This is a genomic window from Paracoccus pacificus (genome assembly GCF_042680785.1).
GTDB classification, from domain to species: Bacteria; Pseudomonadota; Alphaproteobacteria; order Rhodobacterales; family Rhodobacteraceae; genus Paracoccus; species Paracoccus pacificus.
On sequence record NZ_JBHUEN010000043.1, the window covers coordinates 111,008 to 166,272 of the forward strand.

Genomic DNA, 55,265 nt, shown 5'->3' on the forward strand with positions numbered 1-55,265 from the left:
CATGGATGAGCGCGCGTCAAACCCAGATCGTGTTGCCACCGATCAACGATCCGACCGTGCATGCCGAAATCGACCGACTCGCGCGGCGCTACAAGGCGGCGGGGGGGCTGTTGATGGAAATCATGGCCACCGTCGGCGGTAGCGCCGAATCGCTGATCGAGCGGCTGCCGCTGTTCGTGCGCGAGCGTCTGGACCGTATCGTCAACGCGGCGCTGAACCGGGCCTTTGACGCCGCCGAGGCCAGCCGCGGGTTGATGCGCGACCGGGGCGACTGGTTCAACCGCCTGATCTCGACCGCGACGGGTGCGGCGGGCGGTGTCGCGGGTCTGCCGGGCGCGATGATCGACCTGCCGGTCACGGTGACGCTGTTGCTGCGCGCCGTGCTGGGCATCGCCGAAGAACACGGGCTCGACCCCAAATCGGACGAGGTGCGCCGCGAATCGCTGCGTATCTTCGCCTCTGCCGGTCCGGGCGAGGAAGATGACGGCACCGACCTTGGTCTCTTGGCCGCGCGGCTGTCGGTGACCGGCCAGACGCTGCAATCGCTGATCGCCAAGGTGGCGCCGCGCCTGTCGGCGATGATGGGCCAGAAGCTGGCCGCGCAGGCTGCGCCGGTGCTGGGTGCGGTTGCGGGGGCCTCGATCAACTACACCTTCGCGCGCTATTATCAGGAACTGGCGCGGGTTCATTTCGGGATCATGCGGCTTGCCGAGGAAACCGGCATTCCGCGTGAAGCGCTGACCGAGGCGCTGCGGCTGCGGATCGAGGAACTGAACCGCACCCGCGCCGTCAAGCGCGCCTGAGGCACGGGTTTCGCGCCGGTTTCAGGGGGCTTCGTCGGGCGTCGGCTCGGGCTCCAGAGCCAGGGGCGCGGCGGCGGGCATCGGCAGCCAATCGGTTGAAAGCGGCGCGCTTGGCCGGGCAAGACGGTTTCGTACCACCCAGATCAGACGTTCCTGCGCCCGGGTGATCGCCACATAGGCAAGGCGCTTCCACAGCGGTATCCCCGCCTCACTGCGGCCCGACCATGCGGCGGCCGACAGGTCGGGCGCGAAAACCTGCACATCCGGCCATTGCGACCCCTGCGCCTTGTGAATGGTCACCGCCGCGCCATGCAGAAAAGCCGCGCCCATGCGGGCGGCATAGGGGATGAAGGGTTCTTCCTCGTCAGGGGTCTCGATCTTGATGATCGAGGCGGCGGACAGGCGCGGATCCTCGGCCCCGATGACATGCAGCCGCGAAAACCCGGGCTTCTTGCCGGGGCCCAGATAGATCACCTGCGCGCCCTTGATCAGTCCCCGCGCTTCAAGGTCGATGCGGCGCTTGCGATGCGAGGCGGGTAGTTCGATCCCGTCGCAGATCAGCGGCTCGCCCGGCAAAAGCGCGTCGCCCGGCGCGCCATGGGCGGCCCGGAATGCGGTGATCAGCCGGATCCGCGTGACATTGCGCCAGACCAGCACCGGCGATTGCGCCATCAGGTCGCTTTCGACCCGTTCGGACCAGACCACCCGGGGATCCTTGTCGGCGGCCGCGCGCACCAACCGTTCGAAATCGGCAAATTCGAGCGCCGGATCGGACAGCGCATGGGCCAGATCGAGGATCGGACTGTCGCCGGCCTGACGGTGGATCCGGTCCAGCATCAGCCGCTGGGGCGCGGCCAGCTTGTCGAAAACCATCTCGCCCGACTGGCCGACCGGGGCAAGCTGGGCGGGATCGCCGAACAGGATCAGGGTCGGGAATATTTCGCGCAAATCCTCGAACTGGCGGTCGTCCAGCATCGAGCTCTCGTCGATCAGCCCGATGTCCAGCGCATCCTCGCGCCTTTTCCAGCCCTTGATGAAATCGGACCCGCGCAGGCCCGCCGCGGCCAGCGCGCCGGGGATCGAGGCATGCTGATCGTAAAACGCCTTGGCCCGGTCCAGCGCCGCATCGGTCAGCCCTTCGACCGTGGGCCGGTCGCCGGCGCCGGTCAGCCAATCGGCGATGCGTTCATATTCGGGGTCGTAGACCGGCGTATAAAGAATACGGTGGATCGTGGTCGCCGGCACCCCGCGCATGCGCAGGACGAAAGCCGCCTTGTTGGTGGGGGCCAGCACGGCGACGGTCCGGCGGTCCTTGCGGCGCTTGCCTTCGTAATCGCCGCTGATGATCTCGACACCCGCTTCCCGCAGGGCCTGAGTGATCCCGGCCAGAAGCATGGTCTTGCCCGAACCGGCCTTGCCGATCACCGCCATCGCCCGACCCTTTCCGGGTTTGGGCGGCAGGATTTCTTCGGCATTCAGGTCGATGCCGGCGACGGCAAAGGTCTCGGCCAATGCGTCCCAGGCTTCGGCCTGATCGGGGGATAGGGCTGGCAAGCTCATTCCCGATGTCTAGCCTGCGCGGGTCGGGAAGAAAAGCGGATGCGGCGCGACCCGATGACGGGCGGTCTCTGGCAGCGTCAGCGGGCATCGGCTATTCTTGCGAAAAAGTGTTTCTTTTAATGGGGTTTCGCCATGTGTTCCGAAAGCCGCGATCCGCATCGTTTCACCCGATATCGCCACCGCTGGGAAATGCCGATGATCTGGCTTTCCGTCGTGATCACGTTGCTGGCGCTGATGGCGGCGACGATGATCTTCATGATCGACGTGGGCGACCAGCTGAACCTGCTGTTAGGTGAGGAACTCGCCGCCGACCTGCGCGACTGGTCAAGCACGGTATCGCTGTTACTGCTCGCGCCGATCGCGATGTATATCTATCGTTTCTACGTCATCGCGAATGAAAAGGCCGGCGCGATCCGGGTCGGGCCGAAGCAGTTCCCCGAGCTTTGGGCGCTGTATCAGGATCTGGGGCGGCGGCTGGACATGCCGGTCCTGCCGCGGCTGTACGTCACCAACGGTAACGGCGTGGTCAACGCCTTCGCGATGGAATGCAACCGGCGCAACCGCTACATCGTGCTGAACGCCGAAATCGCCATGATGCTGCCGACCGCGCCGGATGTGGTGGCCTTTGTGCTTGCCCATGAAATGGCCCATCACAAGCTGCGCCATGTCAGCCTGTGGCGCGCCGTCATCGGCATCATTCCGGGCGTTATGGTGCTGCCCGGTCTGGCGACGACACGGGCGCAGGAATATTCCGCCGACCGGCTGGCGCTGGCGGTCTGCCCGAACCACGCCACCGCGGTGCGGCTGTTGTCGGTCGGGCCGTGGCTCGCCGATGGCGTCGATCCGGCGGCGTGGCTGGAACAGGCGAAGGACGAGCATCGCGAATGGATGATCCGCGCCGCCAATTCCATGTCCAGCCATCCGGTCGGTATCAAACGCTACAAGGCGCTGCGCGACATCGAGGAAAAGGGCTTTTCCGTCCATGGCGAGATGTTCTGAGGCCTGCGCGTATCAAGGCGTCCGGTCCTAACCGGGCGGACCCGCGTCGATCACATCCTCGACCGTGCGCAGTCCGGTGCGCGGGCTTTGCACCAGCACCGCCATATTGCCCGGCTTATGCTCGTTCCGCAGCATCTTCATATGCGCCGCCGGAATGTCGGCCCAGGGAAAGACCTCGGACATGCAGGGGTCGAGCCGCCGGTCCAGCATCAGCCGATTCGCGGCCGAGGCCTGTTTCAGGTTGGCGAAATGACTGCCCTGAAGCCGCTTCTGGTGCATCCACATATAGCGCGCGTCGAAGGTGCAGTTGAAGCCGCTGGTGCCGGCACAGATCACCACCATGCCGCCTTTCTTGCAGACGAAGGTGCTGACCGGAAAGGTCGCCTCGCCGGGGTGTTCGAACACGATGTCGACGTTATTGCCCTTGCCGGTGATGTCCCAGATCGCCTGACCAAAGCGCCGCACCTCGGTGAACCATTGCCGGTATTCGGGGCTGTTGACCCGGGGCAGCGCGCCCCAGCAGTCGAAATCGGTGCGGTTGATGACCCCCTTGGCGCCCAGCCCAAGGACAAAGTCGCGCTTGTCCTCGTCGCTGATCACGCCGATGGCATGGCCGCCGGCGGTGTTGATCAACTGGATCGCGAAGGAACCAAGCCCGCCCGAGGCGCCCCAGACCAGCACGTTGTGGCCGGGCTTCAGCTCATGCGGTTCATGCCCGAACAGCATGCGATAGGCGGTGGCCAGCGTCAGCGTGTAGCAGGCCGATTCCTCCCAAGTCAGATGTTTGGGGCGGTGCATGAGTTGCTGGGCCTGCACACGGGTGAACTGCGCGAAGGATCCGTCCGGCGTCTCATAGCCCCAGATCCGCTGGCTGGGTGAGAACATCGGGTCGCCGCCGTTGCATTCCTCGTCATCGCCGTCATCCTGATTGCAGTGGATGACGACCTCATCCCCGACCTTCCAGCGCCGCACCTTGTCGCCGACCGCCCAGACCACGCCGGCGGCGTCCGAGCCGGCGATGTGATGATCGGCCCCGTGCACGTCGAACGGGCTGATCGGCTGGCCCAGCCCGGCCCAGATGCCGTTGTAATTGACCCCCGCCGCCATCACCAGAACCAGCACCTCTTGGCTGTCGATGGCGGGCACGTCGACGATTTCCAGTTGCATGGCCTTGTCGGGCGTGCCGTGCCGGTCGCGGCGGATCGTCCATGCGTGCATCTGCTTCGGGACATGGCCCAAGGGGGGCATCTCGCCGATCCGGTACAGCTCCCTGATCGGCGCATCATAGTCGGCGAAATCGGTGGCCAGTTGCATGAACCGCTCCGGTTACTTTTGCCGCAGTGCAGAAGCAGGGCGACGATGCAGGCGTGATATAGCCCGCTGCGCAATATTGCAACCGTGCAAGCGACCAATTCGCAACATTGTGTCCGCTGCGCTGCGGCAATTGCCGCGTTCCGTCCGCCCTTGACGCTGTGGCGTGGCGGCTGTTCACTCGTCCGGTCTTTTCCCTTGTGCCACAGGATCGCCATGCCCGCCGCAGAAAACCGTTTCAAATCCGCCCTGTCGCGGGGCCAGCTTCAGATCGGATCCTGGGTGGGGATGGCCGATCCCTATCTGGCCGAGATCACCGCGACGGCGGGTTTCGACTGGCTTCTGGTGGACGGAGAGCATGCGCCGAACGATCTGCGCACGATCATGGAGCAGGTGCGTGTCATTCAGGCCTCGGACAGCCATCCGGTGGTGCGCCTGCCGGTGGGCGAGACATGGATGATCAAGCAGGTGCTGGACGCAGGCGCGCAGTCGATCCTGATCCCGCTGGTCGAAAGCGCGGAACAGGCCCGCGACCTTGCGCGCGCCGTGCAATACCCCCCGAACGGTGTGCGCGGGGTCGGCGCGGCGCTGGCGCGGTCGTCGCGGTTTTCCGGCATCCCCGATTATCTGGCCACGGCGGATGCGCAGATCTGGTTGGGTGTGCAGGTCGAGACCCGGGCGGGTCTGGCCGCGCTTGACGATATTCTGGGTGTCGGGCGCGTGGACGGGGTCTTTGTCGGCCCCGCCGATCTTGCCGCCGACATGGGGTATCTGGGCCGCTATGACGTGGCCGAGGTGAATGACCTGATCCTTGATGCGCTCGGGCGGATCGCGGCGGCGGGCAAGGCGCCCGGCATCCTGACCACCGACCCTGCATTCGCCGCAACCTGCCGCCGGGCGGGCGCGCGCTTTGTCGCGACCACCATCGACGTCACGCTTTATGCCCAAGCGATCCGGCAGGCGGCCCAGCAGTCGCGCGACAATCTGGCCGATCAGACCTAGCTGCGGCCCAGCATATAGAATTCGTCGTTCGGGCGGATATCGCCGGCGTTGACAAGCCGGTTCGACATGCCGAAAAACGCCGCGATCGCGCCGATGTCCCAGATTTCATCCTGCGAGAACCCGGCCGCCGTCAGCGCCTCGCGGTCGGCGGCGGTGATGCGGTCGGCCTGCAACGCGACCTTTTCGGCATAGCCGAGCATCGCATATTGGCGCGGGCTCAGATCGGCCTTGCGCCAGTTCACCGCCACCTGATCCGCGATCAGCGGGTTTTTCGCGCGGATGCGCAGGATCGCGCCATGGGCGACCACGCAATACTGACAGCGGTTCACCCCCGAGGTCGCGACCACGATCATCTCGCGCTCGGCCTTGCTAAGCCCCTCGTCCTTGTCCATCAGCGCGTCGTGATAGGCGAAGAACGCGCGGAACTCGGCCGGGCGATGCGCCAGCGCCAGAAACACGTTCGGCACGAAGCCGGATTTTTCGGCGACCTTCTCGATCGCCGCGCGGATGTCGTCCGGCAGGTTGGCCAGATCGGGCACGGGAAAGCTGCTGATCGGATGTTCTGTCATCTGAGTCTCCATCGGCTGGGGACCACCTTGCGGCAAGGCGGGACCGGGCAAAAGGGTCAATCGGCCTTTAATGCCGCAAGCGCGGCCTGAACCTTGGGCGTGCGGTGCAGATCGACATGGGTCACCAGCCACAGGGCCGAGGCGAGTTCGGGCAGGTCCAGCATCTCGACAAGCCCCTCGGTCCGCTGGGGCGACACGGGTCCGATGCCCAAGCCGGCCCGGATCGCCGCCAGACGAAGATTGGAATCGTTGCTGACCAGCACCCGGTTGCCGGCCGAGATCCGCGCGTTCAGCCAGCGCATCAGCGGTGCCCCCTGCGCCTCGTCGCCGGGCACGACCCAAAGATGGCGCGCCGGGTCGGTCAGCGGACCATGCGCCGCCAGATATTCGGCCGTACCGTGCACGGTGCTGCGCTGGACCGTCAGCGGCTGGACCACGTAATCGGGCTCTATCGGCTTGGCGCCGGCGCGAATCGCGATATGCGCCTCGCCCGCGCCAAGGCGAAACAGGCGTACATCGGTTTCATACCGAACCCGCAAGCCGGGATGGGCGCGCATCAGCCCGATCAGCTTCTGCGTCACCAAACCGCTTAACCCGGGCAATGAGGTGATGATCAGGCTGCCCTCGATCCGGTTGCCGGTGCCGGCGATCTGGGCGGTCATCTGGTCCAACCGCTCCTCGGCGCCGCCGGCCATGTCGCTTAGGATCTGGCCGGCCTCGGTCAGCACATAGCCGCGGGCGTGACGCAGGAACAACCGCGTGCCCAGCCGCTCCTCCAACGTGTCGATGTGGCGGATCACCGTGGCGTGGTGGATGCCAAGCGTCAGCGCCGCACCGCTGACGGTGCCGGCGCGCGCCACGGCAAGGGCGGTGCGGATATCGTCCCAATGTCCCATGGAAATGTTCAAAAACGCACAAACCCTCCGCGATTATCGCTATTTCGTTCGATTATGCAATCATCTATCTAACCATCAAACACCACTATGCACCGTAGAAAGTACCCCGATGAAAATTCTGCAAATCGACAGCGCCATCACCGCCGAAAACTCGGTGTCGCGCAAGCTGACCTCGGACATCGTGGCCAAGCTGAAACTCGCCAATTCCAACGCCGAGGTGACCTATCGCGACCTGAACCAGGGCGTGCCGGCCATCGACACCGAGTGGTTTCAGGCGGTCCGTCTTGCCCCCACCAATCCGACGCCCGACCAGCAAAAGCTGATCGACGTGTCGAACGCCTATCTGAAAGAGGTGCAGGATGCCGATGTTCTGGTAATCGGCTCGCCGATCTATAACTTCGCCATCCCGGCCCAACTGAAGAACTGGCTGGACCAGATCGCGCGCGCGGGCCTGTCCTTCCGCTATACCGAGGCCGGCCCCGAAGGCCTGCTGAAAGGCAAGCGCGCCATCATCGCCTATTCCGCCGCCGGCACGCCGCTTGGGTCCGACCTTGACTTCGCCTCGGGCTACCTGCGCCATATGCTTGGGTTCTTCGGCATCACCAATGTCGAATTCGTCGCCGCCGACCGGCTGGCCTTCGACCGTGACGCGGGGCTTGCCCGCGCGCAGGACGCGCTGGAACTGCTCGCCGCCTGAACGGGCAAGCTGACGGGCAACCTGAGCGGGCAAATTTCCTTACCGGACGGCCTTCGTTGACTCGGGGGCCGTTTTTGCCTATCTGGTGCCCTGAATCCCCGGAAGGTGCGCCTTCCGGTCCCCGGCGCGGCTGGGGATCGCCCCCCGTCAGCGCGTCGCGCCCACGGGGGCGTTGTTGCTTTGGTCTGATGGAGGGCCGCCGATGTTTGAGAACCTATCCGACCGGCTTGGCGGCGTCTTTGACCGGCTGACCAAGCAGGGTGCGCTTTCCGAAGACGATGTCACCGCCGCGATGCGCGAGGTGCGGGTGGCGCTGCTCGAGGCGGATGTCTCGCTGCCGGTGGCCCGCGAATTCGTCAAGAAAGTCACCCAGAAGGCCACCGGGGCCGCGGTCACCAAGTCGATCACGCCCGGCCAGCAGGTGGTCAAGATCGTTCATGACGAGCTGATCAAGGTTCTTCAGGGCGAGGGCGAGCCCGACGTGCTTCGCATCGACAACCCGCCCGCGCCGATCCTGATGGTCGGGCTTCAGGGCTCGGGCAAGACCACGACCACCGCGAAACTGGCCAAGCGTCTGAAGGACCGCGAGAAAAAGCGGGTGCTGATGGCGTCGCTTGACACCAACCGCCCGGCCGCGATGGAACAGTTGGCTATTCTTGGCCAGCAGGTCGGCGTCGATACCCTGCCGATCGTCAAGGGCGAAACCGCCGTCCAGATCGCCAAACGCGCCAAGCAGCAGGCGACGCTGGGCGGCTATGACGTCTATATGCTCGACACCGCCGGGCGCCTCCATATCGACGAAGTGCTGATGGACGAGGTGCAGGCGGTCCGCGACGTCGCCAACCCGCGCGAAACCCTGCTGGTCGTCGACGGGCTGACCGGTCAGGATGCGGTCAACGTCGCCACCGAATTCGACGGCAAGGTCGGCATTTCGGGCGTGGTGCTGACCCGGATGGACGGCGACGGGCGCGGTGGTGCGGCACTGTCGATGCGCGCGGTCACCGGCAAGCCGATCCGCTTCGTCGGCCTTGGCGAAAAGATGGACGCGATCGAGACCTTCGACGCCCAGCGAATCGCCGGCCGCATCCTCGGCATGGGCGACATCGTGGCGCTGGTCGAGAAGGCGCAGGAGGTGCTGGAGGTCGAGCAGGCCGAGCGCATGATGAAGCGGTTCCAGAAGGGGCTGTTCAACATGAACGACCTCAAGAACCAGCTTGAGCAGATGCAGAAGATGGGCGGGATGCAGTCCATCATGGGCATGATGCCCGGCATGAACAAAATGGCCAAACAGGCCAAGGCGGCGGGGCTGGACGACAAGGCCATCGGCCATCAGGTCGCGCTGATCAACTCGATGACCAAGAAGGAACGCGCCAACCCCGACCTGCTGCAAGCCAGCCGCAAAAAGCGGATCGCGGCCGGGGCGGGGCTGGACGTGGCGGAACTGAACCGGCTTCTGAAGATGCAGAAGCAGATGGCCGACACGATGAAAAAGCTCGGCAAGATGGGCAAGGGCGCGATGCTGAAACAGGCGATGCGCGCCATGCAGGGCAAGGGCGGCGGGCTGCCGGACATGGCCGATGTCGATCCCGCCAAGATGGCCGAGGCGACGAAAATGCTGCAAGACCCGCGCGGCCTGGGCGGCCAGCTTGGCGGCATGGGCCTGCCCGGCGGCCTGTCGGGTCTGTTCGGAAAGAAGAAGTAACCCTTTCATGTCCGAACTTGGCGTCACAGTTCCGGTGATCGAGACAGCGCGGCTGATCCTGCGCGGGCCGCGCTTGTCGGATCTGGATGCCTTCGTGGCATTCGGCCAGTCCGATCGCGCGAAATTTGTCGGCGGCCCCATGCAGCCGTGGGAATCATGGAACGCGCTGCTGATCGTGATGGGCCATTGGATCGCGCGCGGCTTCGGCTGGTGGGTGCTTGAAGACAAGGCCAGCGGCAAAACCGCAGGCCGCGTCGGCATTGGCTATCATCTGGACTGGCCTGAACCCGAACTCGGCTGGCATCTCTACGACGGTTTCGAAGGCAAAGGCCTCGCCTATGAGGCCGCCATTGCCGCCCGCAACCACGCCTACGCCGAAATGGGCTTCGGCCCGTTGATCTCGCTGGTCGACCACGACAATACCGCCTCGGCCAATCTCGCCCGCCGCCTCGGCGCCACGCCCGAATCCGAAACCACCATCCGGGGCGAGTCCGCGATCATCTTCCGCCATCCGAAGGTGATCGCATGACGCCCTCGTTCTTTCTTGTCCAAATATCCTCGGGGGTGCGGGGGCAGAGAGCCCCCGCTGCCTCCCGTCACAGCGGAGCCAGCGCATGAATGATGTAACCGCCCGCGCCGCCGCCCTGCTCAGGGATCACCGCGCCAGCATCGACCGGCTGGACGCGATCCTTGTCTATACGCTGGCCGAAAGGTTCAAGCACACCCAATCCGTCGGCCGTCTCAAGGCCGAACACGACCTTCCGCCTTCGGACCCTGCGCGTGAATCGCAGCAGATCGAGCGGCTGGAACGCCTCGCGCGCGAGGCCGATCTCGACCCGGAATTCGCGCGCAAATTCCTGAACTTCGTGATCGCCGAAGTCATTCGGCACCACGAGAAACACCAATCGAACGGCGGCGCATGATGCCCGCCAACCAAGCCATTTCAAAGGAGAATACGCAATGGCAATGAAGATCCGTCTGGCCCGTGGTGGCTCGAAGAAGCGGCCCCATTACTCGATCGTCGCCACCGATTCGCGCATGCCGCGCGACGGCCGCTTCCTTGAAAAGCTCGGCACCTACAACCCGCTGCTGCCCAAGGACAGCGAAGACCGCGTCAAGATGGACCTCGATCGCGTGCAGTACTGGCTGGGTCAGGGCGCGCAGCCGACCGACCGCGTGGCCCGCTTCCTCGAAGCCGCCGGCGTCAAGGAAAAGGCCGAGCGCAAGAACCTGAAAAAGGCCGAGCCCGGCAAGAAAGCCACCGACCGCGCCAAGCAGAAAGCCGACAAGGCCGCCGCTGCCGCCGCCCCGGCCGACGCCGACGCGGAATAAGCCCCATGTCACAGCGGGTGTGCCTGGGCGCCATCGCCGGCGCCTTCGGTGTTCAGGGCGAGGTGCGGCTGAAAAGCTTCACCTCGGAGCCCGCGGACATCGGCAGATATTCTCCGCTGACCACCGAAGATGGCGGACGGTCCTTCACCGTCCGCATCACCCGCCCGGTCACCGGCGGCTTTGGCGCGCGGCTTTCGGGCGTCAACACGCGGGAAGAGGCTGAGGCGCTGAAGGGCGTCACGCTGTGGGCGGAACGTGACCGCCTGCCGGGTCTGCCGGATGACGAATTCTACCACGCCGATCTGATCGGGCTTCTGGTGCTGGACACCGGCGGGGCCGAACTGGGCCGCGTCCGCGCGATCTATAACCACGGCGCCGGCGATATTCTGGAAATCTACAACAGGGGCCAGCAATTGCTGATCCCCTTCACCCGCGCGGCGGTGCCGACCGTCGATATCGAGGCCGGCCGGATCATCGCCGACCCGCCGGGATCCGACGAATGACCGGGTGCCTTTGCAACCCCGCCGGCGGTTCGCGATGACACAGCCGCCGCGCTCTCACGGCCGGTTGTCGATCACGGCCAGCTTGAAGCCGCGCGACCTGATGGCCGAGCCACAGGTGGCGGGGGCATGGACCGCGCAGATCGTCACCCTGTTCCCCGAAGCCTTTCCCGGCACCCTTGGCCTTTCGCTGACCGGCAAGGCGCTGGCGGACGGGCTGTGGAACCTGCGCACCATTGACCTGCGCGGCGTTGGCATCGGGCGTCACCGCAATGTCGATGACACCCCGGCCGGTGGCGGCGCCGGCATGGTGATCCGGCCGGATGTGATGGATGCCGCCCTGCGCGAGGCGGGTCCGCGCCTGCCCGTCGTCTATCTGTCGCCACGGGGGCGCCCCTTTACCCAGACCCGCGCCCGCAGCCTTGCGGACGGGCCCGGCGTCACCCTGATCTGCGGCCGGTTCGAAGGGGTGGACCAGCGCGTGCTGGACGCTCATGCGGTCGAGGAGATCAGCATCGGCGACTATGTCCTGACCGGCGGAGAGATTGCCGCGCAGGTCTTGATCGACGCCACGGTTCGCCTTATACCGCGCGTGCTGGGGAATCAGGCATCCTTGGCCGAGGAATCCTTTTCCGACGGTCTGCTTGAACAGCCGCAGTACACGAAGCCCGCCCTTTGGGAAGGCCGCGCGATCCCGGACGTGCTTCTGTCCGGCAATCACGCGGCTATTGCCAATTGGCGGCAACAGATGGCCGAAGGCCTGACCAAGGAACGCCGCCCCGACCTGTGGCGGGCATGGACCGACCGCAAGGCCGCCATCGACCCGGCAAAGGACCGACAGCTCTCGGGCGCATCAGACCATCGCGGGACCACCGCGAGCATAGGAAAGGGTAATGGCGATGAACCTGATCGCACAGATTGAGGCCGAGCAGATCAATGCGCTCGGCAAGGACATCCCGGACTTCAAGGCCGGGGACACCGTCCGCGTCGGTTACAAAGTGACCGAAGGCACGCGGACCCGTGTGCAGAATTACGAAGGCGTGGTGATCTCGCGCAAGGGCGGCGGCATCGGCGCTTCGTTCACCGTGCGCAAGATTTCCTTCGGTGAGGGTGTCGAGCGGGTGTTCCCGCTGTATTCGACCAACATCGACAGCATCACCGTGGTCCGCCGTGGCCGCGTTCGCCGGGCCAAGCTGTACTATCTGCGTGACCGTCGCGGTAAGTCCGCGCGTATCGCCGAGGTCACGAACTACAAGCCCAAAGCCGAAGCCAAGGCCTGAGGAGAGTCGCGATGAAAAAAGACATCCACCCCGATTATCACATGATCGACGTCAAGATGACGGACGGCACGATCTATCAGGTCCGTTCGACCTGGGGCAAAGAAGGCGACACCATGTCGCTGGACATCGACCCGCTGGCGCATCCGGCATGGACCGGCGGTTCGGCCAAGCTGATGGACACCGGGGGCCGCGTCTCGAAGTTCAAGAACAAATACGCCGGTCTGGGCTTCTGATCCACGATCTTCCGAAACCGGGACTTCCGGCCAGGAACGCAGACGCCGCCCAATCGGGGCGGCGTCTTTCGTTTGTGGCCGGCGGTTGACGGTAGGCGGGCGACCCGCCGGCCAGAGCGACGTCTATCCAGCGACGTCTATCCGGGGATCACGCGCCAGGTCTCGGCGGCGGCTTGCGGGTCACGTCCGAAGATGCGCCCAAGCATGCTTGGTTGCGGGCCGGCGTTCACCGGTTTCCCGGTCAGCAGGGTTTCCCCCAGCCGGATCGTGATCCGCCCGTCGCGCATGCGCCGGACGACAGGCCCCTGGGCGCTGGAATGGCCGCCGGTCAGGATCGTGGCATATTCCTGCACCGCCGCTTCCGCGGGTGTCGGCGCCGGTTCAAGCAGCAGGAAGGGTTGCGGGTCGAAATAACCCGAGGCGAAATGCGTGATCATCATGCGGCACCTCCACGCGCGGCGACGGGTTCGACGGCGGTCGCCCAGTTGCGGGCGTCCCGGTTCCGCATCAGATCGGCGGCCGTTTCATCCGGATCATGGCTGAATACGGTCAGCGGAATGCCGGCGACCTTGTGCGGTTCTCCGGTGGCGCGATTGATCAGCCTGATCGCAAAAAGAGGATTGGGCATCATCGCGGGCACCACCGACTCGGGCAGCGGCAGAACAAACCGCGACAGGGTATGGGTCAGGTGCTGGATCGAGATCATGACGTGGTCCTTTCCGTAATCCGAAACGAAGTTCCCGTGACTTCGCCCCTTAATTACGACATGGACAGTCGTGTATTGCAAGAAAAAAACGACCTATAGCGTCGTGATTAATTGCAATTAAAAATCAATCAGTTATCTTGTTTAGGCGCCTGCAGCACGCTTGGGATCGAAGTCGATAACCTCGGGCTGGCGGGCAAGATCCGCCAGATTGAGCGATTCGATCAGAAGCAGGTAGGACCAGAACACATCGGCGAAAACGCGGCGGATCCGGCAGCTCGCCTCATCCGCGCAATCCTCGCAGCGCTGATAGGCGGACCGCGACAGGCAGGGCAGGGGGGCGATCGGGCCGTCGATGCGGCGCAGAAGATCGGACAGCATGATCTTGGCGGGGTCGCGGATCAGTTTATAGCCGCCGGCACGGCCTCGGACCGAGGCGACGATGCCGGCGCGGCGGATCTCGATCAGGATATGTTCCAGAAACCGCTTCGGCGTGGACGAACGGCGGGCGATTTCCTCGATCTGAAGCGGACGCTGCTCTCCGGCCCATTCGTCGGCCAGAACGATCAGCGCCTTCAGCGCGTATTTCATTTTTTGCGTGATCATAAGCCATACTAAGCGCAAGCGGCCATATCTGCAATAAATCCCGACAAGCGGAATCGGGAAAGGGCGCGGATTGCGGCCTTTTCATCACCGTTGCGGGCGCATAAGGTCCCCGCGCTGCTGAATGAGGACGGATCTTTGTCGCACATCATCGTGGTCGGGAACGAAAAGGGCGGGTCGGGAAAATCGACCACCTGCATGCATATTGCAACGGCCCTTGCGCGGATGGGAAAACGCGTGGGCGCGCTTGATCTGGACGTCCGTCAGCGCAGTTTCGGCCGCTATATCGAAAACCGCCAAGCCTTCGCTGCGTCCGAAGGGCTGGACCTGCCGACCCCGCAACTGGGCGCGTTACCACAGCTTGACGAATCAAAGCTGGATGCGCTGGACAACATCGACGACCACCGCCTGTCCGCCGCCGTCACCGCGCTGGACGCCGAGAATGATTTCATCATCATCGACTGCCCGGGCTCGCATACCCGGTTGAGCCAGGTCGCGCATTCGCTGGCCGATACGCTGATCACCCCCCTGAACGACAGCTTCATCGACTTTGATCTGCTGGCGCGGATCGACCCGGCGGGCAAGGTTCTGGGGCCGTCGATCTATGCGGAGATGGTCTGGGGCGCGCGCCAACTGCGTGGCCGCGCCGGTGCGGCGCCGGCCGACTGGATCGTGTTGCGCAACCGCCTTGGCACCCAGCAGATGCACAACAAGCGCAAGGTCGGCGCGGCTTTGGCCAATCTGTCGAAGCGCATCGGCTTTCGCGTCGCCCCCGGCTTTTCCGAGCGGGTCATCTTCCGCGAGCTTTTCCCCCGCGGCCTGACCCTGCTGGACCTGCGCGACATCGGCACCGAAAACCTGAACATGTCGAATATCGCCGCCCGGCAGGAATTGCGCGATCTGGTCACGGAACTGCGCCTGCCCGGGGTCAAGGCGGCGTTCTAACCGGCGGCTGGGCGGGTTCCCCCGTGTGGACGCGCAGGGGCGCCGAAAGCCGGCGCATCCGGGCTTTCGGTAAGCCGCGCAAGCCCAAAAAACCCACCCTAGAAAAAAGCCACCCTAGAAAAAAGCCACCCAAGAAAAAAGCCACCGGCGGATCGGGCCGGTGGCTTTGGTTTTCAAGGGTCGCGCCGATGGCCTTAGTCGGCGGTCAAGAGCGGCGTTTTCGAGCGCGAGATGCGCGGCGTTTCCGGCCCGGTGATATCGAAGACCGGCTTGTCGTCGCGGATGTTGACGCGCACGACACCGCCCTTGGTCAGGCGGCCGAACAGAAGCTCTTCGGCCAGCGGCTTCTTGATATGCTCCTGAATGACCCGGGCCAGCGGACGCGCGCCCATGCGGTCGTCATAGCCTTTCTCACCAAGCCAGGCGGCGGCCTCGGGCGTCAGCTCGATATGGACGCCGCGATCGATCAACTGCGCCTCGAGCTGAAGCACGAATTTCTCGACCACCTGCAGGATGACCTCGCGCGGCAGCGGCGCGAAGCTGATCACCGCGTCCAGCCGGTTGCGGAACTCGGGCGTGAAGGTCCGCTCGATGGCGGCGGTATCCTCGCCCTCGCGCCGGTCGCGGCCGAAGCCGAAGGCGGCACGGGCCTGATCCGCGGCCCCGGCGTTCGAGGTCATGATCAGGATCACGTTGCGGAAATCCACCTGCCGGCCGTTGTGGTCGGTCAGCTTGCCGTGGTCCATCACCTGCAGCAGGATGTTGAACACGTCCGGATGCGCCTTCTCGATCTCATCCAGCAGCAGAACGCTGTGCGGGTGCTGGTCGACGCCGTCGGTCAACAGGCCGCCTTGGTCGAAACCGACATAACCCGGAGGCGCGCCGATCAGGCGGCTGACGGCATGTTTCTCCATGTATTCCGACATGTCGAAGCGCAGCAGTTCCACGCCTAGCGTATCGGCCAGCTGCTTGGCGACCTCGGTCTTGCCGACGCCGGTCGGCCCGGCGAACAGATAGTTGCCGATCGGCTTTTCGGGTTCGCGCAGCCCGGCGCGCGCCAGCTTGATCGAGCTTGCCAGCGCCTCGATGGCGCTGTCCTGACCGAAAACCACCCGTTTCAGCGAGCGTTCCAGATCGCGCAGCACCTCGGCATCGTCCTTCGAGACGTTTTTCGGCGGGATGCGGGCGATCTTGGCCACGACCTCCTCGATCTCTTTCGGGCTGATCGTCTTGCGCCGCTTGCTTTCCGAAACCAGATGCTGCGCCGCGCCGGCCTCGTCGATCACGTCGATGGCCGAGTCGGGCAGTTTGCGGTCGTGGATATAGCGCGAGGCGAGCTCTACCGCCGATTTGATGGCGTCGTTGGTATAGCGCAGCTCGTGATGCTTCTCGAAGCTGGGTTTCAATCCCATCAGGATTTTGATCGTGTCGGGCACGGTGGGCTCGTTCACGTCGATCTTCTGGAACCGCCGCGACAGCGCCCGGTCCTTTTCGAAGTGCTGACGGAATTCCTTGTAGGTGGTCGAGCCCATGCAGCGCAGCTTGCCGCCGGCCAGCGCAGGTTTCAGCAGGTTCGAGGCATCCATCGCCCCGCCCGAGGTCGCGCCGGCGCCGATCACGGTGTGGATCTCGTCAATGAACAGGATAGCGTCGGGATGATCCTCAAGCTCCTTGACCACTGCCTTCAGCCGTTCCTCGAAATCGCCGCGATAGCGGGTGCCGGCCAGAAGCGCGCCCATGTCGAGCGAAAAGATCGTGGCGCCGGCCAGCACGTCGGGGGTCTCGCCCCGGGTAATTTTCAGCGCCAGCCCCTCGGCGATGGCGGTCTTGCCGACGCCGGGATCGCCCACCAGAAGCGGGTTGTTCTTGCGGCGGCGGCACAGCACCTGAATGCAGCGCTCGACCTCGGCCGCGCGGCCGATCAGCGGATCGACGTCGCCCTTGATGGATTTCTTGTTCAGGTCCACGCAGTATTTGGCCAGTGCGGTTTCTTCGGCCTTGGCCTCGGCCCCGGCCGGCTTCGAATCCGATTCCGCCTCGGATCCGGTGACCGAGCGGGGTTCCGAGAAGGACGGGTTCTTGGCAACGCCATGGGCGATGAAATTCACCGCGTCATAGCGCGTCATGTCCAGTTCCTGAAGGAAGAAGGCGGCGTTCGAATCCCGCTCGGCGAAGATCGCGACCAGCACGTTGGCGCCGGTCACTTCGGTCCGGCCCGAGGACTGGACATGGATCGCCGCGCGCTGGATCACGCGCTGGAAGGCGGCGGTGGGGACCGCCTCGGAACCTTCGACATCGGTGATCAATGTCGACAGGTCGTCATCAATGAATTCGACCAGCATCTGGCGCAGTTCGTCCAGATTGACCGCGCAGGCCTGCATGACCTTCACGGCGTCGGGTTCGTCGGTCAGCGCCAGCAGAAGATGTTCCAGCGTGGCGAGTTCGTGACGATGTTCGTTTGCCAGCGCCAGGGCGGCGTGGATGGCCTTTTCCAGGGTGGATGAAAAGGATGGCATGGCAAGGCTCCTGTCGGTCGTCTGGACCGCCCGCCCCATCTTGTGGCGTGCAAGTCCAATCTGTCACGATACAGTTAAGGATTGGTGCATTTCGCTGCGCTTCAAGCCCTTTTTTCACTTGAGGGGTCGAATAAAGGACTTGCGTGCGCCGAATGCGACAAATGTGATCGTCGTGTTACCGGTTTTCAAGGGTCCGGCCCGCTCAGAAGGCATCCTTGCGGCGGCGAAGCTCGGCAAAGACCTCGGCGTCGCCGGCGTTCTCCATGCCCAGATTGGCGCGGATCGCGGGGTCGGAGGCGCGCAGGAACGGGTTGGTCGCCAGTTCCACCGCCAGCGTCGCGGGGGCGCAGGGGCAAAGGCCGTCCGCCGTCTGGGCGATGCGTTCGCGCAGCGCCGGATTCTGCGGATCGACCGAGATCGCAAACGCACCATTGCCGCGGCAGTAATCGTGACCCGAGCAGATCATCGTCTCGGCCGGCAGCCCGGCAAGACGGCTGAGGCTGTCCCACATCTGGTCGGCCGTGCCCTCGAAAAGCCGGCCGCAGCCCATCGCCATCAGGCTGTCGGCAGTGAAGGCCAGTTGGTCGTCGGGAAAGTGAAAGGCGATATGGCCGACCGTATGGCCCGGCACGTCGATGATTTCGGCGGTCGATCCCCCGACCCGCACCGTATCACCGGGCGAAACCTGATGGTCCAGCGGCGGCAGGCGATGGGCGTCGGCGCGGGCACCGGTCACCGACGCGCCGGTCGCGGCCACAAGCTCGGCCACGGCCTGGGTATGGTCCGCGTGGTGGTGGGTCAGCAGGATCTGGTCCAGTTTCCAGCCGCGATCGGCCAATGCGGCAAGGATGGGCGCGGCTTCGGGCGCGTCGATCAGCGCGGTTTCATTCTTGTCGGCGTCATGGATCAGATAGGCGTAATTGTCGTTGAGACAGCGGATTGTCAGCAGCTCAAGGGCCATGTCGGCTTTCCTTTGTCCGTTCAGTCGGTTTGACGGTTGCCCCTTTCCCAAGCGGATCAATCGGGCAAGACTGTCACGGCCAAGGGGGGCACGATGCACCATGATGTAATGGACCTGCGGGCTTTTTACTATAACCGGGCGCTTGGCCGGGTGGTGCAGCGCATACTTCGGGACCGGCTGACCCGATTCTGGCCGCCCGGTGGCACGACCGGCATGACCGTGGCGGGCTATGGGTTCGCGGCGCCCATGCTGCGGCCCTATCTGACCTCGGCGCGCCGGGTCACCAGCCTGATGCCGGCCCCGCAGGGCGTGATGCCGTGGCCCGCCGGCATGCCGAACCATTCGGTTCTGGCCGAGGAAACCGCATGGCCCCTTGATACGGGCGCCGTCGACCGGCTGGTGATGCTGCACGGGCTTGAGACCTCGGACCATCCGCTTGCGGTGCTGGAGGAGGCGCGCCGGGTGCTGGGCCCCGGCGGGCGGATGATTCTGATCGCGCCCAACCGCGCCGGACTGTGGGCACGTTCGGACAACACGCCCTTCGGTTTCGGGCGCAGCTATACCACCGGGCAGCTCGAATCGCAGGCGCGGGCCGCCGGGTTTCAGGTCGAACGCAGCGCGGTCGCGCTGTACACCCCCCCGTCAGATCGCCGGTTCTGGCTACGCACCGCCGATTGGTGGGAGCGGAACGGCCAGCGCATATCGCGGTTTCTTGTCGCAGGGGTGGTGATGATCGAGCTTTCGCGGCAGATGCAGCTTCCGGTAAGGCCCGGTCTGCGGGTTGCGGTGCCGTCCCCGCTGGACCTGCTGGACGGGATCGCGCGCCCTGCCGGTCAAAGGGGACAGGGTGTCGGGACGCCCTCGTCCCAACGCCGAACGGATCGCTGACCGGGGACGGTTGCCGGCCCAGCCACAGCAGGCTTTCGTCAGCGGTCGCGATTCCGTGTCCAAGCCGGTTGCGGGGCGTGAATTGTCCTGCTAGAGACGCCGCGAGAAATAAGGGGACCTTTTGGTTCCAATCGTCGGACCGCCCCGCACCAGACCGCCGCAAGGCGCGCCCGTTGCGGGGCCATGTTCAAACCGGAAGGACAGACGTGGCCAATTCAGCTTCGATCTCCGCCAATATTGCCGGGCGTTATGCGCAGGCGGTTTTTGACCTAGTGAAACAGGCCGGCGATCTGGACGCGCTGGAAAAACAGATCACCGATCTTGGCGAATCCCTCAAGGACAGCGCCGATCTGCGTGATCTGATCGATTCTCCGGTTTACTCGCGCGCGCAGCAGGAAGCCGCGATCGGCGCTGTCGCCGACAAGATGGGTCTGTCGGTTACGCTGCGTAACACGCTGTCGCTGATGGCGCAGAACCGCCGCCTGTTCGCCTTGCCGCAACTGCTCGCCCGCCTGCGCGAGTTGATCGCGGACGAGCGGGGCGAAATCACCGCGGATGTCGTGTCGGCGCAGGCGCTGAGCGACGAGCAGGCCAAACGTCTTGCCGCCACGCTGCGCGAAAAGACCGGGAAAGCCGTCAAACTGAATGCAAGCGTCGATGAAAGCCTCATCGGCGGAATGATCGTCAAGCTGGGCTCGAAGATGATCGACACCTCGATCCGCTCGCGCCTCGCCTCACTCCAGAATGCCATGAAAGAGGTCGGATAATGGGCATCCAAGCCGCAGAGATTTCGGCGATCCTCAAGGATCAGATCAAGAACTTCGGTCAAGAGGCCGAGGTGGCCGAGGTTGGCCGGGTGCTGTCCGTCGGTGACGGTATTGCCCGCGTGCACGGTCTGGACAACGTTCAGGCCGGCGAAATGGTCGAATTCCCCGGCGGTATCCGTGGAATGGCGCTGAACCTTGAAACCGACAACGTCGGTATCGTTATCTTCGGCGACGACCGTTCGATCAAGGAAGGCGATACCGTCAAGCGCACCCAATCCATCGTGGACGTGCCGGTCGGTAAGGGCCTGCTTGGCCGCGTGGTCGACGCTTTGGGCAATCCCATCGACGGCAAGGGCCCGATCGAGGCGGCCGAGCGTCGCGTGGCCGACGTCAAGGCGCCGGGCATCATTCCGCGCAAATCGGTGCATGAACCGATGGCGACCGGGCTGAAAGCCGTGGACGCCATGATCCCGATCGGCCGTGGCCAGCGCGAGCTGATCATCGGCGACCGCCAGACCGGCAAGACCGCCGTGGCGCTGGACACGATCCTGAACCAGGCGAACTACAACGGCCGCGAAGCCGACGGCATGAAGACGCTGCACTGCTTCTATGTCGCGATCGGGCAAAAGCGTTCGACCGTGGCGCAGCTGGTGAAGAAGCTCGAGGAAACCGGCGCGCTGGCCTATACCACGGTCATCGCCGCGACCGCCTCGGACCCCGCGCCGATGCAGTTCCTTGCCCCCTATTCGGCGACCGCCATGGCGGAATATTTCCGCGACAACGGCATGGACGCGCTGATCATCTATGACGACCTGTCCAAACAGGCCGTGGCCTATCGCCAGATGTCGCTGTTGCTGCGCCGTCCGCCGGGGCGTGAAGCCTATCCGGGCGACGTTTTCTATCTGCACTCGCGCCTGCTGGAGCGTTCGGCGAAGCTGAACGAGGACTTCGGTTCGGGCTCGCTGACCGCGCTGCCGATCATCGAGACCCAGGCGGGCGACGTGTCGGCCTATATCCCGACCAACGTGATCTCGATCACCGACGGCCAGATCTTCCTTGAAACCGAACTGTTCTTCCAGGGCATCCGCCCGGCCGTGAACACCGGTCTGTCGGTCAGCCGCGTGGGTTCCTCGGCCCAGACCTCGGCGATGAAATCGGTCGCAGGTCCGGTCAAGCTGGAACTGGCGCAATACCGCGAAATGGCCGCCTTCGCGCAGTTCGGTTCGGACCTCGACGCGGCGACGCAGAAGCTGCTCAATCGTGGCGCGCGCCTGACCGAGCTGATGAAGCAGCCGCAATATTCGCCGCTGACCAATGCCGAGATCGTCTGCGTCATCTATGCCGGCACCAAAGGTTATCTGGACGGCGTGAAGGTCAGCGACGTGACCAAATGGGAACGCGGCCTGATCGACTTCCTGCGCAACCAGAAATCCGATCTGCTGGACGATATCACCCGCAACGACCGCAAGGTCGCGGGCGATCTGGAAAAGGCGATCCGCGCGGCGCTGGACGAATACGCGAAGGTCGCCGCCTGATGTTTTGCAGGACGGCAATGCTCGTGATGATGACCGGCGGGACGGCGATGGCGGATGATCTTCATTCCGCCGTAGCCGCCCGGATGGACGTCTATGACCGCGCAATTGCCTGTCTGAAAACGGCGGATTTCTCGGGCGATGTCAGCAGCGACCTGGATCAATGCGACCAGTTCCACGACGAATTCAAAGTTCTTATGGATGGCGACAAGCTTCTGTATGACAATGATTTATTCTGTCTTGCCCGCAGTTTGAATGCCATGATTGCGGATGTCAAAATGCAAGAAGGCGATCTTTCCGTGCTCGCCAGCTACGAATCCGATGTCGGCACGCAGGAATGCCGCGATTTTCTAGTTAGGTAAGGTATCATGCCCTCCTTGAAGGATCTCAAGAACCGGATCGGCAGCGTCAAGAACACGCGCAAGATCACCAAGGCCATGCAGATGGTCGCGGCGGCCAAGCTGCGCCGCGCCCAGGAGGCCGCCGAGGCCGCGCGCCCCTATGCCGACCGTATGGCGGCGGTGATGGCGGGTCTGACCTCGGGTGCCGCCGGACAGGACGGCGCGCCGCGCCTGTTGGCCGGCAGCGGGGATGACAAGCGTCACCTGCTGGTCGTGCTGACCTCTGAACGCGGGCTGGCCGGCGGCTTCAACAGCTCGATCGTGCGGCTTGCCCGGCAGCGGATGCAAGAGCTTCAGGGGCAGGGCAAGGACGTCACCCTGATGACGGTCGGCAAGAAGGGCCGCGAACAACTGCGCCGCGACTATGGCAGCCAGATGGTCCACCATGTCGATATGTCCGAGGTCAAGCGCGTGGCCTATGCCAACGCCGCCGAGATCGCCGACGAAGTGCTGCGCCGTTTTGAAGAAGGCGAATTCGATGTCGCCTCGATCTTCTACAACCGCTTCCAGTCGGTGATCAGCCAGGTTCCGACCGAGCGTCAGATCATTCCCGCGGTGGTCGAGACTGCCGAGGAGGAAATCGCCGGTGCATCGAACCTTTACGACTATGAGCCGGGCGAGGACGTGATCCTCGAGGATCTGCTGCCGCGTTCGATCGCGACGCAGATCTTCGCCGCGCTGCTTGAAAACGCCGCCAGCGAACAGGGCGCGCGGATGTCCGCCATGGACAACGCGACCCGCAACGCCGGCGACATGATCAACAAGCTGACGATCCAGTACAACCGGAGCCGTCAGGCCGCGATCACCAAGGAACTCATCGAAATCATTTCGGGCGCCGAGGCGCTCTGACCGCAATAGCCAAGAGGACATGATATGGCAGCACAGGGCAAAGTCACGCAGGTGATCGGCGCCGTCGTCGACGTTCAGTTCGACGACCACCTTCCCGCGATTCTGAACGCGCTGGAAACCACCAACAACGGCAACCGTCTGGTTCTGGAAGTCGCCCAGCACCTGGGCGAGAACACCGTCCGCACCATCGCCATGGATTCGACCGAAGGTCTGGTCCGGGGCGAGAAAGTGACCGACACCGGCGCCCCCATCACCATCCCGGTGGGCGACGCGACGCTGGGCCGCATCCTGAACGTCATCGGCGAGCCGGTGGACGAAAAGGGCCCGGTCGCCCGCAGCGAAACCCGCGCCATCCACCAGCCGGCGCCGGATTTCGCATCGCAGTCGACCGAATCCGAGATCCTCGTCACCGGCATCAAGGTCATCGACCTGCTCGCCCCCTACGCCAAGGGCGGCAAGATCGGCCTGTTCGGCGGCGCCGGCGTGGGCAAGACGGTTCTGATCATGGAACTGATCAACAACATCGCCAAGGTGCACTCGGGCTATTCGGTGTTCGCCGGCGTGGGTGAACGCACCCGCGAGGGCAACGACCTGTATCACGAGATGATCGAATCGGGCGTTATCAACACCGACAATCTGGCGGAATCGAAAGTGGCGCTGGTCTACGGCCAGATGAACGAGCCCCCCGGGGCGCGTTCGCGGGTCGCACTGACCGGCCTGACCATCGCCGAACAGTTCCGCGATACCTCGGGCACCGACGTTCTGTTCTTCGTCGACAACATCTTCCGCTTTACCCAGGCGGGTTCCGAGGTGTCGGCGCTTCTCGGCCGTATTCCTTCGGCCGTGGGGTACCAGCCGACGCTGGCCACCGACATGGGTGCGCTGCAGGAACGCATCACCTCGACCAAGGCGGGCTCGATCACCTCGGTTCAGGCCATCTACGTTCCGGCCGACGACTTGACCGACCCGGCGCCGGCGACCTCGTTCGCACACCTTGACGCGACCACCACGCTTAGCCGCGCGATCTCGGAACTGGGGATCTACCCGGCCGTGGACCCGCTCGACTCGACCTCGCGCCTGATGGACCCGCAGATCGTGGGCCAAGAGCATTATCAGGTCGCCCGCGACGTGCAGGGTATCCTTCAGCGCTACAAGTCGCTGCAGGACATCATCGCCATTCTGGGCATGGACGAACTGTCGGAAGAGGACAAGCTGACCGTGGCCCGCGCCCGGAAGATCCAGCGTTTCCTGTCGCAGCCCTTCGACGTCGCCAAGGTCTTCACCGGCTCGGACGGCGTGCAGGTTCCGCTGGAAGATACGATCAAATCGTTCAAGGCGGTCGTCGCCGGCGAATATGACCACCTGCCCGAGGCGGCCTTCTACATGGTCGGCGGCATCGACGACGTGGTCGCCAAGGCGCAGCGGCTGGCCGCCGACGCGGCATAAGGGGGCGAGATGGCCGACAGCATGCAATTCGACCTCGTGTCGCCGGAGCGGGGCCTTGTCTCGACCCCGGTGCGCGAGGTGCGCCTGCCCGGAACCGACGGTGATCTGACCGCGATGCCGGGCCACGCGCCCACGATCGTCTCATTGCGTCCCGGTCTGGTGGTCGTGGTGGCCGAGGATGGCGCGCAGACCGAATTCGCGGTGTCCGGCGGTTTCGCCGAGATCAACAACGATTCGGTCAGTCTGCTGGCCGAGCGTGGCCATGCGCGTGAGGACATGACCCAGGATCTCTTCAACGAGATGATGGCCGACGCGTATCGCAAGAAAAAGCACGCCGAAACCCGCGCCGCAGGCACCGGCGAGGAAATCGTCGCCGCCGCCGTCAAGCTTCTGGCCGATATGGAGGCGCTTGGCACCCATATCGGTCTGGACCCCAATCAGGCCTCTGTACCCGATTGACGATCCGACCTGTTGGCAGGACGCTGGACCCCGAAGCGCATTCGGGGTCTTTTATTTTCGGGCAAGCCCCCTATGTAAAAAAGTTGTGGGGGGGGTAAACGTATGAAAAAAATCAATAATAACGCGGTTGGCGTTTGCCGCGGCTCGGAACTGATGTTCAGCTCATACGACAACGACGGCGAAATGTGGAGTGGGCAGGGCAGCCGTTTCATCGTCCGCCGCGTCACCTTTCCCACGCCCTTTCTGACCTCGCCCATCGTTCATGTCTCGATCAGCATGTGGGACATCGCGCGCGACTCGAACCAGCGGGCGCATATCGAGGCCGCGGATGTCGCGCCGGACGGCTTTGATCTTGTTTTCCGTACATGGAGCGATACCCGCGTTGCCCGCATCCGGGCCGACTGGCTCGCGATCGGAGAGTTGGATTATGACGACGACTGGGACCTGACCTAGCCGCCTGCGGGCGCGCAGAGATATTCGGTGGCCTTGTCGGCCGCCAACAGGGTGACGCGCACCTTTTTCAGATCGACGTCGAAGGGTTTGCCGCTGCTGCCGACGAAATCCGCCGCGATCTGAACTTTTCCGTCCACGGCCGAGATATCGGGCTGCGACACCCAGATGCCGGGATCCTCGATCTCCATCGCCGCCTCGGGGCTGTCGTCACCGGCTCGAAGGCTGGCGGTGACCCGGGTGCCGTCCGCGATCGGCTGTTGCGTGCATTCGGCGGCGGTTGCCGCGGGCGTTGGCTGACGCGCCAGGGCTTCGCGTATGTCGGGCGTGGCGTCGGCGCCGGCAGGATCCTCGGTCACGGTCAGGTTGACCGGCACGCAGATGTCGCGGCATACGCCCATCTCGATAGAGGCGTTCAGCGTCACTGGCGCGGCTGGGTCGACGGGCCGCACTTCCAGCGGCAAAAGCAGCTTGTCGTGAAACCCAAGCGTCCGCATGCCGGCACTTTCAAACACATCCGGGCGCGGCCAAAGCGGTGTTACCCCGGCCACGTTCGCGGATGCGGACCAGTCGAAAACCGGCGGCACGCCGGCATCGCCGGGGTTGCGCCAATAGGTTTTCCACCCGGGTTCAAGCAGGATCTGGAACGCCGCGATACGGGTCCCATCCTCGCGCGTCCAGCCGGGCAAAAGGTGGACCGCAACTATTCCGGGGGGCAGGGGTGCGGGCGAATCGGCTCTGGCCATCGTCGCGGACAGCGCAAGCAGGGTGGCAAGGATCGGACCGGCGGCGCGTAACATGCTCAAACCCTTAGCCGCTTGCCCGGTGCCGTGGAAATCACGTTGCCGCCAGTGTTTTGCGCAACTCTTGCACCATGACAATAAAGTGCCGATCTTTGGTTCAGGAAAAGAGAACCGTCATGCCCGAAGAACAGAACCTGACCGGAAAATTCCTGATCGCCATGCCCGGCATGGGCGACGCGCGCTTTCAGCGCAGCGTCATCCTGATCTGCGCGCATTCGGCCGAAAGCGCGATGGGGTTGGTGCTGAACCGGCCGATGCCGGAACTGGGGTTTCCAAAGCTCATGGAGCAGCTTGGGATCGAGGTGACCGGCACGTTGCCGGTGATCCCGATACATTTCGGCGGCCCGGTCGAACCCAGCCGGGGTTTCGTGCTGCATCGCGTCGCCGCAGACGCCGCCGAGCCCGAAGGACAGCTTCGGATTTCGCCCACGCTTGCGCTGACCACGACCCGCAACATCCTTGAAGATATCGCGCAGGGTCAGGGGCCGGATACGGCAATTCTGTCGCTGGGCTACGCCGGTTGGGGCCCGGGCCAGTTGGAGGCCGAGATGCTTGCGAACGGCTGGCTGGTCGGCGATCCGGAAACCGGCGGTGACGGTCTGGCGGATGAGATCATCTTTGGCGCCGATAACGACAGCAAATGGCCGCAGGCGCTGCGCCGGCAAGGGATCGACCCGCGCCTTTTGTCGGGCAGCGCCGGTCACGCCTGAACCGTTACGCCCGAGACTTGGCCCGAACCGCTCAGCGCGGGGCGGCGGCGCGGCGCAGCCGGTCGTTGATCGCCAGACCCAGCCCGTCATCCGGGATCGGCGCCACCGCGATGCGGGTTCCGGCGGATCTGTCATCGGCCTCACGCAGCATGGCGAACAGGTTCGCGGCAGCTTCGGTCAGATCGCCCCGCGGTGACAGCGAGATGTCGCCGGGAACCGGACCGAAGCCCAGCAGAAACTCTCCGTCCCGGGCGGCATCGGCATTCAGCCGGACCAAAGCGCGCGGGGCGTAATGGCTGCTGAGCTGGCCGGGCGCGCTGGGTTTCGGGGTGCTTCCCTCGGCGGTCGGGTTTTCCTGCCGCAAGGGCTGGCCCAGCACCCATTCCAACGGAGGCAGGTCGATCCCGCCGGGCCGAAGCAGGCGCGGGGTGCCGTCATCATCCCAGCCGACGATGGTGGATTCCAGCCCTACACGGCATGCGCCGCCATCGACGGCACCCGCAATCAGCCCGTCCAGCCCGCCCTCGGGGTCGGTGACGTGATCGACCCGCGTGGGGCTGATCCGGCCCGAGATATTGGCCGAAGGCGCCGCCACCGGTCCGCCGAACGCAGCCAGCAGCGCCCTTGCGACCGGATGGGCCGGGACGCGGATCGCCACGGTATCAAGCCCGGCCGTCACCAGCGAGGCGATGCGCGCGTCGGACCGCAGCGGCAGAACCATGGTCAGCGCGCCGGGCCAGAACCGCTGCGCCAGCGCCCGCGCGGCAGGTGTCAGATGGGCGATTTCGGCGGCCGCATCCAGATCGGCGACATGCACGATCAGCGGGTTGAAGCTGGGCCGGCCCTTGACCTGATAGACCCCGGCCACGGCCTGACCGTTGCGGGCATCTGCCGCCAGCCCGTAGACGGTTTCCGTGGGTATAGCGACCAGCAGCCCCTGGCCCAAAAGCCGCGCGGCGTGCTGAATCCCCATCGGGGTCGGAGGCAGGATCGGGGTACGCATGATGCCCATTCCCCTAGTCGATGCGCGACGCAACGTCCATCCCACCCGGGACCCAACTTCGGGTTGCCGATCGCCGCACATGGTCTAGCATCCGGTCGACCAGCCGAAGTTTAAGGGGTTCTTATGGGATACCGCGCGCCAGTCGACCAGATTCGTTTCATTCTGGATCATGTCGTCGATTTCAGACGGGTGGCCGGGCTAAAGGCATTCGCCGATGCGACCCCCGATACGGTTGAGGCGATCCTGACCGAAGCCGGGCGGCTGACCACCGAGGTCATGGCGCCGCTGAACCGCGCAAGCGACCTGAACCCGACGCGGCTGGAAAACGGCGTCATCCGCTCGACCCCCGGCTTCGCCGAGGCGTTCCGGGCGATCGCTGACGGCGGCTGGGTGGGGCTGGCCGCCAACCCGGAATACGGCGGCTCGGGCCTGCCGCAGACGCTGAATGTCGCGGTGGGCGAGATGATGTCGGGCGCCTGCCTGTCCCTGCAACTGAACCCGCTTCTGACCCAGGGTCAGATCGAGGCGCTGGAACACCACGCCAGCGATGAGATCCGGGCGCTCTACCTGCCGCGCCTGAACAGCGGCGAGTGGTCGGGCACCATGAACCTGACCGAGCCGCAGGCGGGCAGCGATGTCGGCGCGCTGCGGACCCGGGCCGAGAACGCGGGCGACGGCAGCTATCGCATCACCGGGCAAAAGATCTTCATCACATGGGGCGACAGCGATCTGAGCGGGAACGTCTGTCATCTGGTTCTGGCGCGCCTGCCGGATGCGCCGCAGGGCACGCGCGGCATCAGCCTGTTCATCGTGCCGAAGCTTCTGCCCGACGATCAGGGCAATCCGGGCGTCGCGAACAGCCTGAAGGTCGTCAGCATCGAGCACAAGCTGGGCATACACGGCAGCCCGACCTGCGTCATGTCCTTTGACGGCGCGACCGGCTGGCTGGTCGGTCAGGAAAACAAGGGCATGGCGGCGATGTTCACGATGATGAACAACGCCCGCCTTGGCGTCGGCATGCAGGGCGTCGGTGTGGCCGAGGCCGCATTGCAGCAGGCCGTCGATTACGCCGTCGATCGTGTGCAGACCGGCCCGATCATCGATCATGCCGATGTGCGCCGCATGCTGGCCGAGGCCCGGGCCGAGATCTTTGCCGCCCGCGCCATCGGGCTGGCCTGCGCGGTCGCGATTGATCTGGCGCGCGGCGGCGATGACCCCGAGGCCGCCGCCCGCGCCGCCTTCCTGACCCCGATCGCCAAGGCCTATGGCACCGACGTCGGCAGCCGCGTTGCGGATATCGGCATTCAGGTTCAAGGCGGCATGGGCTATGTCGAGGAAACCGGCGCTGCGCAGTTTCTGCGCGATGTGCGGATCACCCGGATTTATGAGGGGACCAATGGCATTCAGGCCATGGATCTGATCGGGCGCAAGCTCTCGGATGACGGCGAGGCCGCGCTGCGCCTTCTGGACGAAATCGGCGAGGGGGCGAAAGCCGCGCAATCCGATCTGCCCGAGCTTGCGAACACGGTCTGGGACGCTGCCGAATCGATGCGCGAAGCCGTGCAGGCGATGTTGGCCGACGATGCCGCCGACCGCGCCGCCGGCGGGACCCCGTTCCTGAACGCCTTCGCCGGCGTGCTGGGGGCCCATTACCACCTGCGCGCCGCCATGCATGGCGGCGCGGCCGAAAAGGCGCTGGCACGGGTGTTCGCGGCGCGCATCCTGCCGCTTCATTCGGCCTATCTGGGGGCGGCGCGGGCCGGCGCGGCGGATCTGTTCGCGCTGGATGCGGCGGCATTGCGTGGATGAGCGCACCCATCGTCACCCCATGGGAAACCCCGCCCGGCCCGGGTGAGGCGATCGAGGTCGCGAAGGATATCCTGTGGCTGCGGATGCCGCTGCCGATGCGGCTAGATCATGTCAACGTCTATGCGCTTCGGGACGATGATGGCTGGACCCTTGTCGACACCGGGATTGATTCGGCGAAATCGCGTGAGATCTGGGGCGCGGTCTTGCGCGGGCCGCTGGGCGGCCACCCGGTCCGGCGGCTGATTGTCACCCATCACCACCCCGACCATATCGGCCTTGCCGGTTGGTTTCAGGCCCGTGGCGCGCAGCTTCTGACCACGCGAACCGCATGGCTGATGGCCCGGATGCTGCTGCTCGACCGGCAGGATCGGCCGCCGCCGGAAACCCTTGCTTACTGGCGCGCGGCCGGGATGCTGCCCGGGATGCTTGCCCGCAGGGGGGCCGAGCGGCCCTATAATCCCGCCGATTTCGTCCATCCGATGCCGCTGGGCTATGCGCGCCTGACCGAGGGGCAGGGGCTGCGGCTGGCCGGCAGGGATTGGGTGGTCAGAATGGGCGACGGGCACGCGCCCGAACATGCGACATTGTGGTCGACGGCCGATGATCTGGTGCTGGGCGGCGACCAGTTGCTGCCGTCGATCTCGCCCAATCTGGGTGTTTATGCGACCGAGCCCGAGGCCGATCCGGTGGGCGACTGGCTGGAAAGCTGCGCCCGTCTTGCGCCCCATGCCCGCGATTCGCAGCTTGTGCTGCCGGGGCATAAACTGCCCTTCACCGGTCTTCCCACCCGCCTGACCCAGATGGAGGAGAATCACCGCTCTGCCCTCGAACGGCTTGAAACCAGACTGAAAACGGGTCCCCGCACCGCCACGCAATGTTTCGACATTCTTTTCAAGCGCACGATCGGTGAGTCCGAATACGGGCTGGCGCTGGTCGAGGCCGTCGCGCATCTGAATTACCTTTCCGCGCGTGGGCGGCTCTGGAAAGTGGGGCAGGATGAACACGGCGGGACGCTTTGGTCCTCGATCGCGCCCGTGGGGTCGTGACAGCCGCCGATTGATCGGTTAATTCTTGCACAGGCGACACCGGCAGCCCGGTGAAACTGCTTTACCGCCGCATCTAGGGACCTGCCGAGGAAGCCAATGGCCACGCACCATAAAGACCACGCCGCTACTGATCACACCCACGGCGAGATGGACATCCGCGCCCATGAACGGACGTTCGATGGTTTTGTGCATATGTGCATGTGGGTCGCCATCATCTCGTTCGTCATCCTGATCTTTCTGGCCCTCGTGAATAGCTGATCCCATGCTTTCCCTGATTTCGTTGCGGCGCATTCTGACGGCGCTTCTTCTGCCGCTGTTGCTTGCCGCTTGCGGCGCCGACAATATCTATGCCAGCGACGAGGCCGTTCGCGCGGCCCGCTACAGCACGAACCAGCCGCCTTATATCTCGCTGATGACGGTGATCGGCATTCCGCGCGGCGAGGGCGGGCATTCCGCGCTGGTGATCAACGGCAGCCAGCGCGTGCTGTTCGATCCGGCGGGAAGCTGGCAGCATCCGGCGGTCCCCGAACGCTATGACGTTCACTATGGGATCACCGACAACATCCTGAATTTCTACATAGATTACCACGCGCGGGCGACCTATTACGTTCAGGAAATCCGGGTGCCGGTCAGCCTTGCCACGGCCGACGCCGCCATCCGCGCGGCCGAACAGAACGGCGCGGTCAATAAATCCTTCTGCGCGGTGGGCACCGGACGCGTGCTGCGTTCCGTGCCGGGCTTTGAAAGCATGCCGACAGGCTTTTCGCCGATCAGACTGCGCGACGCCTTTGCCCGCCTGCCGGGTGCGCAGGTGAACACCTATTACGACGGCGATCCGCGCATCAAGCATAACGTCATCATCAACCCCTGACGGCTTACCCGCGTTTCCCCCCGGCGGCCAATCGGCCGTCGGTCGGGGCACCGTTCGGGGATACGCCGGGGCGGGGCAATCCGTCGCGGCACCCAGGGTTGACCCCGCGCGCCTCTGCGACGATACCCCAGGGCACAGCACCCGGCCCAAACCGGCCGGGCGTGGGCGTCAACCGACAGCAGGTCATGGCACGAGGCATCACCCCCCTAACCGAAAACCGGCCGACCAGCCGCAGGGTCGCGGCCTTGGGCGCGCTGTGGCCCTTTGTCCGGCCCTACCGCCTTCTGGCGCTGACCGCGATCGTGGCGCTGGCGCTGACCGCCGCGATCAGCCTTGTCCTGCCCTTGGCCGTGCGCCGCGTGGTCGACGGCTTTTCGCAGGGCGCGGATCTGCTGGACCAGTATTTCGGCGCCGCCTTGCTGATCGTGCTGCTGCTGGCCGTGGGTACGGGGCTGCGCTTCTATCTTGTCACGCGTCTGGGCGAACGTGTGGTGGCCGACATACGCAAGGCCGTGTTCGACCGCGTGACGGGGATGAGCCCGGCGTTCTTCGAGCGTATCCTGACCGGCGAGATCATCAGCCGGATCACCACCGACACCACGCTCATTCAGTCCGTCATCGGCTCGTCGCTGTCGATCGCGCTGCGCAACATACTCATTCTGGCCGGCGGCATGGTCATGCTGGTGCTGACCAGCGCCAAGCTGTCGGGGCTGGTCCTGTTGCTGGTGCCGCTTGTCGTCGCGCCGATCATCATCCTGGGGCGCCGGCTGCGCAACCTGTCGCGCGAAAGTCAGGACTGGATCGCGGCATCTTCTGGTGCCGCCTCCGAGCATCTTCTGGCGATCCAGACCGTCCAGTCCTTCACCCGTGAAACCCAGACGCGCCGCGGTTTCGCCGATGTGACCGAGGCCGCCTTCGACGCGGCACGCAGGCGTATCGCGACCCGCGCGGTGATGACGGCGATCGTGATATTCCTTGTTTTCACCGGCGTGCTCGGGGTCTTGTGGATCGGCGCCCGGGACGTGCGCGCCGGAGACATGACGGCAGGTGAGCTGGTCCAGTTCGTGATCTATGCGGTGCTGGTGGCGGGCGCGACCGGGGCGCTGTCGGAAATCTGGGGCGAGCTGCAGCGCGCGGCCGGCGCGACCGAGCGGTTGGCCGAGCTGCTCTCGGTCGAGGATCCGCTGCAGGATCCGGTCGATCCGGTGCCGCTGCCCCGTCCCGTCCGGGGCGAGATCGGGTTTCACGATGTCAGCTTTCGCTATCCGTCGCGTCCCGATGTCTCGGCGCTGCGCAACGTCGATCTGATCATCCATCCGGGCGAAACCGTCGCCGTGGTCGGCCCCTCGGGTGCCGGAAAAACCACTTTGGTGCAACTGATCCTGCGGTTCTGGGATCCCGACAAGGGCAGCGTGACCCTTGACGGGATCGACCTGCGCCGGATGCGGCGCGAGGATTTCCGCAGCGCCATCGCCGTGGTGCCGCAGGAATCGGCGATATTCGCCGCCTCTGCCCGCGACAATATCCGCTTTGGCCGCGCAGACGCCACCGACGCCGAGGTCGAGGCGGCGGCCAAGGCCGCCCATGCCGATGAATTCCTGCGCGCGCTGCCCGATGGCTATGACAGCTATCTGGGTGAGCGGGGGATCATGCTGTCGGGCGGCCAGCGCCAGCGCGTCGCCATTGCCCGCGCGATTCTGCGCAATGCCCCGATCCTGTTGCTGGACGAGGCGACCAGCGCGCTCGATTCCGAAAGCGAGAAGGCGGTGCAATCTGCCGTCGACAACCTTGCCCGCGACCGCACGACGGTGATCATCGCGCATCGTCTGGCGACGGTGATGAAGGCAGATCGGATCATCGTCATGGAGGCCGGGCAGGTCGTCGCGCAGGGCACCCATGGCGAACTTGTGGCGCAGGGCGGCCTTTACGCGCGTCTTGCGCGGCTGCAATTCACCGACGGGATGCCCGCCGCGCCGGAACCCGTCGAAGCCGAGGGCGTTCTTTAGCGGGGAAGCTAAGAAAAGGACCCGTTATCATGGCATTCTGGGATTTCGTGAAGGACGCCGGCAAATCGGTTTTCGGTGGTGAGGCAAAGGCCGCGGAACCACCGGCACCAAAGGCTGCCGCGCCGAAACCCGCTGCTGCACCCGCAGCCGCAAAGCCGGCCGCCACAGCGCCTGCCGCCGCGCCAGCGGCCGCGCCTACCGCCCAAAAATCCGAAATCGAACAGCGCGCCGATGCGTTGCGCAAGGAAGTCGCGCGGCTGGGTCTGGACGGCAATGACGTGCAACTGACGCTGCGCGGCGATGAGGTGATCATCAAGGGCAACGTCAAGGATCAGGCCACCCGAGAAAAGCTGATCCTTGCGGTCGGCAACGTCAAAGGCGTCGCCCGCGTCGTCGCCGATGACTTTGAAGGCGGGGCCGAGCCGGTTTTCTATACGGTGAAAAAGGGCGACACCCTGTCCGAAATCGCGCAAAAGACCTTGGGCAGCGCCAGCCGCTACAAGGAAATCTTCGAGGCGAACAAGCCGATGCTGACCGATCCGGACAAGATCTATCCGGGCCAGTCGCTGCGCATCCCGCAGTAAACCCGTCAAGGGCAACGCCGCGACGGTCCGCCGCCCCAAGGGTCGCGGGCCGTTCGCCATTCCGGCGTCCCGCATCCGATGACGCTGCGTATCGCGGCTGGTCAGGGCGGGTTCCACTTGCCGCGACGGACAAATTTTTGCCAATGTATCCGGACCCGTATGGGAGACGGGTGGCGCTGGCAAAGGGGAATGGATGGGCCGTTTTGTATCTCTGGAGGATCGGGATCGGGTCGAACAGGAAATGTCCTGGGCCGAACGAAACGCGCCGGCAACGCTTTATTCCTTTCTGACCCAGACCCGCGACCGCTTTCCGGACCGCCCGGCGATCTCGTTTCAGCTACTGTCGGGCAGGCATGATCCGGCGCGCACGCTGACCTGGACCGACCTGCACGAACGGGTGACCGAGGCCGCGAACCTGTTCCGGTCGCTTGGGGTCGGGCCGCAGGATACGGTTTCCTATGTGCTCCCCAATTGTCTGGAGACGGCGGCGACGCTGCTGGGCGGCGCGGTCGCCGGTGTCGTGAACCCGATCAACCCGCTGCTGGAACCCGAACAGATCGCGGGCATCCTGCGTGATACGAAATCCAAGGTCGTGGTGACGCTGCGCGCCTTTCCAAAAACCGATGTCGCCCAGAAGGTCGCCCGCGCCGTCGCGCTTGCACCCGATGTCGAAACGGTGATCGAGGTGGATCTCAAGCGTTATCTGACCGGGCTGAAGGCGTTGATCGTGCCGATCATCCGGCCGTCGAACAAGGTTACCCATCGCGCCAGAGTCATCAACTTCGAGGCCAGCGTCTCGGGCCAGCGCCATGACCGGCTGACCTTCGAGGATCCGCAGCGGGACCGCGTGGCGGCGCTTTTCCACACCGGTGGCACCACGGGGCTGCCCAAGGTGGCGCAGCATAAATATTCGGGCATGGTCTATAACGGCTGGCTTGGCGGCCGGCTGCTGTTCGACGAAACCGATGTGCTGATCTGCCCCTTGCCGCTGTTTCACGTCTTTGCCGCCTATCCGATCCTGATGTCCTGCATCGCATCGGGCGCGCATATGGTCCTGCCGACGCCCGCAGGCTATCGGGGCGACGGGGTTTTCGACAATTTCTGGAAGCTGATCGAACGCTGGCAGGTCACTTTCCTGATCACCGTTCCGACCGCCATCTCGGCCCTGATGCAGCGCAAGGTCGATGCCGACGTCTCCAGCCTGCGGACCGCGATCTCGGGTTCCGCCCCGCTGCCGAACGAGCTTTACAACCGCTTCAAGGCCGCGACGGGGGTCGAGATTGCCGAGGGGTACGGCCTGACCGAGGCCACCTGTCTGGTAAGCTGCAACCCGGTGGACGGGATAAAGAAGGTCGGCTCGGTGGGGCTGCCGCTGCCCTATACCAAGATCCGCATCCTGCGTCGTGCCGACGGCGCCTATCAGGATTGCGGCGTCGATGAGGTCGGCGAGATCTGCGTCTCGAACCCCGGCGTGTTCGAGGGACAGACCTATACCGATGCCGAAAAGAACCGGGATCTGTTCGTCGATGGCCGCTTTCTGCGCACCGGCGATCTGGGCCGGCTGGACGCCGACGGCTATCTGTGGATCACCGGGCGCGCCAAGGATCTGATCATCCGCGGCGGCCATAACATCGACCCCGCCGAGATCGAAGAGGCGCTACTGTCCCACCCGGCGGTGGCATTTGCCGGTGCCATAGGTCAACCGGATATCGTGGCGGGCGAACTGCCCTGCGCCTATGTCGAACTGGTTGCCGGACAGACCGCGACCCCGGAAGAACTGATCGCACATGCGCGTCAGAACATCTCGGAACGCGCGGCGGTGCCGAAATATGTCGAGATACTGGATGAGTTGCCGAAAACCGCCGTCGGGAAGATCTTCAAACCCGATCTGCGCAAGCGGGCGATCACCCGTGTGCTGGATCAGGCGCTGGCCGATCTGGGTTGCAACGTCGCCGAGGTGATCGAAGACAAGAAACGCGGTCTGGTCGCGCGGCTTGCCGGGGGCGACAAGGAAGCCGTCCGCAAGAAGATGGGCGAGTTCACCGTCGCCTGGGACTGGCAAGCGAAAAGCTGATCTCACCCCCGGCTGGCTGCGGTCAGCCGATCAGGTCCCGTTCCCACGGCTGGGTAAGGGCTTCCCTCGCGCGGACGCGGGCGCGCTCGGCCTCGCGCAGGGCCCATTCCCCGCCGGGCAGACGGGTCAGTGACCGCAGGCAGTCCTGCAAGGTTTCCTGCACCTCGTACAGCCCGGCGCCGTCCCGCGCGATGGGCGAATAGAAATCGCGATAAAGCTGCGCCAGATCCAGCGTCGGGGCATGGACATGGGTACAGATCGGCTCGGGTTCGCCGGCCACGTCATTCGGCGCCTGCAATTCCCGCATGATGCGCGTGCCCGCCCGCAGCACCTCGATCGCGGTGCCGGGGTCGTTGACGGCCGGGGAAAGTGCGCGGCTGGCGACCTCGGACAAGACCACCAGCCCATAATCGGGATCCTGATCAAAACTGCGCTGTACGCCGAGCGTAAAGGCCCCGCGCAGCGTTTCCGCAGCCTCCTCGCTGACCGGCGCCGAAAGGCGCAGCAGGGGCTCGGTCTCATGGACGTATTTTCCCGGCATGCGCAGAATTTCAATCGTCAGATCCAGCTCCTTGGCGAGGTCGTCCAGCACATTCATGTCGATATGGCAGACATAGCCGCTTTCCTCGGCGATCAGTTCGGGCGCGTCGGATGGCAGGTTTGCAGGCAGCGGGTTGGCGCCCAGTGTCGGGTGGTCGTTCAGGACGCGGGCGGCGGCGGTTGCGGCCTTCTCGATCCGCGCGACGATGTCGCTGATGCGGCCGAAATCGTTCAGCCGGTCGACCCAGCGCAGCAGCGCCCAGATGATCAGGACGATATCGCCAAGCGCGCAAAAGAACAAAAGCGTGCGCGCGCTTCCCTTATAATAGCCGGCGGACAGCCCGATGATGCCGACGATGCTGAACAGAAACGACCCGATGAAGATCGAGACCGCCAGTTGGGCGGCGGAATCGGTCGCCAAAAGCCGGATAGCGCGCGGCGTGGCGTTGCTGGTCGCGCCGGCAAAGGTCGAGACGATGATCGACATCGAGAAGGTCGTCACCGTCAGCATCGAGGACGCGACGATCTGCAACAGATCGTCCACCGCGCCCGAGGCCAGCTCGATGGGCAGGTTGTTGGGCAAAAGGTTGCCAAAGGCCGATGGGATGATCGCCATCAGCAGCCCGGCAAGGCTGAACAGCCAGACGCGGACCCACATCTCGCGCCAGACCTCGCGCAGGGTGTAAAGCAGCCTGCCGGTCAACCGGCCCTTCTTGTCTTCCGAGTTTCTTGCCACTGGCCCGACCGGTCCCGCATCTGTCCCTGTTCTCTGCGCCGAGTTTAGCGTGATTGCGCGGGCGTCGACAACGGCCGGATCCCGGGTTGTGGCCGATCTGCCCGCCTTACCCGCGGCGTGCTGGGGTTGTCAGGTAACGCCCAGCGTCTTGCGCGCGCGGGCGATAAGATCGGTCATTTCCTTCAACGGCATCTCACCGAACACCACCTCATCCCCGGCGATGAACGAGGGCGTGCCGGCCAGCCCGATATGATCGGCAAGCTGGAACGAGGTATCTATGTGGGCGGTGACCTCGGGGCGCTCCATATCGGCGCGCAGGCGCTTTTCGTCCAACCCGACCTGACGCGCCACCCGCAGCACCGTCGCCTCGACCGCGCGGTCCTTCATGCCCAGCATGGCGGCGTGGAATGGCCAGTATTTCTGTTGCCGGAGCGAGGCGAGCGAGGCTTTCGCGGCGAATTCGGACCCCTCGCCGAATACCGGCCACTCACGATAGACCACGCGCAGTTGCGGGTCGGACGAGATGAGCTTCTGCACCGTGCCCAGCATTTTCCGGCAATATTGACAGTTGTAATCGAAGAACTCGACCAACGTGATGTTGCCGTTGGGATTTCCCAGAACCGGCGCATTCGGGTCGCGTTCAAGCGCCTTGCGCAGCGCATCGGGCATCGGGTTCGGCCGCGCCGGCGTTTGCGCGAAAAGCGGCAGGGACGCCGCGCTGACCCCCAAAGCGGCGCCACTGGTGATGAAAACTCGGCGTGTCGGCATGATCGATCCTTTCGCGGCTGCACCCCATTGGTAGGGCGTGGGAGGCCCCGACAACAGTCACAATCGGGTGGGATCGGCCGCGCATGGCGTTTTCCGGGGCGTTTTTCTTTGGAGATTTGCCGATTCGACCGCATGCTGGGGGGATCAACCCATTCAGGTCGAAAGGAGCCCGCATGTTACGCCTGACCCTATCAGCCGCGCTGGCGGCAACCTTGGCTTTGCCGGCGGCCGCACAGCAGGCGCCGCCGCCGCAACCGCCCGTGATGCAGCCCACAGCGCCAACGCCAGATGCCGGCAACGCGGATACGCCCGCATCCCCAATCGTCCCGGTCCGCAAGGCGAATTGCGGCCGTGCGAAGCAGGTCACGTCGTAGGGGGGTGAGCGCCTAATTTATACCGAGGGCGGCGTCCGACCGCCGGTGGACGCATCAAACGCTTCTCCGATACGTTTTATGGCGCCGCATCTTCCTCTGGTCGATCAGAACGACCCGTCAAAGAAGCGTCCGCCCGAGCGGGCGGCCGGACGCTGCCCGGGCCGCTGGTCGCGGCTGTTCCGGGCGGAGGGTGGTGTGCGTGATTTCACGCACTGCCGCAGATGGCTCATGTGGAATGGTGTATGTAAGCACGCACAACGCATGAAAACTTTCTCACCTACCGCGTAAACTTCTTATACTTCACCCGCTTCGGCTCAATCGAATCCGGCCCCAGCCTGCGCACCTTATCCGCCTCATAGGCTTCGAAGTTGCCCTCGAACCATTCGACATGCGCATCGCCCTCGAACGCGAGGATATGGGTGCACAGCCGGTCAAGGAAGAATCGGTCGTGGCTGATGATCACCGCGCAGCCGGCGAAATCTTCCAGCGCGGCTTCCAGCGCCTGAAGGGTTTCCACGTCCAGATCGTTGGTCGGTTCGTCCAGCAGAAGCACGTTGCCGCCGGATTTCAGCAGTTTCGCCATGTGAACCCGGTTGCGTTCGCCGCCCGACAACTGGCCGACCTTCTTCTGCTGGTCGCCGCCCTTGAAGTTGAACGCAGACGCATAGGCGCGGCTGTTCATCGTCGCGTCGCCCAACTCGATCTGTTCGGCCCCGCCCGAGATTTCCTCCCACACCGTCTTGCCGTCGGCCAGCGCGTCGCGGGACTGGTCGACATAGGCGAGATGCACCGTGTCGCCAAAGCCGATCTCACCCGCGTCGGGCTTTTCCTGACCGGTCAGCATGCGGAACAGCGTCGATTTTCCGGCGCCGTTCGGGCCGATCACGCCGACGATGCCGCCGGGCGGCAGGCTGAAATCCAACCCTTCGATCAGCAGCTTGTCGCCCATGGCTTTTTTAAGCCCGGTAACCTCGATCACCTTGCTACCCAGGCGCTCGCCGTTCGGGATGATGATCTGGGCGCGGGACAGTTTTTCGCGCTCGGACTGGCCGGCGAGTTCGTTATAGGCGTTGATCCGGGCCTTCTGCTTGGCCTGGCGGGCCTTGGCGCCGGCACGGATCCATTCCAGTTCGCGTTCCAGAGATTTCTGCTTGGCCTTATCCTCGCGGGCTTCCTGTTCCAGCCGCTTGGCCTTTTGTTCCAGCCATGCGGAATAGTTGCCCTCATACGGGATGCCCCGGCCGCGATCGAGTTCAAGGATCCAGCCGGTGATGTCATCAAGGAAATAGCGGTCGTGGGTAACGATCAGGATGGTGCCGGGATATTCGATCAGGTGCTTTTGCAGCCAGGCGATGGTTTCGGCGTCAAGGTGGTTGGTCGGTTCGTCCAGAAGCAGCATGTCGGGCGCTTCCAGCAACAGCTTGCACAGCGCGACCCGGCGCTTCTCACCGCCCGAAAGCGTTTTCACGTCGGCATCGTCGGGCGGACAGCGCAGGGCCTCCATCGCCACGTCGATCTGGCTGTCCAGATCCCACAGGTTTTCGGCGTCGATTTCATCCTGAAGCTTCGCCATCTCGTCGGCGGTCTCGTCCGAGTAGTTCATTGCCAACTCGTTATAACGGTCGAGCTTGGCCTTTTTCGCCGCCACGCCCAGCATGACGTTTTCGCGGACGTTCAGGTTTTCGTCCAACTGCGGTTCCTGCGGCAGATAGCCGACGGTGGCGCCTTTGGCGGCCCATGCCTCGCCCGAGAAATCCTTGTCCCAGCCGGCCATGACCCGCAGCAGCGTCGATTTACCGGCGCCGTTGACGCCCACCACGCCGATCTTGACGCCGGGCAGGAAGTTCAGGCGGATGTTCTCGAACACCTTCTTGCCGCCGGGATAGGTCTTGGACACGCCGTCCATGTGATAAACGAACTGATAGGACGCCATCTGAAATCTCCTGCAAACGTTGGGTGGTATGTAGGCGATCGGCGCGGGAATGCAAAGTCACCGCGCGGCTGGCGGTCACGGGAACGTGGACTTCGCCGCCGATCCGCCCTAGGCTTTGAATTGCTGAAGATTGAACGGTATCAAGAGGTCATCCGATGAGTGGTTCCCCAGCACAAAAATCCCCACCCTACGGCAGAACGGTACAAGCCCAGTCACAGGTCCGTCCTGCCCTTCAGTGTTCGTCGGTGATGGAAAAAATCGCCAATCTCGGCGCCCGGATGAAGGTCGAGGATCAGGTTCTGCGCGATCAGATGGCTGCCTCGGATGAGAATGAATTCCAAAGCAAAGTGATTTTTTTCCTGACCTTCACCAAGGAAACCTCGCTCGCATTTCTGGATCTTGCCGGTGCGATTGTCGGTGGCACCGCCGGTCGCGTCAGTGCGTGGAGCCATGTTGCCGTGGATGGCGGGGCTTCAGCCTCGGAATATGCCTATGGCCAGCTTGACGGGGCCGAATTTGCGAAACGGGTGGGCAAGGCGGCCGTCACAGCCGCGAAGCAAAGCGGGGCGTCGGGTGGTGAACTTTACACGGTGGACAAGCTGAAGGACGCACAGACCATTTTGAACGGTGTCCAGAAGGCGAAAAGCGCGCCGACTACGACCGAGCGGGATCGGGCGGCCCAAAAGATGGCGTTGAATCTGGCCTTCGACAAACTGAAGGCGCTGGCCGAGGGAATGTCCGAGAACGACAAGGACGCGCCTGCGATCATCAAGCGCCTTCTGGGGATCGTGCAAGCGAGCTATAATTACCGCGCCGCGGTCGACAGCATGTTTGACAATCGTCTCGCCGAGACGGCGGCGATGTGGAAGGCGCGCAACCTGTATATCGCACGCCACCGCCAGATCACCCAGGAGCTGCGCGGCAAGATCCGCGAGCAGCTTGACCAGCTCAAGACCTGCGTGAACGAAGTGCCGGCAAGCTGACGGCAGGGCGGCGGCACGGGGCTGGTTACAGCCGGCCCCAAAGGTCGTATTCCCCGGCCTCATCCACGGTGACGGTCACGATATCGCCGGGCTTCAGCGCCTCGAATCCGTCGTCGATGAACAGGTTGCCGTCGATTTCCGGCGCGTCGGCCTTGGTGCGGCAGGTGGCGCCCTCGGCATCGACCTCGTCCACGATCACCTCGATGCGCCGGCCGACCTTCGCGGCCAGTTTCGCTTCGCTGATCGCCTGGGCCTTTTCCATGAAACGGTCGAAGCGGTCCTGTTTCACCGCCTCGGGCACATGGTCGGGCAGGTCGTTGGCGCGCGCGCCCTTGACGTTTTCGTATTGGAAGGCGCCGACGCGGTCCAGTTGCGCCTCGTCCAGCCAGTCGAGCAGCGTCTGGAACTCCGCCTCGGTCTCGCCCGGGTAGCCGACGATGAAGGTCGAACGCAGGGTGATGTCGGGGCAGACGGCACGCCATGCCGCGATCTCGTCCAGTGTTTTCGCCGCCGCCGCCGGGCGGGCCATGCGCCGCAGCGTGTCGGGATGGGCGTGCTGGAACGGGATGTCCAGATAGGGCAGCACCAGCCCATCGGCCATCAGCGGGATCAGATCGCGCACGAAGGGATATGGATAGACATAATGCAGGCGCACCCACGCCCCGAGACTGCCCAGATCGCGCGCCAGATCGGTGATATGGGCGCGGTGGCCGCGTTCGGTCGCGTGCTTGCGGTCAAGACCATAGGCCGAGGTGTCCTGCGAGATGACCAGCAACTCCCTGACCCCGGCCTCGACCAGCTTTTCCGCCTCGCGCATGACGGCATGGGCGGGGCGGCTGACCAGACGGCCGCGCATGTCGGGGATGATGCAGAACTTGCATTTGTGGTTACAGCCCTCGGAGATCTTCAGATAGCTGTAATGGCGCGGGGTCAGGCTGACGCCGGACGCGGGCAGCAGGTCGATGAACGGATCGGGTGCAGGGGGGACCGCGCCGTGAACCGCGTCCAGAACCGATTCGTACTGATGCGGTCCGGTGACGGCCAGAACCTTCGGATGCGCGCCGGTGATATATTCGGGTTCCGCGCCCAGACAGCCGGTGACGATGACGCGGCCGTTTTCCTGCAAGGCCTCGCCGATCGCCGACAGGCTTTCGGCCTTGGCGCTGTCCAGAAAGCCGCAGGTGTTCACGATCACCGCATCGGCGCCCTGATAGTCGGGGCTGATCGCATAGCCCTCGGCCCGCAGCCGGGTCAGGATGCGTTCGCTGTCGACCAGCGCCTTGGGACAGCCAAGACTGACCATGCCGATCGTCGGCTGGCCGTCGCGCCGGATATCGGGAACGGTCGCGCGGGCGAGGTCGGGGCGAAGCAGGGGCGGGTTCTGGCTCATATCGCCGGTCTCCTAGCGGCAGTCCTGTGGCGCGGCAAGCCGCCTGTTCACTTGGTTCGGCTCTCGCATAACATGGCAAACACCCGCCGGTCGCGGGTGTTCTTGATCGGTAGGACGAGGGGCCTCGAGCCGGACAGGACGGACCGATGAGGCGTCCCCCGCGCCCCCTAATGCCCGAACGTCAGTGCAGTTGGCCGTGGCAATGTTTGAATTTCTTGCCCGAACCGCAGGGGCAGGGGTCGTTCCGCGACGGGCTGCCCCAGGTGGTCGGGTCGTTTTCATCGAAACCGGCGACGCGGCCCTCGACCTCGCCACCCTCGGCCTCTTCGTGTTCGGCGACCATATTGCCCTGCGTTTCCGCCTGCGCCTGAGCGTACTGGCGCAGCATTTCGTCGCGCTCGGCCTCGGTCAGCGGGCGGATCTGGGCAAGGCGCTGGGTCACTTCGCCCCGCAGCCCTTCAAGCAGGGTCTCGAAAAGCTGGAAGCCCTCGGTCTTGTATTCCGACAGCGGGTCGCGCTGCGCATAGCCCCGGAAGCCGACGACCGAGCGCAGGTGTTCCAGCGTCACCAGATGTTCGCGCCATTTCTGGTCGATCATCTGAAGCAGGACCTGCTTTTCGATGTTGCGCATGTTTTCCAGCCCGAACAGCTGGGCCTTGGCATCCATATAGCCGTCGGTGGCCTCGATCAGGCGTTCGCGCACGACGTCGCGGTCAACCCCGTCCTCGGCCGCCCATTCGGCGATCGGCAGATCCATGTTCAGCCCGTCACGCACCGCCTGATTCATGCCCGCGCTGTCCCACTGGTCGGCATAGGCCTTGGCCGGCAGGTATTCGTCGACCAGATCGTCGATCACCTGATGGCGCATGTCGCGGGCGATATCCTCGACCTCGTCCGATTCCATGATCTCGCGGCGCTGGCTGAAGATCGCCTTGCGCTGGTCGTTCATCACGTCGTCGAATTTCAGAAGCTGCTTGCGGATGTCGAAGTTGCGGCCCTCGACCTTGGCCTGCGCGCGTTCCAGCGACTTGTTGACCCAAGGGTGAACGATGGCCTCGCCTTCCTTCATGCCCAGCGTCGACAGCACCTTGTCCAGCCGTTCGGATCCGAAGATCCGCATCAGATCGTCCTCGAGCGACAGGAAGAACAGCGACCGCCCCGGATCGCCCTGACGGCCCGAGCGGCCGCGCAACTGGTTGTCGATGCGGCGGCTTTCATGGCGTTCGGTGGCCAGAACGAACAGTCCGCCGGCGTCCAGCACCTGTTGTTTTTCGTCCGCGTGTTCGGATTCGATCTTGCCGCGCAATTGGTCGGGATGGGCTTCGGGATCGGCGGCAAGCGCCTCCATCACCTTCATCTCGATATTGCCGCCCAACTGAATGTCGGTGCCGCGACCGGCCATGTTGGTGGCGATGGTCACCGCGCCCGGCTTGCCGGCATCGGCGACGATCTTGGCTTCCTGTTCGTGCTGGCGCGCGTTCAGGACGTTATGCGGAATGTCCTGCGCCTTCAGCATCGCCGACAGCATCTCGGATTTCTCGATCGAGGTGGTGCCGACAAGGATCGGCTGGCCGGCGGCATGGGCTTCCTTGATCGCCTCGATCACGGCCTCGTATTTCTCGGTCGCGGTGCGGTAAACCCGGTCATGTTCGTCCTGACGGGCGATCGGGCGGTTAGTCGGCACCTCGACCACGCCGAGCTTGTAGATTTCGGCGAATTCCTCGGCCTCGGTCGCGGCGGTACCGGTCATGCCAGCGAGCTTTTCATAAAGTCGGAAGTAGTTCTGGAAGGTGACGGATGCCAGGGTCACGTTCTCGGGCTGGATGGCGACGCCTTCCTTGGCCTCGATGGCCTGATGCAGCCCGTCGGACAGGCGGCGCCCGGCCATCATCCGGCCGGTGAATTCGTCGATCAGGACGATCTCGCCGTCGCGCACGATATAATGCTGATCCTTCTGATACAGCTTATGCGCCCGCAGCGCCTGGGTGACGTGGTGCACGATCGTGGTCGATTCCGGATCGTAGAGCGTCTGACCCTCGGGCAGGATACCGGCCTGCTGCAGCCGCTGTTCCAGATATTCGTTGCCTTCCTCGGTATAGGTCGCGTTGCGGGTCTTTTCGTCCAGCTTGAAATGCGTCTCATCCAGTTCCGGGATGAAGGCGTCCAGCGTCCGGTACAGCTCGCTGCGGTCCTGGCTGGGGCCCGAGATGATCAGCGGCGTCCGCGCCTCGTCGATCAGGATCGAGTCGACCTCGTCCACGATGGCATAAAAATGCCCGCGCTGGGTCATCTCGGCGATGCTGCCGCGCATGTTGTCGCGCAGATAGTCAAAGCCCAGCTCGTTGTTGGTGGCATAGGTCACGTCGGCCTGATAGGCGGCGCGCTTTTCCTCGTCGGGCTGGAAGGGATAGACGACGCCGGTGGTCATCCCCAGCGCCGCAAAGACCTTGCCCATCCATTCGGCGTCGCGTTTCGCCAGATAGTCGTTGACGGTGACGACGTGGACGCCCTTGCCGGCCAGCGCGTTCAGATAGGCCGGGAAGGTCGCGACCAGCGTCTTGCCCTCACCCGTCTTCATCTCGGCGATATTGCCCTGATGCAGGAAAATCCCGCCCATCAACTGCGTATCGAAGGCGCGCAGGCCAAGGGCGCGGCGCGCGGCTTCGCGGCAGTTGGCGAAAGCCTCGGGCAGAAGGTTATCCAGCGACTCGCCGCCCTGCGCGCGACCCTGCAACTCGCGGGTCTTTTCGATCAGCTGTTCGTCGGAAAACTGCTGGAACTGCGGTTCAAGCGCATTGACCCGTTGAACAAGCGGACGGGTCGATTTCACCTTGCGGTCGTTGGGGGTGCCAAAAACCTTCTTCGCCAAATTGCCAAGGCCCAGCATGATTTCTCCGGCGTTGCGGTCGCGGATCCTGCGGCCGACAATGGTTTGTGATCAGGACGTATGGGCAGATCGGCCCACTTGCCCGCACCGGACGCAATGCCTACAAGGCCTCATGCGAAAGGGGCGGATACGCCTTATTCGGTTGCGCCGGATGTATGTTGCCCCCTACGCAGTGTCAACGCCGCGTCAACGCCCCGGGCCCATACTGACGTAAAGATGCGCCCGAAAATATGAGGATTTCATGCGCCACATTCGTCTTGCCCTGCTTGCCGCCACCACCAGCGCCACGCTTTTGGTGCCCGTCGGCGCCGCGCTTGCCGCCGATCCCGATACGGTCGTGGCGACGGTCAACGACCAGACGATCACGCTTGCCCAGATGATAGCGATGCGGAATTCCTTGCCGGAAGCGTCCCAGGGCCTGTCCGACGAAGCGATGTGGAGCACCCTTCTGGACAATCTGATCAGCCAGACCGCCGTCGCCGAAACGATCGAGGACAAGCTGACCGCCGGCGACAAGGCCGTGCTGGAAATTCAGAAACGCGCCTATATGGCCGGTGCCGCGCTGGAAAAAGTCGCAGCGCCCGAGCCGACCGAGGATGAGCTGAAGGCGAAATACGACGCGGTCTATGGGACCGAAGCCAAACCCGCCACCGAATATCGCGCCGCCCATATTCTTGTGAAAACCAAGGAAGAGGCCGAGGCGATCCGCAAGGAGCTTGAGGGCGGCGCCGATTTCGGCGAACAGGCCGCGGCGAAATCGACCGATAATTCCGCCGCGAACAAGGGCGATCTGGGCTGGTTCACGCCCGACATGATGGTCGCGCCCTTCTCGGAGGCGGTGGTCAAGCTGAAGCCGAACGAGATTTCCCAGCCGGTCCAGACCGATTTCGGCTGGCATATCATCAAGCTTCTGGAAACCCGCGAGGTGAAACCGCCGGCATTCGACGAGGTGAAGCCGCAGCTTGCGATGCAGATCCGCCGCGAGCGTGTCGACGCTGCGATCCAGAAAACCCTCGACGATTCGAAAATCACCAGAACCGAGGGGCTTGACCCGAAACTGTTGCAGGACGCCTCTGTTCTGGACCAATAAAACCCCGGAACTGATGATCTCGGGTCGGCGATAATACAGGGAAAGGCGAAAAACATGGCCAAGAACGACACAAGCAAGGCAATGAAAAAGGTCCGCAAGGCGGCCCGCAAATTTGCCGAGGAAGTTCTGTCCCATGCCGAGCTGAGTTCGGCGGGTGCCGAGAAGAAGAAGGCCAGACGCAAGGCCGAGGCTGCTGCGGCGACGGCGGCAAAGCCCGCCAAGGTCAAGATCGTCTCGCCGCTAGCGCCTGCGTCCTTCCCGCAGCTTCCCGTCATCGCCGGGGTCGAATTCGCGTCGGCCGCGGCGGGCGTGCGCTATCAGGGGCGCACCGATGTGACCATGGTCCGGCTGGCGCCGGGCACGACCATCGCCGGCGCCTTCACCAAATCGTCGACCCGCGCCGCCAGTGTGCTCGATTGTCAGGCCAAGCTGGCGGGGCGGCAGGATAGCGCGGCCGGCGCCGCGATACTGGTCAACTCGGGCAATGCCAACGCCTTCACCGGGGCCGAGGGGCAGCGCGGCGTCGACGCGGTCGCCGGCGCGGTGGCCAAGGCGCTGGACATTCCAGCCGCGCGCGTCTTCACCTCGTCCACCGGCGTGATTGGTGAGCCCTTGCCGGCCCAGAAGATCGTCGACGTGGTCGACGGGTTGCGTGACGCCATGGACGCGGGCGGTATCCGTGACGCGGCCGAGGCGATCATGACGACGGATACCTTTCCCAAGGGCGCATGGGCCGAGATTGCGGGCGAAGGCGGTCCGATCCGCATCGCCGGCATCGCCAAGGGTTCGGGGATGATCGCGCCGGACATGGCGACGATGCTGGTCTATATCTTCACCGATGCGAAAATCGCCGCGCCGGCCTTGCAAAAGCTGGTGTCGCGTCAACTGGACCGGACATTCAACGCGATCACCGTGGACAGCGATACCTCGACCTCGGACGCGCTGATCGTGGCGGCGACCGGCAAAACCACCGCCGCCCCGATCACCGACATGCGCAGCAAGGTCAGCCGCGAGTTCGCCGCGGCACTCGGCGCTGTCATGCTGGATCTGGCGCAGCAGGTGGTGCGCGACGGCGAGGGTGCAACCAAGTTTGTCGAGGTTCAGGTCACCGGGGCCGCGACGCCCGCCGATGCCCATAAGGTCGCCATGGCGATCGCAAACTCGCCACTGGTCAAGACCGCCATCGCCGGCGAGGACGCCAACTGGGGCAGGGTGGTCATGGCGGTGGGGAAATCCGGCGCCCATGCGGATCGCGACCGGCTGACCATTCGCTTTGGCGACATGATCCTTGCGCGCGACGGCTGGCGCGACCCGGGCTATGACGAAGCCGCCGCCAGCGCCTATATGAAGGGTGACAATCTGGTGCTGGGCGTCGATCTGGGCCTTGGCAAGGCCAAGCGCACGGTCTGGACCTGCGATCTGACCCATCGCTATATCGACATCAACGCCGATTACCGTTCGTGAAGATCGTTCTTGTCGCGGCGGTCGCGCTGATAGATCCCGAGGGGCGGGTGCTTTTGGCGCAGCGCCCCGAAGGCAAGTCGCTGGCCGGGCTGTGGGAGTTTCCCGGCGGCAAGGTCGAGCCGGGCGAAAGCCCCGAACATGCGCTGATCCGCGAATTGGACGAGGAACTGGCGATCAAGACCCATAGCTCATGCCTGGCGCCGCTGACCTTCGCCACCCATGCCTATGAGGATTTTCACCTGCTGATGCCGCTGTTCGCCTGCCGCCGGTGGAGCGGGATTCCCGCGCCGCAGGAAGGGCAGAAGCTGGCCTGGGTACGCGCCCACGATCTGCGCAACTACCCGATGCCCCCCGCCGATATCCCGCTGATCCCGATCCTGCGTGACTGGCTGTAAGCGGCCGGAACTCCATCGTGTAAATCGTGCAACAGACGTAACATTAATGTTTTATTCATTTTTCATTTGTTAAGTTTGGGTACACAATCACGTTATGACAGGTGGAGGCGACCGTGATTCGTACAATAACAATCGGTAGCTATATCTCGGTACAGGGTTTGTTTGAGCGTCAATCTCCGAACGGCAATATCGTGGTTCGCGTCGGCGGCCAGACGTTCGAAGGCAAGCCGGTCAGCAACTGACCGGCCGCCGGGTCGGAAACGTCCGGTGGCGGGCGGGTGGTCGGAACGACCTCTCGACGCGGGCCAAAGGGACGATTTTCGCGACAGGCTGAAAACAAAGGGGCGCCCCGGGGCGCCCCTTTTTCATTCGGGATCGACAGGGATCACAGCTTGCGCTGCACTTCCTCGCGCTCGAAGATTTCGATGACGTCGCCCTTGCGGATGTCGTCGTAATTCTCGAAGGCCATGCCGCATTCCTGGCCGCTTTGCACTTCTTTGACCTCGTCCTTGAAGCGTTTCAGCGTTTTCAGCGTACCTTCGTGGATCACCACGTTGTCGCGCAGCAGACGCACCCCGGCCGAGCGGCGGGCGACGCCTTCGGTGACCAGACAGCCGGCGACATTGCCGACGCCCGACACCCGGAACACCTCTTTGATCTCGGCGTAACCGATGAAGTTCTCGCGCACTTCGGCCGACAGCAGGCCCGAGGCCGCCGCTTTGATGTCATCCACCAGATCGTAGATGATCGAATAATAGCGGATCTCGACGCCCTTCTGGTTGGCGGCGTTGCGGGCGGGCGCATTGGCGCGGACGTTGAAGCCGATGACCGGCGCGCCCGAGGCCTCGGCAAGGCCCACGTCGCTTTCGGTGATGGCGCCGACGCCGTAATGCAGCACGCGGACGCGCACCTCGTCGTTGCCGACCTTTTCCAGCGCCTGCACGATCGCCTCGGCCGAGCCCTGCACGTCGGCTTTGACCACGACCGGCAGTTCGGCGACGCTTTCGTCGGCCTTGGCCTTGGCCATCAACTGTTCCAGCGTGGTCGCGGCACCGGCGGCGGCGCGCTTGTCTTTCGACGCCTGTTCGCGATAGGCGGCGATCTCGCGGGCCTGGGCTTCGGTGTCGACGACGTTCAGCACGTCACCAGCTTCGGGCGTGCCGTTGAGGCCAAGCACCTCGACCGGAACGGATGGACCCGCCTCGGGCACACGCTCGCCCTTGTCGTCGATCAGCGCGCGGACCTTGCCCCACTGTTCGCCGACGACAAAGATATCGCCCTGCTTCAGCGTGCCGTTCTGAACCAGAACCGTGGCGACGGGGCCGCGGCCCACGTCCAGCTTGGCCTCGATCACCGCACCGAGTGCGGCGCGTCCGGGGTTGGCCCGCAGTTCCAGAATCTCGGCCTGCAACGCGATCGCCTCCAGCAGGTTGTCGAGCCCCTGACCGGTCTTGGCCGAAACCTCGACGTCCTGCACGTCGCCCGACATCTGCTCGACCACGACTTCGTGCTGCAACAGGTCCGTGCGGACCTTTTGCGGGTCGGCGTTGGGTTTGTCGATCTTGTTGATCGCCACGATCATCGGCACGCCGGCGGCCTTGGCGTGGTTGATCGCCTCGACCGTCTGCGGCATGACCGCGTCATCGGCGGCCACGACCAGCACGACGATATCCGTCACATTGGCGCCGCGCGCCCGCATGCTGGTAAACGCCGCGTGGCCGGGCGTGTCGAGGAAGGTCAGCACCGCACCCGAATCGGTTTTCACCTGATAGGCGCCGATGTGCTGGGTGATGCCGCCGGCCTCGCCGGAGACGACGTTGGCGTGACGGATCGCATCCAGAAGGCTGGTCTTGCCGTGGTCGACGTGGCCCATGATGGTCACGATCGGCGGGCGCGAGACCAGATCCTCGTCCTTGTCCTCGACCATGTCGATGACCTGTTCCACATCGGAATCGCTGACGCGGACGGCCTTGTGGCCGAATTCCTCGATCACCAGTTCGGCGGTGTCGGCGTCGATGACCTGATTGGCCGAAACCATCATGCCCATCTTCATCAGCGCCTTGACCACATCAGCGGCGCGTTCGGCCATGCGGTTGGCGAGTTCCTGAACCACGATGGTTTCCGGAAGCTGCACGTCGCGCACCTGCTTTTCGGCCCGGGTCGCGCCGCCCATGGCTTTTTGGCGGGCCTTTTCCTGCTTGCGCTTCATCGCCGCCAGACTGCGCTGACGGCCGCCTTCGCCGTCCAGCGCCTGGCTGATCGACAGCTTGCCGGTGCGGCGGTTGTCGTCGCGCGCGCCCTTGCCGCGCGAATCGCGGTCAGGCGCGGTCTCGCGGTCACGGTCGGTCTTGCGGGGGCCGGTGGTGCTGACGCCCTTGGTTTCGGCGCGGGTCGCCGCAGCTTCGGCCGCCGCGCGATCGGCGGGGGCGGCGGGGGCTGCCTCGGCGGCCGGGCGGGCGCGGGTTTCCTCTTTCTTCTGGGCGCGCAGCCGGGCTTCTTCGGCCTTGCGGGCGTCCTCTTCTTCCTTGGCGCGCAGGGCTTCCTCGCGCTCGCGATCCTCACGTTCCTTGGCCTCGGCCTCGCTGCGGCGACGCTCGCGCTCTTCCTCGCGCGCCTTTTCCTCGGCCTCGCGGGCCTCGGCCTCGGCGGCTTCGCGGGATTTCGCAGCCTGAAGCGCCTTCAGGCGCCGTTCCATCTCGGCATCGGAAATACCCGCGGGGCGGCGCGAGGGATCACCCAGCCCCGAGGCCGCCGCCGATTTGGCAGGGGCCGGGGCACCGGGCTTGGGAACCACCACGCGCTTGCGCTTGGTTTCGACGACGACATTCTTGGTCCGGCCGTGGCTGAAGCTTTGCTTCACCTGACCCGGACGGCCGCCGCCTAGACCCAGAGGTTTCTTTCCGTCTGTATCGCTCATTCCGAACTCAATTCCTTCCCGGCAACCAAACTGCCGTCATTGCCGCGCAGACCAGCCAGTCTGCTCGCGTCCCTTATCAACTTTTCAGTCAGGCCGCCCGGCGCAAGCGCGCTGTGTATGACATGATCGCGACCGAAAGCCAAACCCATTTCTGACGCGGTGAGACAACCGAACCACCGCCCTCCCGGCGGGGTCCAGAGCTTGCCTTTTCCGCGTTCGGATCCGTCGCTGGCCTGTAGCAGCACCTTTGCCTTGCCGTCCGCCAGCCAGCCCTTCACCTTTTCAAAACCCGCAACCGCATCGCCGGCCTTGCGCGCCAGCGACAGCAGTTCGATCACCTTGCGCGCCAACGCCTCTTCGACCAGATCGGCAAGGCCTGCCGGGGCGGGGGCGGGCCCGCGCGCGGCGCGCGAAAACAGCCCCTTCGCCGCGGCTTTTTCGATCAGCGCCCGATCCGCCGTGACCCAGATGCCCCGACCCGGCAGCTTTTCCGCCAGATCGGGGACAATTTGTCCTTCCGGACCAAGGATAAAGCGCACCAGCCCCGCCTTGGGCTGGACCTCGGCCGTGACGATGCAGCGCCGTTCGGTCGCCTGATCGGTTTTGTCGCGGCCGCCCCGGGTCATCGGAACATCCGGGACCGTCAGGCCCCGGCCCCCTCGGTGGATCCCGCCTGATCGGCCTCGTCCTCGTCGGTGGTTTCCAGCTCGGCCGGATCGACCCAGCCCAACTGAACCCGCGCGGTCATGATCATGGTCTGCGCCTCTTCCAGCGAGACGTCGAACGGCTCCAGAAGGCCGTCGTCCTTGACGCGCTGCCCGTCGACCGTGGTCCAGCCGCCGGCCAGTTCCCAGTCCGCGCAGGTGGCGAAATCCTCAAGCGTCTTGATGCCGTCCTTGGCCAGCGCCTCTACCATCTGGGGGCTGAGCCCGTCGAATTCAATCAGGCTGTCCTCGACGCCAAGCGCACGGGCGTTTTCCAGCGCCTTGCGATTCGCCGCTTCCAGATAGTCGCGGGCACGGGCCTGCAATTCCTCGGCGGTGGCGTCGTCCACGCCCTCGATCGCCAGAAGCTCGTCCAGATCGACATAGGCGACTTCTTCCAGATTGGTGAAGCCTTCGGCGACCAGAAGCTGGGCGAAGAATTCGTCCAGATCCAGCGAGTCGACGAAAAGCTGGGTCCGGGCGGCGAATTCGGCCTGACGGCGCTTGGATTCCTCTTCCTCGGTCAGGATGTCGATGTCGAGCCCGGTCAACTGGCTGGCAAGACGCACGTTCTGACCGCGCCGGCCGATGGCCAGCGAAAGCTGTTCATCGGGAACCACGACCTCGATCCGGGGCGCATCCTCGTCGATGACGACCTTGGCGACCTCGGCCGGTTGCAGCGCGTTGACCAGAAACGTCGCCTGATCCTCGTTCCACGGGATGATGTCGATCTTTTCGCCCTGCAATTCGCCGACGACGGCCTGCACGCGCGAACCGCGCATACCGACGCAGGCGCCGACCGGGTCGATCGAGTTGTCATAGGAAATGACCGCGATCTTGGCGCGGCTGCCCGGGTCGCGGGCGACGGCCTTGATCTCGATCACGCCGTCATAGATTTCCGGCACTTCCATCTTGAACAGCTCGGCCATGAACTGCGGATCGGTGCGCGACAGGAAGATCTGCGGGCCACGGGTTTCGCGGCGCACGTCCTTGACATAGGCGCGGATGCGGTCGTTCGGGCGATAGCTTTCGCGGCCGATCTTTTCGTTGCGGCGCAGGATCGCCTCGCCACGGCCGACATCGACGATGATGTTGCCGTATTCCTCGCGCTTGACGATGCCGTTGATGATGGTGCCGCGGCGGTCCTTGAATTCCTCGTACTGCCGGTCACGCTCGGCCTCGCGGACCTTTTGCAGGATCACCTGCTTGGCCGATTGCGCGGCGATGCGGCCCAGTTCGACCGGGGGCACCTCATCGACGATCACGTCGCCGATCTGCGGATCGGCCAGATAGGGACGCGCCTGTTCGACGGTCAATTGCGCCTGATAATTCTCGACCTCGTCATCCGCGACGACCGTGCGCACGCGGGTAAAGCGGGCATTGCCGGTCTTGCGGTCGATCGACACGCGAATGTCCATTTCGCTGCCATAGCGGGACTTGGCGGCACGGGCGAGGCTGTCCTCCATCGCTTCGATGACCAGCGAGGGGTCGATCATCTTCTCGCGGGCAACAGCCTCGGCGGTCTGTAACAGTTCAAGCTGGTTGGCAGAGGTGATGGCCATCAATCACTCCTTGATCGGGGCTGCTTCCCCGGTGTCGTTTGTGGTTTCGGTTTCGATTTCGTCAAATGCGGTTTCGTCCAGATCCGCCCCGCCGGCTTCCTTGCGCTGGCGCAGCATCTCGGCGATCAACTCGTCGGTCAGGACCAGTTTGGCGTCGGACAGCCAGTCGAAGTTCAGCCCGATGGTGTGGGTCTCGCCGCCTTCCTCGATGTTCAGCAGGATTTCCTGATCCTCGACCCCGGCCAGCACGCCTTTCCAGCGTTTCCGGCCTTCGATCGCATGGCTGGTTTCCAGCCGCGCCTCGTACCCCTCGAACGTCTCGAAATCCTTCAGCCGGGTCAGCGGGCGGTCGATGCCGGGGCTGGAGACCTCGAGGTTATAGGCGTCCTCCAGCGGGTCCTCGACATCCAGCGTGGCCGAGACATCGGTCGAGATGCGGGCGCAGTCGTCGACGTTGATGCCGCCCTCGGGCCGGTCGGCCATGATTTGCAGCGTGGCGGTCTTGCCGCCCAGCAGACGGACGCGGACCAGCTCGAAGCCCAGGCCCTCGATCACCGGCGTGATGATCTCGGCCAGGCGCCGGTCGATGGCGGTTTTGGCGATCAGATCGGACATGATGCCCTCACGGCTTGAAAACAAAAAACGGGCCCGCAGGCGGCCCGTCACAACTTCTCCGGTGGAGCAGGTTGTGGAGGCCTGCACCGCTGTTGACGGGCATATACGCCCGCGAAAGCCGAAATGCAAGGGCCGTTCACGTCGCGGCTATGGGCGCGGCCGGCTTTCGGCGGGCGGCGGTCAGCCGCGCAGCGCGTCCATGACCCGGATGAGTTCCGTCGCGATCCCGGGTTCGGACAGCGCATGGCCGGCGCCCGACACCATGCGCAGATCCGCCAGCCGCCAGCCGTCGGCCAGTTCCCATGCGCTGATCGGCGGGCAGACCATGTCATAGCGGCCCTGCACGATGACTGTCGGAATATGTTCGATCAGGTGGCGGTTGCGCAGCAACTGGCCTTCCTCAAGGAAAACCCGGTTGATGAAATAGTGATTTTCAAGCCGGGCGAAGGCGCGCGCGTAATCCGGCGGCACGTGGCTGGAGGCATCGCCCTGCATTACCGCCAGCGCGTTTTCCCAAAGCAGCCAGGGCAGCGCATGTTCCGCCTCGCGCCGCCAGTCGTCGCAGAACAGCCGGCGGTGATAGGCGGCGATCATGTC

The 55,265-nt window shown here is 64.5% G+C and carries 55 protein-coding genes (2 of these 55 running past the window's edge); 34 read left to right on the top strand and 21 right to left on the bottom strand.

The features are described from left to right. On the top strand, positions 1-9 hold the end of the coding sequence (locus tag ACFSCT_RS12995) for a GNAT family N-acetyltransferase (RefSeq protein WP_379143373.1). 576 nt of this gene lie to the left of the window's left edge; the window shows 9 of its 585 coding nt (coding positions 577-585); its start codon lies off the left edge, out of view; its stop codon occupies positions 7-9. Then, the gene (locus ACFSCT_RS13000; protein ID WP_379143374.1) at positions 6-803 is read left to right on the top strand and encodes an EcsC family protein; all 798 of its coding nucleotides are present in this window, start codon (positions 6-8) and stop codon (positions 801-803) included. Before ACFSCT_RS12995 ends, ACFSCT_RS13000 begins: the two co-directional genes overlap by 4 nt. Positions 804-824: 21 nt before the next feature. Here the strand turns inward: ACFSCT_RS13000 and ACFSCT_RS13005 are convergent, their stop codons facing one another. Continuing rightward, complete coding sequence (locus ACFSCT_RS13005; RefSeq protein WP_379143375.1) at positions 825-2,363, bottom strand: ATP-dependent DNA helicase; 1,539 nt, start codon at positions 2,361-2,363, stop codon at positions 825-827. Between the two features lie 195 nt (positions 2,364-2,558). Here ACFSCT_RS13005 and ACFSCT_RS13010 point away from each other — a divergent pair, with 195 nt between their 5' ends. Beyond that, positions 2,559-3,362, top strand: a complete 804-nt coding sequence (locus tag ACFSCT_RS13010; protein ID WP_379143377.1) for a M48 family metallopeptidase — start codon at positions 2,559-2,561, stop codon at positions 3,360-3,362. 27 nt (positions 3,363-3,389) lie between these two features. Here the strand turns inward: ACFSCT_RS13010 and ccrA are convergent, their stop codons facing one another. After that, positions 3,390-4,676: a crotonyl-CoA carboxylase/reductase gene (gene ccrA / locus ACFSCT_RS13015; protein ID WP_379143379.1), complete on the bottom strand. Its 1,287-nt coding sequence runs from the start codon at positions 4,674-4,676 to the stop codon at positions 3,390-3,392. Between the two features lie 213 nt (positions 4,677-4,889). Between ccrA and ACFSCT_RS13020 the strand changes: the two genes are divergently transcribed. Continuing rightward, a complete protein-coding gene (locus tag ACFSCT_RS13020) occupies positions 4,890-5,675 on the top strand; it encodes an aldolase/citrate lyase family protein (RefSeq protein WP_379143381.1) in 786 nt (261 codons plus the stop codon). On the opposite strand, the gene ACFSCT_RS13025 is transcribed toward ACFSCT_RS13020, so the two are convergent. Both ACFSCT_RS13025 and ACFSCT_RS13030 read right to left on the bottom strand, forming a co-directional pair. Next, entirely contained in the window at positions 5,672-6,244 is a 573-nt protein-coding gene (locus ACFSCT_RS13025) for a peroxidase-related enzyme (protein WP_379143382.1), read from the bottom strand. The genes ACFSCT_RS13020 and ACFSCT_RS13025 overlap by 4 nt on opposite strands. Before the next feature lie 56 nt (positions 6,245-6,300). After that, positions 6,301-7,140, bottom strand: coding sequence for a LysR family transcriptional regulator (locus ACFSCT_RS13030; protein ID WP_379143384.1), 840 nt, complete (start codon positions 7,138-7,140; stop codon positions 6,301-6,303). 109 nt (positions 7,141-7,249) lie between these two features. On the opposite strand from ACFSCT_RS13030, the gene ACFSCT_RS13035 reads away from it, so the two are divergent. The 9 genes from ACFSCT_RS13035 (at position 7,250) to rpmE (ending at position 12,884) form a co-directional block, all read left to right on the top strand. Further along, positions 7,250-7,837: an FMN-dependent NADH-azoreductase gene (locus ACFSCT_RS13035; RefSeq protein WP_379143386.1), complete on the top strand. Its 588-nt coding sequence runs from the start codon at positions 7,250-7,252 to the stop codon at positions 7,835-7,837. A gap of 202 nt (positions 7,838-8,039) precedes the next feature. Further along, complete coding sequence (gene ffh / locus ACFSCT_RS13040) at positions 8,040-9,539, top strand: signal recognition particle protein (protein WP_379143387.1); 1,500 nt, start codon at positions 8,040-8,042, stop codon at positions 9,537-9,539. Positions 9,540-9,546: 7 nt separating this feature from the next. After that, complete coding sequence (locus ACFSCT_RS13045) at positions 9,547-10,068, top strand: GNAT family N-acetyltransferase (RefSeq protein ID WP_379143388.1); 522 nt, start codon at positions 9,547-9,549, stop codon at positions 10,066-10,068. An 85-nt stretch (positions 10,069-10,153) separates the two neighbouring features. Beyond that, positions 10,154-10,462 carry a chorismate mutase gene (locus ACFSCT_RS13050; RefSeq protein WP_379143390.1) on the top strand — a complete coding sequence of 103 codons (309 nt, stop codon included), beginning with the start codon at positions 10,154-10,156 and terminating at the stop codon, positions 10,460-10,462. Positions 10,463-10,499: 37 nt separating this feature from the next. After that, complete coding sequence (gene rpsP / locus ACFSCT_RS13055; protein WP_379143392.1) at positions 10,500-10,871, top strand: 30S ribosomal protein S16; 372 nt, start codon at positions 10,500-10,502, stop codon at positions 10,869-10,871. Between the two features lie 5 nt (positions 10,872-10,876). Continuing rightward, a complete protein-coding gene (rimM, locus tag ACFSCT_RS13060; RefSeq protein WP_379143394.1) occupies positions 10,877-11,374 on the top strand; it encodes a ribosome maturation factor RimM in 498 nt (165 codons plus the stop codon). Positions 11,375-11,408: 34 nt separating this feature from the next. Then, positions 11,409-12,293, top strand: a complete 885-nt coding sequence (gene trmD / locus ACFSCT_RS13065; protein WP_379143396.1) for a tRNA (guanosine(37)-N1)-methyltransferase TrmD — start codon at positions 11,409-11,411, stop codon at positions 12,291-12,293. Continuing rightward, positions 12,271-12,651, top strand: a complete 381-nt coding sequence (gene rplS / locus ACFSCT_RS13070) for a 50S ribosomal protein L19 (RefSeq protein WP_379144376.1) — start codon at positions 12,271-12,273, stop codon at positions 12,649-12,651. Before trmD ends, rplS begins: the two co-directional genes overlap by 23 nt. 11 nt (positions 12,652-12,662) lie before the next feature. Further along, on the top strand, positions 12,663-12,884 hold the full coding sequence (gene rpmE, locus ACFSCT_RS13075) for a 50S ribosomal protein L31 (RefSeq protein WP_379143398.1): 222 nt from the start codon (positions 12,663-12,665) through the stop codon (positions 12,882-12,884). 137 nt (positions 12,885-13,021) lie between these two features. On the opposite strand, the gene ACFSCT_RS13080 is transcribed toward rpmE, so the two are convergent. The 3 genes from ACFSCT_RS13080 to ACFSCT_RS13090 form a co-directional block, all read right to left on the bottom strand. Continuing rightward, positions 13,022-13,324: a hypothetical protein gene (locus tag ACFSCT_RS13080; protein WP_379143400.1), complete on the bottom strand. Its 303-nt coding sequence runs from the start codon at positions 13,322-13,324 to the stop codon at positions 13,022-13,024. After that, on the bottom strand, positions 13,321-13,590 hold the full coding sequence (locus ACFSCT_RS13085) for a hypothetical protein (protein ID WP_379143401.1): 270 nt from the start codon (positions 13,588-13,590) through the stop codon (positions 13,321-13,323). Before ACFSCT_RS13085 ends, ACFSCT_RS13080 begins: the two co-directional genes overlap by 4 nt. Before the next feature lie 141 nt (positions 13,591-13,731). Beyond that, positions 13,732-14,193, bottom strand: a complete 462-nt coding sequence (locus ACFSCT_RS13090; RefSeq protein ID WP_379143403.1) for an RrF2 family transcriptional regulator — start codon at positions 14,191-14,193, stop codon at positions 13,732-13,734. Between the two features lie 135 nt (positions 14,194-14,328). On the opposite strand from ACFSCT_RS13090, the gene ACFSCT_RS13095 reads away from it, so the two are divergent. Beyond that, positions 14,329-15,135: a division plane positioning ATPase MipZ gene (locus ACFSCT_RS13095; RefSeq protein ID WP_379143405.1), complete on the top strand. Its 807-nt coding sequence runs from the start codon at positions 14,329-14,331 to the stop codon at positions 15,133-15,135. A 194-nt stretch (positions 15,136-15,329) separates the two neighbouring features. Here ACFSCT_RS13095 and clpA read toward each other — a convergent pair whose 3' ends face one another. Both clpA and gloB read right to left on the bottom strand, forming a co-directional pair. Then, a complete protein-coding gene (clpA, locus tag ACFSCT_RS13100; protein WP_379143407.1) occupies positions 15,330-17,651 on the bottom strand; it encodes an ATP-dependent Clp protease ATP-binding subunit ClpA in 2,322 nt (773 codons plus the stop codon). Between the two features lie 202 nt (positions 17,652-17,853). Further along, positions 17,854-18,612, bottom strand: a complete 759-nt coding sequence (gene gloB / locus ACFSCT_RS13105) for a hydroxyacylglutathione hydrolase (RefSeq protein ID WP_379143409.1) — start codon at positions 18,610-18,612, stop codon at positions 17,854-17,856. A 93-nt stretch (positions 18,613-18,705) separates the two neighbouring features. On the opposite strand from gloB, the gene ACFSCT_RS13110 reads away from it, so the two are divergent. The 8 genes from ACFSCT_RS13110 to ACFSCT_RS13145 all read left to right on the top strand — a co-directional run bounded on the left by ACFSCT_RS13110 (position 18,706) and on the right by ACFSCT_RS13145 (position 25,407). Beyond that, entirely contained in the window at positions 18,706-19,500 is a 795-nt protein-coding gene (locus ACFSCT_RS13110; RefSeq protein ID WP_379143411.1) for a class I SAM-dependent methyltransferase, read from the top strand. 206 nt (positions 19,501-19,706) lie between these two features. Further along, complete coding sequence (locus ACFSCT_RS13115) at positions 19,707-20,267, top strand: F0F1 ATP synthase subunit delta (protein WP_379143413.1); 561 nt, start codon at positions 19,707-19,709, stop codon at positions 20,265-20,267. After that, complete coding sequence (gene atpA / locus ACFSCT_RS13120) at positions 20,267-21,802, top strand: F0F1 ATP synthase subunit alpha (protein WP_379143415.1); 1,536 nt, start codon at positions 20,267-20,269, stop codon at positions 21,800-21,802. The genes ACFSCT_RS13115 and atpA overlap by 1 nt, the downstream gene beginning before the upstream one ends. A 17-nt stretch (positions 21,803-21,819) precedes the next feature. Continuing rightward, entirely contained in the window at positions 21,820-22,161 is a 342-nt protein-coding gene (locus ACFSCT_RS13125) for a hypothetical protein (RefSeq protein WP_379143416.1), read from the top strand. 6 nt (positions 22,162-22,167) lie between these two features. Further along, on the top strand, positions 22,168-23,049 hold the full coding sequence (locus ACFSCT_RS13130; RefSeq protein WP_379143418.1) for a F0F1 ATP synthase subunit gamma: 882 nt from the start codon (positions 22,168-22,170) through the stop codon (positions 23,047-23,049). 24 nt (positions 23,050-23,073) lie between these two features. Further along, positions 23,074-24,495 (top strand): F0F1 ATP synthase subunit beta, encoded by a 1,422-nt coding sequence (gene atpD, locus ACFSCT_RS13135; protein WP_379143419.1) that lies wholly within the window; start codon positions 23,074-23,076, stop codon positions 24,493-24,495. Positions 24,496-24,504: 9 nt separating this feature from the next. Continuing rightward, a complete protein-coding gene (locus ACFSCT_RS13140) occupies positions 24,505-24,954 on the top strand; it encodes a F0F1 ATP synthase subunit epsilon (protein WP_379143420.1) in 450 nt (149 codons plus the stop codon). 102 nt (positions 24,955-25,056) lie between these two features. Continuing rightward, positions 25,057-25,407: an H-type lectin domain-containing protein gene (locus ACFSCT_RS13145; RefSeq protein ID WP_379143421.1), complete on the top strand. Its 351-nt coding sequence runs from the start codon at positions 25,057-25,059 to the stop codon at positions 25,405-25,407. Here the strand turns inward: ACFSCT_RS13145 and ACFSCT_RS13150 are convergent. Beyond that, positions 25,404-26,204, bottom strand: coding sequence for a protein-disulfide reductase DsbD domain-containing protein (locus ACFSCT_RS13150; RefSeq protein WP_379143422.1), 801 nt, complete (start codon positions 26,202-26,204; stop codon positions 25,404-25,406). The genes ACFSCT_RS13145 and ACFSCT_RS13150 overlap by 4 nt on opposite strands. 119 nt (positions 26,205-26,323) lie before the next feature. Between ACFSCT_RS13150 and ACFSCT_RS13155 the strand changes: the two genes are divergently transcribed. Beyond that, positions 26,324-26,917 (top strand): YqgE/AlgH family protein, encoded by a 594-nt coding sequence (locus ACFSCT_RS13155; RefSeq protein ID WP_379143424.1) that lies wholly within the window; start codon positions 26,324-26,326, stop codon positions 26,915-26,917. Between the two features lie 31 nt (positions 26,918-26,948). On the opposite strand, the gene ACFSCT_RS13160 is transcribed toward ACFSCT_RS13155, so the two are convergent. Further along, positions 26,949-27,920 carry an L-threonylcarbamoyladenylate synthase gene (locus tag ACFSCT_RS13160; protein WP_379143426.1) on the bottom strand — a complete coding sequence of 324 codons (972 nt, stop codon included), beginning with the start codon at positions 27,918-27,920 and terminating at the stop codon, positions 26,949-26,951. Between the two features lie 123 nt (positions 27,921-28,043). On the opposite strand from ACFSCT_RS13160, the gene ACFSCT_RS13165 reads away from it, so the two are divergent. The 7 genes from ACFSCT_RS13165 (at position 28,044) to ACFSCT_RS13195 (ending at position 36,310) form a co-directional block, all read left to right on the top strand. Continuing rightward, entirely contained in the window at positions 28,044-29,729 is a 1,686-nt protein-coding gene (locus ACFSCT_RS13165) for an acyl-CoA dehydrogenase (protein ID WP_379143428.1), read from the top strand. Continuing rightward, entirely contained in the window at positions 29,726-30,775 is a 1,050-nt protein-coding gene (locus ACFSCT_RS13170; RefSeq protein ID WP_379143429.1) for an MBL fold metallo-hydrolase, read from the top strand. The genes ACFSCT_RS13165 and ACFSCT_RS13170 overlap by 4 nt, the downstream gene beginning before the upstream one ends. 96 nt (positions 30,776-30,871) lie before the next feature. Beyond that, positions 30,872-31,033: an aa3-type cytochrome c oxidase subunit IV gene (locus ACFSCT_RS13175; protein WP_379143431.1), complete on the top strand. Its 162-nt coding sequence runs from the start codon at positions 30,872-30,874 to the stop codon at positions 31,031-31,033. A 4-nt stretch (positions 31,034-31,037) separates the two neighbouring features. After that, positions 31,038-31,646, top strand: coding sequence for a hypothetical protein (locus ACFSCT_RS13180; RefSeq protein ID WP_379143433.1), 609 nt, complete (start codon positions 31,038-31,040; stop codon positions 31,644-31,646). Between the two features lie 185 nt (positions 31,647-31,831). After that, positions 31,832-33,652 carry an ABC transporter transmembrane domain-containing protein gene (locus ACFSCT_RS13185; protein WP_379143434.1) on the top strand — a complete coding sequence of 607 codons (1,821 nt, stop codon included), beginning with the start codon at positions 31,832-31,834 and terminating at the stop codon, positions 33,650-33,652. A gap of 29 nt (positions 33,653-33,681) precedes the next feature. Further along, entirely contained in the window at positions 33,682-34,236 is a 555-nt protein-coding gene (gene lysM / locus ACFSCT_RS13190; protein ID WP_379143435.1) for a peptidoglycan-binding protein LysM, read from the top strand. A gap of 193 nt (positions 34,237-34,429) precedes the next feature. Continuing rightward, positions 34,430-36,310 (top strand): acyl-CoA synthetase, encoded by a 1,881-nt coding sequence (locus ACFSCT_RS13195; RefSeq protein WP_379143436.1) that lies wholly within the window; start codon positions 34,430-34,432, stop codon positions 36,308-36,310. Between the two features lie 22 nt (positions 36,311-36,332). Here ACFSCT_RS13195 and ACFSCT_RS13200 read toward each other — a convergent pair whose 3' ends face one another. From ACFSCT_RS13200 to ettA, 3 genes are all read right to left on the bottom strand, one after another. Next, positions 36,333-37,586, bottom strand: coding sequence for a DUF2254 domain-containing protein (locus ACFSCT_RS13200; RefSeq protein WP_379143437.1), 1,254 nt, complete (start codon positions 37,584-37,586; stop codon positions 36,333-36,335). Between the two features lie 129 nt (positions 37,587-37,715). Then, on the bottom strand, positions 37,716-38,354 hold the full coding sequence (locus ACFSCT_RS13205) for a DsbA family protein (protein ID WP_379143439.1): 639 nt from the start codon (positions 38,352-38,354) through the stop codon (positions 37,716-37,718). Between the two features lie 651 nt (positions 38,355-39,005). Next, positions 39,006-40,661 (bottom strand): energy-dependent translational throttle protein EttA, encoded by a 1,656-nt coding sequence (gene ettA / locus ACFSCT_RS13210; RefSeq protein ID WP_379143440.1) that lies wholly within the window; start codon positions 40,659-40,661, stop codon positions 39,006-39,008. Between the two features lie 248 nt (positions 40,662-40,909). Here ettA and ACFSCT_RS13215 point away from each other — a divergent pair, with 248 nt between their 5' ends. Then, the gene (locus ACFSCT_RS13215) at positions 40,910-41,644 is read left to right on the top strand and encodes a hypothetical protein (RefSeq protein ID WP_379143442.1); all 735 of its coding nucleotides are present in this window, start codon (positions 40,910-40,912) and stop codon (positions 41,642-41,644) included. Positions 41,645-41,669: 25 nt separating this feature from the next. Here ACFSCT_RS13215 and rimO read toward each other — a convergent pair whose 3' ends face one another. Continuing rightward, positions 41,670-43,034: a 30S ribosomal protein S12 methylthiotransferase RimO gene (rimO, locus tag ACFSCT_RS13220; RefSeq protein WP_379143443.1), complete on the bottom strand. Its 1,365-nt coding sequence runs from the start codon at positions 43,032-43,034 to the stop codon at positions 41,670-41,672. 181 nt (positions 43,035-43,215) lie between these two features. After that, the gene (secA, locus tag ACFSCT_RS13225) at positions 43,216-45,921 is read right to left on the bottom strand and encodes a preprotein translocase subunit SecA (RefSeq protein WP_379143444.1); all 2,706 of its coding nucleotides are present in this window, start codon (positions 45,919-45,921) and stop codon (positions 43,216-43,218) included. 241 nt (positions 45,922-46,162) lie between these two features. On the opposite strand from secA, the gene ACFSCT_RS13230 reads away from it, so the two are divergent. Genes ACFSCT_RS13230 through ACFSCT_RS13240 form a run of 3 tightly spaced genes read left to right on the top strand, consistent with a single transcriptional unit; the run spans position 46,163 to position 48,870 of the window. Continuing rightward, positions 46,163-47,011: a peptidylprolyl isomerase gene (locus ACFSCT_RS13230; protein ID WP_379143445.1), complete on the top strand. Its 849-nt coding sequence runs from the start codon at positions 46,163-46,165 to the stop codon at positions 47,009-47,011. Between the two features lie 54 nt (positions 47,012-47,065). Next, a complete protein-coding gene (gene argJ / locus ACFSCT_RS13235) occupies positions 47,066-48,475 on the top strand; it encodes a bifunctional glutamate N-acetyltransferase/amino-acid acetyltransferase ArgJ (RefSeq protein WP_379143446.1) in 1,410 nt (469 codons plus the stop codon). Continuing rightward, entirely contained in the window at positions 48,472-48,870 is a 399-nt protein-coding gene (locus ACFSCT_RS13240; protein WP_379143448.1) for a (deoxy)nucleoside triphosphate pyrophosphohydrolase, read from the top strand. Before argJ ends, ACFSCT_RS13240 begins: the two co-directional genes overlap by 4 nt. Before the next feature lie 385 nt (positions 48,871-49,255). Here the strand turns inward: ACFSCT_RS13240 and infB are convergent, their stop codons facing one another. From infB to pip, 5 genes are all read right to left on the bottom strand, one after another. Beyond that, positions 49,256-51,787 carry a translation initiation factor IF-2 gene (gene infB / locus ACFSCT_RS13245; RefSeq protein ID WP_379143449.1) on the bottom strand — a complete coding sequence of 844 codons (2,532 nt, stop codon included), beginning with the start codon at positions 51,785-51,787 and terminating at the stop codon, positions 49,256-49,258. Next, positions 51,784-52,413, bottom strand: coding sequence for an RNA-binding protein (locus ACFSCT_RS13250; RefSeq protein ID WP_379143451.1), 630 nt, complete (start codon positions 52,411-52,413; stop codon positions 51,784-51,786). Before ACFSCT_RS13250 ends, infB begins: the two co-directional genes overlap by 4 nt. Before the next feature lie 17 nt (positions 52,414-52,430). After that, positions 52,431-54,053 carry a transcription termination factor NusA gene (gene nusA, locus ACFSCT_RS13255; protein ID WP_379143452.1) on the bottom strand — a complete coding sequence of 541 codons (1,623 nt, stop codon included), beginning with the start codon at positions 54,051-54,053 and terminating at the stop codon, positions 52,431-52,433. 3 nt (positions 54,054-54,056) lie between these two features. After that, complete coding sequence (rimP, locus tag ACFSCT_RS13260; protein WP_379143453.1) at positions 54,057-54,668, bottom strand: ribosome maturation factor RimP; 612 nt, start codon at positions 54,666-54,668, stop codon at positions 54,057-54,059. Positions 54,669-54,848: 180 nt separating this feature from the next. After that, positions 54,849-55,265, bottom strand: partial view of a prolyl aminopeptidase gene (gene pip, locus ACFSCT_RS13265; protein WP_379143455.1) — the 3' end only. It continues 498 nt past the right edge of the window; the window shows 417 of its 915 coding nt (coding positions 499-915); its start codon lies off the right edge, out of view; its stop codon occupies positions 54,849-54,851.

What these genes read in the sequence shown, in the direction of transcription:
- ACFSCT_RS13000 (WP_379143374.1), top strand. Translation starts at nt 6, where the DNA reads ATGAGCGCGCGTCAAACCCAGATCGTGTTGCCACCGATCAACGATCCG.
- ACFSCT_RS13005 (WP_379143375.1), bottom strand. Translation starts at nt 2,363, where the DNA reads ATGAGCTTGCCAGCCCTATCCCCCGATCAGGCCGAAGCCTGGGACGCA.
- ACFSCT_RS13010 (WP_379143377.1), top strand. Translation starts at nt 2,559, where the DNA reads ATGATCTGGCTTTCCGTCGTGATCACGTTGCTGGCGCTGATGGCGGCG.
- ccrA (WP_379143379.1), bottom strand. Translation starts at nt 4,676, where the DNA reads ATGCAACTGGCCACCGATTTCGCCGACTATGATGCGCCGATCAGGGAG.
- ACFSCT_RS13020 (WP_379143381.1), top strand. Translation starts at nt 4,890, where the DNA reads ATGCCCGCCGCAGAAAACCGTTTCAAATCCGCCCTGTCGCGGGGCCAG.
- ACFSCT_RS13025 (WP_379143382.1), bottom strand. Translation starts at nt 6,244, where the DNA reads ATGACAGAACATCCGATCAGCAGCTTTCCCGTGCCCGATCTGGCCAAC.
- ACFSCT_RS13030 (WP_379143384.1), bottom strand. Translation starts at nt 7,140, where the DNA reads ATGGGACATTGGGACGATATCCGCACCGCCCTTGCCGTGGCGCGCGCC.
- ACFSCT_RS13035 (WP_379143386.1), top strand. Translation starts at nt 7,250, where the DNA reads ATGAAAATTCTGCAAATCGACAGCGCCATCACCGCCGAAAACTCGGTG.
- ffh (WP_379143387.1), top strand. Translation starts at nt 8,040, where the DNA reads ATGTTTGAGAACCTATCCGACCGGCTTGGCGGCGTCTTTGACCGGCTG.
- ACFSCT_RS13045 (WP_379143388.1), top strand. Translation starts at nt 9,547, where the DNA reads ATGTCCGAACTTGGCGTCACAGTTCCGGTGATCGAGACAGCGCGGCTG.
- ACFSCT_RS13050 (WP_379143390.1), top strand. Translation starts at nt 10,154, where the DNA reads ATGAATGATGTAACCGCCCGCGCCGCCGCCCTGCTCAGGGATCACCGC.
- rpsP (WP_379143392.1), top strand. Translation starts at nt 10,500, where the DNA reads ATGGCAATGAAGATCCGTCTGGCCCGTGGTGGCTCGAAGAAGCGGCCC.
- rimM (WP_379143394.1), top strand. Translation starts at nt 10,877, where the DNA reads ATGTCACAGCGGGTGTGCCTGGGCGCCATCGCCGGCGCCTTCGGTGTT.
- trmD (WP_379143396.1), top strand. Translation starts at nt 11,409, where the DNA reads ATGACACAGCCGCCGCGCTCTCACGGCCGGTTGTCGATCACGGCCAGC.
- rplS (WP_379144376.1), top strand. Translation starts at nt 12,271, where the DNA reads ATGAACCTGATCGCACAGATTGAGGCCGAGCAGATCAATGCGCTCGGC.
- rpmE (WP_379143398.1), top strand. Translation starts at nt 12,663, where the DNA reads ATGAAAAAAGACATCCACCCCGATTATCACATGATCGACGTCAAGATG.
- ACFSCT_RS13080 (WP_379143400.1), bottom strand. Translation starts at nt 13,324, where the DNA reads ATGATGATCACGCATTTCGCCTCGGGTTATTTCGACCCGCAACCCTTC.
- ACFSCT_RS13085 (WP_379143401.1), bottom strand. Translation starts at nt 13,590, where the DNA reads ATGATCTCGATCCAGCACCTGACCCATACCCTGTCGCGGTTTGTTCTG.
- ACFSCT_RS13090 (WP_379143403.1), bottom strand. Translation starts at nt 14,193, where the DNA reads ATGATCACGCAAAAAATGAAATACGCGCTGAAGGCGCTGATCGTTCTG.
- clpA (WP_379143407.1), bottom strand. Translation starts at nt 17,651, where the DNA reads ATGCCATCCTTTTCATCCACCCTGGAAAAGGCCATCCACGCCGCCCTG.
- gloB (WP_379143409.1), bottom strand. Translation starts at nt 18,612, where the DNA reads ATGGCCCTTGAGCTGCTGACAATCCGCTGTCTCAACGACAATTACGCC.
- ACFSCT_RS13110 (WP_379143411.1), top strand. Translation starts at nt 18,706, where the DNA reads ATGCACCATGATGTAATGGACCTGCGGGCTTTTTACTATAACCGGGCG.
- atpA (WP_379143415.1), top strand. Translation starts at nt 20,267, where the DNA reads ATGGGCATCCAAGCCGCAGAGATTTCGGCGATCCTCAAGGATCAGATC.
- ACFSCT_RS13125 (WP_379143416.1), top strand. Translation starts at nt 21,820, where the DNA reads ATGCTCGTGATGATGACCGGCGGGACGGCGATGGCGGATGATCTTCAT.
- ACFSCT_RS13130 (WP_379143418.1), top strand. Translation starts at nt 22,168, where the DNA reads ATGCCCTCCTTGAAGGATCTCAAGAACCGGATCGGCAGCGTCAAGAAC.
- atpD (WP_379143419.1), top strand. Translation starts at nt 23,074, where the DNA reads ATGGCAGCACAGGGCAAAGTCACGCAGGTGATCGGCGCCGTCGTCGAC.
- ACFSCT_RS13140 (WP_379143420.1), top strand. Translation starts at nt 24,505, where the DNA reads ATGGCCGACAGCATGCAATTCGACCTCGTGTCGCCGGAGCGGGGCCTT.
- ACFSCT_RS13145 (WP_379143421.1), top strand. Translation starts at nt 25,057, where the DNA reads ATGAAAAAAATCAATAATAACGCGGTTGGCGTTTGCCGCGGCTCGGAA.
- ACFSCT_RS13150 (WP_379143422.1), bottom strand. Translation starts at nt 26,204, where the DNA reads ATGTTACGCGCCGCCGGTCCGATCCTTGCCACCCTGCTTGCGCTGTCC.
- ACFSCT_RS13155 (WP_379143424.1), top strand. Translation starts at nt 26,324, where the DNA reads ATGCCCGAAGAACAGAACCTGACCGGAAAATTCCTGATCGCCATGCCC.
- ACFSCT_RS13160 (WP_379143426.1), bottom strand. Translation starts at nt 27,920, where the DNA reads ATGCGTACCCCGATCCTGCCTCCGACCCCGATGGGGATTCAGCACGCC.
- ACFSCT_RS13165 (WP_379143428.1), top strand. Translation starts at nt 28,044, where the DNA reads ATGGGATACCGCGCGCCAGTCGACCAGATTCGTTTCATTCTGGATCAT.
- ACFSCT_RS13170 (WP_379143429.1), top strand. Translation starts at nt 29,726, where the DNA reads ATGAGCGCACCCATCGTCACCCCATGGGAAACCCCGCCCGGCCCGGGT.
- ACFSCT_RS13175 (WP_379143431.1), top strand. Translation starts at nt 30,872, where the DNA reads ATGGCCACGCACCATAAAGACCACGCCGCTACTGATCACACCCACGGC.
- ACFSCT_RS13180 (WP_379143433.1), top strand. Translation starts at nt 31,038, where the DNA reads ATGCTTTCCCTGATTTCGTTGCGGCGCATTCTGACGGCGCTTCTTCTG.
- ACFSCT_RS13185 (WP_379143434.1), top strand. Translation starts at nt 31,832, where the DNA reads ATGGCACGAGGCATCACCCCCCTAACCGAAAACCGGCCGACCAGCCGC.
- lysM (WP_379143435.1), top strand. Translation starts at nt 33,682, where the DNA reads ATGGCATTCTGGGATTTCGTGAAGGACGCCGGCAAATCGGTTTTCGGT.
- ACFSCT_RS13195 (WP_379143436.1), top strand. Translation starts at nt 34,430, where the DNA reads ATGGGCCGTTTTGTATCTCTGGAGGATCGGGATCGGGTCGAACAGGAA.
- ACFSCT_RS13205 (WP_379143439.1), bottom strand. Translation starts at nt 38,354, where the DNA reads ATGCCGACACGCCGAGTTTTCATCACCAGTGGCGCCGCTTTGGGGGTC.
- ettA (WP_379143440.1), bottom strand. Translation starts at nt 40,661, where the DNA reads ATGGCGTCCTATCAGTTCGTTTATCACATGGACGGCGTGTCCAAGACC.
- ACFSCT_RS13215 (WP_379143442.1), top strand. Translation starts at nt 40,910, where the DNA reads ATGGAAAAAATCGCCAATCTCGGCGCCCGGATGAAGGTCGAGGATCAG.
- rimO (WP_379143443.1), bottom strand. Translation starts at nt 43,034, where the DNA reads ATGAGCCAGAACCCGCCCCTGCTTCGCCCCGACCTCGCCCGCGCGACC.
- secA (WP_379143444.1), bottom strand. Translation starts at nt 45,921, where the DNA reads ATGCTGGGCCTTGGCAATTTGGCGAAGAAGGTTTTTGGCACCCCCAAC.
- ACFSCT_RS13230 (WP_379143445.1), top strand. Translation starts at nt 46,163, where the DNA reads ATGCGCCACATTCGTCTTGCCCTGCTTGCCGCCACCACCAGCGCCACG.
- argJ (WP_379143446.1), top strand. Translation starts at nt 47,066, where the DNA reads ATGGCCAAGAACGACACAAGCAAGGCAATGAAAAAGGTCCGCAAGGCG.
- infB (WP_379143449.1), bottom strand. Translation starts at nt 51,787, where the DNA reads ATGAGCGATACAGACGGAAAGAAACCTCTGGGTCTAGGCGGCGGCCGT.
- ACFSCT_RS13250 (WP_379143451.1), bottom strand. Translation starts at nt 52,413, where the DNA reads ATGACCCGGGGCGGCCGCGACAAAACCGATCAGGCGACCGAACGGCGC.
- nusA (WP_379143452.1), bottom strand. Translation starts at nt 54,053, where the DNA reads ATGGCCATCACCTCTGCCAACCAGCTTGAACTGTTACAGACCGCCGAG.
- rimP (WP_379143453.1), bottom strand. Translation starts at nt 54,668, where the DNA reads ATGTCCGATCTGATCGCCAAAACCGCCATCGACCGGCGCCTGGCCGAG.